The sequence below is a fragment of the Pseudomonas sp. P4_C4 genome, from assembly GCF_056402055.1.
Genome location: NZ_JBFUID010000062.1, coordinates 1 through 45,062 on the forward strand (window position 1 = coordinate 1; position 45,062 = coordinate 45,062).

38 protein-coding genes and 1 pseudogene are annotated in these 45,062 nt (G+C 58.8%); 20 read left to right on the plus strand and 19 right to left on the minus strand.

The window, feature by feature from the left end; genetic code table 11:
* Positions 1–202: 202 nt before the first annotated feature.
* The 3 genes from AC1DXW_RS25465 to AC1DXW_RS25475 all read right to left on the minus strand — a co-directional run bounded on the left by AC1DXW_RS25465 (position 203) and on the right by AC1DXW_RS25475 (position 3,140).
* Positions 203–640 carry a winged helix-turn-helix domain-containing protein gene (locus AC1DXW_RS25465; protein ID WP_477756625.1) on the minus strand — a complete coding sequence of 146 codons (438 nt, stop codon included), beginning with the start codon at positions 638–640 and terminating at the stop codon, positions 203–205.
* A 304-nt stretch (positions 641–944) separates the two neighbouring features.
* Positions 945–2,060, minus strand: a complete 1,116-nt coding sequence (locus AC1DXW_RS25470; RefSeq protein ID WP_477760604.1) for a Gfo/Idh/MocA family protein — start codon at positions 2,058–2,060, stop codon at positions 945–947.
* 159 nt (positions 2,061–2,219) lie between these two features.
* Positions 2,220–3,140: a MurR/RpiR family transcriptional regulator gene (locus tag AC1DXW_RS25475; protein ID WP_477760605.1), complete on the minus strand. Its 921-nt coding sequence runs from the start codon at positions 3,138–3,140 to the stop codon at positions 2,220–2,222.
* A gap of 310 nt (positions 3,141–3,450) precedes the next feature.
* Here AC1DXW_RS25475 and AC1DXW_RS25480 point away from each other — a divergent pair, with 310 nt between their 5' ends.
* The 12 genes from AC1DXW_RS25480 (at position 3,451) to AC1DXW_RS25535 (ending at position 18,904) form a co-directional block, all read left to right on the plus strand.
* On the plus strand, positions 3,451–5,388 hold the full coding sequence (locus AC1DXW_RS25480) for a bifunctional 5-dehydro-2-deoxygluconokinase/5-dehydro-2-deoxyphosphogluconate aldolase (protein WP_477760606.1): 1,938 nt from the start codon (positions 3,451–3,453) through the stop codon (positions 5,386–5,388).
* A gap of 149 nt (positions 5,389–5,537) precedes the next feature.
* Positions 5,538–6,431 carry a myo-inosose-2 dehydratase gene (iolE, locus tag AC1DXW_RS25485; RefSeq protein ID WP_477755740.1) on the plus strand — a complete coding sequence of 298 codons (894 nt, stop codon included), beginning with the start codon at positions 5,538–5,540 and terminating at the stop codon, positions 6,429–6,431.
* Positions 6,428–7,270, plus strand: coding sequence for a 5-deoxy-glucuronate isomerase (gene iolB / locus AC1DXW_RS25490; RefSeq protein WP_477755741.1), 843 nt, complete (start codon positions 6,428–6,430; stop codon positions 7,268–7,270). Before iolE ends, iolB begins: the two co-directional genes overlap by 4 nt.
* A gap of 44 nt (positions 7,271–7,314) precedes the next feature.
* Positions 7,315–8,817 (plus strand): CoA-acylating methylmalonate-semialdehyde dehydrogenase, encoded by a 1,503-nt coding sequence (locus tag AC1DXW_RS25495; RefSeq protein ID WP_477755742.1) that lies wholly within the window; start codon positions 7,315–7,317, stop codon positions 8,815–8,817.
* A 25-nt stretch (positions 8,818–8,842) separates the two neighbouring features.
* Positions 8,843–9,664 carry a TIM barrel protein gene (locus AC1DXW_RS25500; protein ID WP_477755743.1) on the plus strand — a complete coding sequence of 274 codons (822 nt, stop codon included), beginning with the start codon at positions 8,843–8,845 and terminating at the stop codon, positions 9,662–9,664.
* A gap of 147 nt (positions 9,665–9,811) precedes the next feature.
* Entirely contained in the window at positions 9,812–11,743 is a 1,932-nt protein-coding gene (gene iolD / locus AC1DXW_RS25505) for a 3D-(3,5/4)-trihydroxycyclohexane-1,2-dione acylhydrolase (decyclizing) (protein WP_477760607.1), read from the plus strand.
* 42 nt (positions 11,744–11,785) lie between these two features.
* Positions 11,786–12,811, plus strand: a complete 1,026-nt coding sequence (gene iolG / locus AC1DXW_RS25510) for a bifunctional inositol 2-dehydrogenase/D-chiro-inositol 1-dehydrogenase (protein ID WP_477755745.1) — start codon at positions 11,786–11,788, stop codon at positions 12,809–12,811.
* A gap of 137 nt (positions 12,812–12,948) precedes the next feature.
* Complete coding sequence (locus AC1DXW_RS25515; RefSeq protein ID WP_477760608.1) at positions 12,949–13,809, plus strand: sugar phosphate isomerase/epimerase family protein; 861 nt, start codon at positions 12,949–12,951, stop codon at positions 13,807–13,809.
* A 140-nt stretch (positions 13,810–13,949) separates the two neighbouring features.
* Positions 13,950–15,002, plus strand: a complete 1,053-nt coding sequence (locus tag AC1DXW_RS25520; RefSeq protein ID WP_477760609.1) for a Gfo/Idh/MocA family protein — start codon at positions 13,950–13,952, stop codon at positions 15,000–15,002.
* Between the two features lie 156 nt (positions 15,003–15,158).
* On the plus strand, positions 15,159–16,085 hold the full coding sequence (locus AC1DXW_RS25525; RefSeq protein WP_477760610.1) for a sugar ABC transporter substrate-binding protein: 927 nt from the start codon (positions 15,159–15,161) through the stop codon (positions 16,083–16,085).
* A 70-nt stretch (positions 16,086–16,155) separates the two neighbouring features.
* Positions 16,156–17,721, plus strand: coding sequence for a sugar ABC transporter ATP-binding protein (locus AC1DXW_RS25530; protein ID WP_477755269.1), 1,566 nt, complete (start codon positions 16,156–16,158; stop codon positions 17,719–17,721).
* A gap of 160 nt (positions 17,722–17,881) precedes the next feature.
* Positions 17,882–18,904: an ABC transporter permease gene (locus AC1DXW_RS25535; RefSeq protein ID WP_007986627.1), complete on the plus strand. Its 1,023-nt coding sequence runs from the start codon at positions 17,882–17,884 to the stop codon at positions 18,902–18,904.
* A 53-nt stretch (positions 18,905–18,957) separates the two neighbouring features.
* Here the strand turns inward: AC1DXW_RS25535 and AC1DXW_RS25540 are convergent, their stop codons facing one another.
* The 3 genes from AC1DXW_RS25540 to AC1DXW_RS25550 are packed head-to-tail and all read right to left on the minus strand — an operon-like array spanning position 18,958 to position 20,942.
* Positions 18,958–19,443 carry a MaoC family dehydratase gene (locus AC1DXW_RS25540; protein WP_477755270.1) on the minus strand — a complete coding sequence of 162 codons (486 nt, stop codon included), beginning with the start codon at positions 19,441–19,443 and terminating at the stop codon, positions 18,958–18,960.
* A gap of 13 nt (positions 19,444–19,456) precedes the next feature.
* On the minus strand, positions 19,457–20,299 hold the full coding sequence (gene panB, locus AC1DXW_RS25545) for a 3-methyl-2-oxobutanoate hydroxymethyltransferase (RefSeq protein WP_477760611.1): 843 nt from the start codon (positions 20,297–20,299) through the stop codon (positions 19,457–19,459).
* Between the two features lie 25 nt (positions 20,300–20,324).
* Entirely contained in the window at positions 20,325–20,942 is a 618-nt protein-coding gene (locus AC1DXW_RS25550) for a LysE family translocator (protein ID WP_477755272.1), read from the minus strand.
* Positions 20,943–21,127: 185 nt separating this feature from the next.
* On the opposite strand from AC1DXW_RS25550, the gene AC1DXW_RS25555 reads away from it, so the two are divergent.
* On the plus strand, positions 21,128–21,580 hold the full coding sequence (locus AC1DXW_RS25555; RefSeq protein WP_151213024.1) for an Lrp/AsnC family transcriptional regulator: 453 nt from the start codon (positions 21,128–21,130) through the stop codon (positions 21,578–21,580).
* Between the two features lie 114 nt (positions 21,581–21,694).
* Here AC1DXW_RS25555 and AC1DXW_RS25560 read toward each other — a convergent pair whose 3' ends face one another.
* The 3 genes from AC1DXW_RS25560 to AC1DXW_RS25570 all read right to left on the minus strand — a co-directional run bounded on the left by AC1DXW_RS25560 (position 21,695) and on the right by AC1DXW_RS25570 (position 24,528).
* Positions 21,695–22,621 carry a sugar ABC transporter substrate-binding protein gene (locus AC1DXW_RS25560; protein WP_477755273.1) on the minus strand — a complete coding sequence of 309 codons (927 nt, stop codon included), beginning with the start codon at positions 22,619–22,621 and terminating at the stop codon, positions 21,695–21,697.
* Between the two features lie 99 nt (positions 22,622–22,720).
* On the minus strand, positions 22,721–23,509 hold the full coding sequence (locus AC1DXW_RS25565) for a TIM barrel protein (RefSeq protein WP_477755274.1): 789 nt from the start codon (positions 23,507–23,509) through the stop codon (positions 22,721–22,723).
* Positions 23,506–24,528 carry a Gfo/Idh/MocA family oxidoreductase gene (locus AC1DXW_RS25570; protein ID WP_477760612.1) on the minus strand — a complete coding sequence of 341 codons (1,023 nt, stop codon included), beginning with the start codon at positions 24,526–24,528 and terminating at the stop codon, positions 23,506–23,508. Before AC1DXW_RS25570 ends, AC1DXW_RS25565 begins: the two co-directional genes overlap by 4 nt.
* A 211-nt stretch (positions 24,529–24,739) precedes the next feature.
* Here AC1DXW_RS25570 and AC1DXW_RS25575 point away from each other — a divergent pair, with 211 nt between their 5' ends.
* Positions 24,740–26,746, plus strand: coding sequence for a sigma-54 interaction domain-containing protein (locus tag AC1DXW_RS25575; RefSeq protein ID WP_477760622.1), 2,007 nt, complete (start codon positions 24,740–24,742; stop codon positions 26,744–26,746).
* Between the two features lie 154 nt (positions 26,747–26,900).
* Here AC1DXW_RS25575 and AC1DXW_RS25580 read toward each other — a convergent pair whose 3' ends face one another.
* Positions 26,901–27,950 (minus strand): LacI family DNA-binding transcriptional regulator, encoded by a 1,050-nt coding sequence (locus tag AC1DXW_RS25580; RefSeq protein WP_477760613.1) that lies wholly within the window; start codon positions 27,948–27,950, stop codon positions 26,901–26,903.
* A 182-nt stretch (positions 27,951–28,132) separates the two neighbouring features.
* Between AC1DXW_RS25580 and AC1DXW_RS25585 the strand changes: the two genes are divergently transcribed.
* From AC1DXW_RS25585 to AC1DXW_RS25600, 4 genes are read left to right on the plus strand one after another with little or no spacing between them, the layout of a single operon-like run.
* Positions 28,133–29,245 carry a fatty acid desaturase family protein gene (locus AC1DXW_RS25585; protein ID WP_477756229.1) on the plus strand — a complete coding sequence of 371 codons (1,113 nt, stop codon included), beginning with the start codon at positions 28,133–28,135 and terminating at the stop codon, positions 29,243–29,245.
* A gap of 37 nt (positions 29,246–29,282) precedes the next feature.
* Positions 29,283–29,603, plus strand: coding sequence for a MocE family 2Fe-2S type ferredoxin (locus tag AC1DXW_RS25590; RefSeq protein ID WP_007991153.1), 321 nt, complete (start codon positions 29,283–29,285; stop codon positions 29,601–29,603).
* An 18-nt stretch (positions 29,604–29,621) separates the two neighbouring features.
* Positions 29,622–30,863: an NAD(P)/FAD-dependent oxidoreductase gene (locus AC1DXW_RS25595; RefSeq protein ID WP_477760614.1), complete on the plus strand. Its 1,242-nt coding sequence runs from the start codon at positions 29,622–29,624 to the stop codon at positions 30,861–30,863.
* Position 30,864: 1 nt separating this feature from the next.
* Positions 30,865–31,716: a sugar phosphate isomerase/epimerase gene (locus AC1DXW_RS25600; protein ID WP_477760615.1), complete on the plus strand. Its 852-nt coding sequence runs from the start codon at positions 30,865–30,867 to the stop codon at positions 31,714–31,716.
* A 59-nt stretch (positions 31,717–31,775) separates the two neighbouring features.
* On the opposite strand, the gene AC1DXW_RS25605 is transcribed toward AC1DXW_RS25600, so the two are convergent.
* From AC1DXW_RS25605 to AC1DXW_RS25645, 9 genes and pseudogenes are all read right to left on the minus strand, one after another.
* Complete coding sequence (locus AC1DXW_RS25605; RefSeq protein WP_477760616.1) at positions 31,776–32,522, minus strand: metallophosphoesterase; 747 nt, start codon at positions 32,520–32,522, stop codon at positions 31,776–31,778.
* Between the two features lie 560 nt (positions 32,523–33,082).
* Complete coding sequence (locus AC1DXW_RS25610) at positions 33,083–34,207, minus strand: acyltransferase family protein (protein WP_477760617.1); 1,125 nt, start codon at positions 34,205–34,207, stop codon at positions 33,083–33,085.
* A 318-nt stretch (positions 34,208–34,525) separates the two neighbouring features.
* The gene (locus AC1DXW_RS25615) at positions 34,526–35,434 is read right to left on the minus strand and encodes a MurR/RpiR family transcriptional regulator (RefSeq protein ID WP_477760618.1); all 909 of its coding nucleotides are present in this window, start codon (positions 35,432–35,434) and stop codon (positions 34,526–34,528) included.
* A gap of 97 nt (positions 35,435–35,531) precedes the next feature.
* Positions 35,532–36,272, minus strand: a pseudogene (locus AC1DXW_RS25620) (ABC transporter ATP-binding protein); the annotation flags it as partial.
* An 18-nt stretch (positions 36,273–36,290) separates the two neighbouring features.
* A complete protein-coding gene (locus AC1DXW_RS25625; RefSeq protein ID WP_477760619.1) occupies positions 36,291–37,403 on the minus strand; it encodes a succinylglutamate desuccinylase/aspartoacylase family protein in 1,113 nt (370 codons plus the stop codon).
* A gap of 8 nt (positions 37,404–37,411) precedes the next feature.
* A complete protein-coding gene (locus AC1DXW_RS25630; protein ID WP_477756739.1) occupies positions 37,412–38,110 on the minus strand; it encodes an ABC transporter permease in 699 nt (232 codons plus the stop codon).
* Positions 38,111–38,123: 13 nt separating this feature from the next.
* Positions 38,124–38,813 (minus strand): ABC transporter permease, encoded by a 690-nt coding sequence (locus AC1DXW_RS25635; protein WP_477756740.1) that lies wholly within the window; start codon positions 38,811–38,813, stop codon positions 38,124–38,126.
* Positions 38,814–38,905: 92 nt separating this feature from the next.
* Positions 38,906–39,682 (minus strand): ABC transporter substrate-binding protein, encoded by a 777-nt coding sequence (locus AC1DXW_RS25640; RefSeq protein ID WP_477756741.1) that lies wholly within the window; start codon positions 39,680–39,682, stop codon positions 38,906–38,908.
* Positions 39,683–39,982: 300 nt separating this feature from the next.
* Positions 39,983–41,374, minus strand: coding sequence for an aldehyde dehydrogenase family protein (locus AC1DXW_RS25645; protein WP_477760620.1), 1,392 nt, complete (start codon positions 41,372–41,374; stop codon positions 39,983–39,985).
* Positions 41,375–41,474: 100 nt separating this feature from the next.
* Between AC1DXW_RS25645 and ptrR the strand changes: the two genes are divergently transcribed.
* Both ptrR and AC1DXW_RS25655 read left to right on the plus strand, forming a co-directional pair.
* Positions 41,475–42,353: a putrescine utilization regulator PtrR gene (gene ptrR / locus AC1DXW_RS25650; RefSeq protein ID WP_008047600.1), complete on the plus strand. Its 879-nt coding sequence runs from the start codon at positions 41,475–41,477 to the stop codon at positions 42,351–42,353.
* 77 nt (positions 42,354–42,430) lie between these two features.
* Positions 42,431–44,635 (plus strand): OsmC domain/YcaO domain-containing protein, encoded by a 2,205-nt coding sequence (locus AC1DXW_RS25655; RefSeq protein ID WP_477760621.1) that lies wholly within the window; start codon positions 42,431–42,433, stop codon positions 44,633–44,635.
* Positions 44,636–45,062: the final 427 nt, after the last annotated feature.

Here is a 45,062-nt window from a genome sequence, read left to right on the forward strand (position 1 = left end):
GGACTCAAGAGCGCCGCGTTTAGCCAGTAAATACGCGTTATCGTTAACGACCATCGCGAGCAAGCTCGCGGACTCAAGAGCGCCGCGTTTAGCCAGTAAATACGCGTTATCGTTAACGACCATCGCGAGCAAGCTCGCTCCTACAGAGGGCCACATTCGCTTAACTGAACAGCATTACATCCATGAACCGGAGACTTAAAACTCATTCAGGATTTATTGTTTGGATAAGGCAGTAACCGCGACTTCTTACTGAACGGAGGAGGTTGTCGCCTTTAGTAAACTTCTTGAATTTCGCTTGCAGTCTACTGAGGCACATGAGCAATCCTTTGTAATTATAAGGGTCCTTATTTAACTTCATAAGGATGTCCTCGTTGCTGATAACGCGTTCCTCGCTGCTTGTTAATAAGTCAAGCACTACGCATTCCATGCGAGTTAAATTGATAGTCGTTAGATTGTTAGAAAGCAGGCGTTGGGGTTTGTTGAACACCCAGGTATGTAACTTTGGCATATTGACGCGATCAGACACACACGTAGAACCGCGGTGGTCGATCCAGGCAGCAACCTCATCGATAGTATGTCCGAAGGCAATAGAGTCTTCGTCGGAAGGATTGAGCGGGGCGGGGGTAAGATCTTCTGGCATCGCGCTTCCTCCATGCACAAGAAAAGCGTAGCACCAAGAGGCGCGCCTACAGTAAGTAGTACGCGAAAAAACCCGCATGGGCGGGCTTGAAGGGGTCGAGCAAAAAGGATGGGGCAATTGTTTAGAGTGATGCCAGTACATTGGATGGCGTGGTTGAGGTCATTCCTGGTTGTACAGCGCTATAGCCTGATAAATCGATCGATGGCGATTCATCGATACAGATCAACTAAGGGTGCGTTGTAGAGACCAAAAGGCACATGGTGCGAGCGCACTTGTTACCGCCTATTGGCGGCATTATCCGCGATCAAACCTCGTTGATGTTGACCCAGCGCTGTTCCTGTGCCGCCAATCGAATCGCCGTCGCCAGTCGTTCCACTTCCAAGGCTTGCTCGAAATCGGTGCCGGCTTGTCCTTGGCCGGCCAAGGCCATGATCAGCTCATGCACTTCCAGCGTCTTCAACTCGTTGTAGCCCAACTGATGCCCCGGCGCGGGACTGAACGCTGCATATCCGGGCAGGTTCGGCCCGGCCAGTAAACGCTGGAAGCCGTCCTGGCCGACACGGCACAGGCGTAACTCATTCAAACGCTCCTGATCGAATGACAGGGTCCCTTGGGTGCCACTGATCTCGAAACTCAGGTGATTCTTGTAGCCGTGCTTGAGCCAACTGCTGCTGAAGGTGCCACGCGCGCCGCTGGCAAAACGCAGTAACGCATGGGCCTGGTCGTCGACGGCAATTGTGCGTTGTTCCTGGCTACCGGCTGTGGCCGGGCGCTGGCGGTGCACGGTCTGGGAATCGGCGCATACCGCTTCGACATTGCCGAGCAGATAGCGCGCCATGCCCAGCAAGTGGCTGCCCAGGTCCGCCAGCGCGCCACCGGCATGTTCGGCCTCACAGCGCCACGACCAGGGGGACGCTGGATCGGCCATGAAGTCTTCGCTGAATTCACCTTGAAAGCTGATGATCTCACCGAGTTTGCCGCTCTGAATCAACTCCCGCGCCAGGCCGATGATCGGGTTGTGCTGGTAGTTGTAGCCGACACGGGTGACCACGCCCGCATCCTTGGCCGCCAGGTGCATGGCATTGGCCTGTTCAAGGTTCACCGCCAGCGGTTTTTCGCAGTACACCGGTTTGCCAGCGGCAAGCGCGGCCATGGCCATCGGGTAGTGCAGGTGGTTGGGGGTGGTGATGGCGATCAGGTGGACCTTGGGGTCGTCGATCAATTGCTGCCAGTCGCCATAAGCCTGCTCAAAGCCCCAGGCAGTGGCGCATGCCCGGGCACGAACGGGATCGGCGTCGGCCAGGGCGGCGAGGCGAAGCGTGAAGGGCAGTTCGAATGCTGCGCTGACGTTGCGAAAGGCCAGGGCATGGGCACGACCCATGAAACCCGTGCCGATGAGTCCGATTCCGAGTTCGCGCATGACAGGATCCTTTGGTTTTTGTTTTCAGGAAACCCGTTTATAGAATAAAAATTCCTTTTCATCAATTATGGAATAAATATTTACATGTGGCCGCTGAGCGCTCGCGTGCAAGTGTGGGAGTTTTTCGCTGCGCGCGGCGCCGTAACGCCAGTGTCTCGGTCAGTCTTCGAACCCGACCTGCTCGTGAATCTCATCGACTTTCAATTCCAGTCGATAAGCCACGGCGATAAACAGCGCCTGACACAGGCACAAGGTCGCACTCAACGAGCGGAAGGCAAACGAGCTGCCTTCGTTGACCAGCAGCACGGTGTTGGCGCGCTTGGCCAAAGGCGAAAGGTTACTGTCGGTGATGATCAGGGTTTTCGCCTGATGATGCTGGGCGATGCGCAGGCAGTGCTGGGTTTCCTTGCCGTACGGCGTGAAGCTGATGGCGATCACCAGGTCATTGGCGCGCACGCTGCGCATCTGCTCGCGGTAACTGCCGCCGAGCCCCGATACCAGGTGGATGCGCTTGTTGGTGTGTTGCAGGTTGTAGACCAGGTAATCGGCCACCGCGAACGAGCGGCGTACCCCGACCACGTAGATGTTGTCAGCGTTGACCACCAGATCCACGGCCTTGTCGAAGGCCTGGTCATCGAGTTCCAGCCCCAGCCGTTCGATGCCCGACAGGGTGGCGTTGATGCATTCGCGCGCCAGGTCGCCGCCGCTGGCCTTCTGTGACTTGTTGGCGATCATGCTGCGAATGCGCTGCTGGTAGTTCTGCACCGGCGTGGTCTTGTGGGTATACGCCTCGCGAAACAGCGCCTGCATTTCGCTGAAGCCGCTGAAGCCGAAACGCTGGGAAAACCGCACGATGGCCGACGGGTGCACTTCGCACTCGCGAGCGATGTCGCTGATGCGGTCGACCATGATCCGGTCGCTCTGCTGGCTCATGTAGCTGGCGATGCGTTTGAGCTGGCGCGGCAGGCTTTCGTATTCATCGGTGATCAGCTGCAGCAGACGCTCGGCATTGATCGGGGGGCTGGTGAGATCGCTGTCGGACGTGCTCTCGGTCGTAGCCGGCTGATCGGTGCGGGACATGAGGAAATCCTTCTGGCTTGTTCTTATAGGGACGATTTTTCACCTCGTCCCCTGACAATAGGTTGGCTGTGCGCAGTCTACAGGGTAGGCCCGAATAAAATCTTGAGCTTGCAGCAGTGTGAAGCTTGCTGAAACGATGCACTGCTTCTGGAACGCTTGTGCTAAAGCTTATTGGAAAAAATATTCCATGTAAAAATATTTGGAATAATTATTGATTGTTCGGTCCCGGTCGTTTTAGTCTGCATCCACCAAGAGTGTTCGGTACGGCCATCGCCCCGAACGCAGGCTGATAAAAATAACAGGAGCCAGCATGGGCCAGACTCGTTTTGCCAGTGGGCGTCAATTGGATCTGATTTGCCTGGGGCGCCTAGGCGTCGACCTCTATGCGCAGCAAGTCGGGGCGCGGCTGGAGGATGTAAGCAGCTTTGCCAAGTACCTCGGCGGCTCGTCCGCCAACATCGCCTTCGGCACCGCGCGGTTGGGGCTCAAGTCGGCGATGCTGAGCCGGGTAGGGGACGACCATATGGGGCGCTTCCTCGTTGAGTCCCTGGCCCGTGAAGGCTGCGATGTCAGTGGCATCAAGGTCGATCCGGAACGCCTGACCGCCATGGTCCTGCTGGGGCTCAAGGACCGCGAAACCTTTCCTTTGGTCTTCTACCGCGAAAACTGCGCCGACATGGCACTGCGGGCCGAAGACATCAGCGAAGCCTTCATCGCTTCCAGTAAAGCCTTGCTGATCACCGGCACGCATTTCTCCACCGACGGTGTGTACAAGTCGAGCATCCAGGCCCTGGACTATGCACAGAAGCACAACGTCAAGCGGGTGCTGGATATCGACTACCGCCCGGTGCTCTGGGGTTTGGCCGGCAAGGCGGACGGTGAGACCCGTTTCGTCGCCGACCAGAACGTCAGCCAGCATGTGCAGAAAATCCTTCCGCGTTTCGACCTGATCGTCGGCACTGAAGAAGAGTTCCTGATTGCCGGTGGTGCCGAGGATTTGCTCACTGCGCTGCGCAATGTCCGACGCTTGAGCGTGGCGACCCTGGTGGTCAAGCTCGGCCCGCAAGGCTGCACGGTGATTCATGGAGAGATCCCGACCCGTCTTGAAGACGGTGCGATTTATCCCGGCGTGCGTGTGGAAGTGCTTAACGTGCTGGGGGCCGGCGATGCCTTCATGTCGGGCTTCCTCAGTGGTTGGCTGGAGGACGCCAGCGATGAGCGCTGCTGCCAGTTGGCCAACGCCTGCGGCGGCCTGGTGGTGTCGCGCCATGCCTGCGCCCCGGCGATGCCGACCCGCGCCGAACTGGATTACCTGTTCAACAGCCCGGTGCCGATTACCCGTCCGGACCAGGACGCGGTGTTGCAGCGCCTGCATCAGGTCAGCGTGCCGCGCAAACAGTGGAAGCAACTGTTCATCTTTGCCTTCGACCATCGTTGGCAACTGGTGGAACTGGCGCAAAAGGGCGGCCGTGACCTCAACGCCATCTGCGAACTCAAGCAACTTTTTATCCAGGCCGTGGAGCGGGTCGAAGCCGATTTGCGCGAGCAAGGCATCGACGCCGATGTCGGGCTGCTGGCCGATCAACGTTTCGGCCAGGATTCACTGAATGCCGCCACCGGTCGCGGCTGGTGGGTGGCGCGGCCGGTGGAAGTCCAGGGTTCGCGGCCATTGGCCTTCGAACACGGTCGCTCCATCGGCAGCAACCTGATCGCCTGGCCGCAAGAGCAGATCATCAAGTGCCTGGTGCAATTTCATCCCGACGATGAGCCTCTGCTGCGTCTGGAACAGGAGGCGCAGATCAAGGGTTTGTATCAGGCGTCCCAGGTCAGCGGTCATGAACTGCTGCTGGAAATCATCCCGCCCAAGGATCACCCCTCGGCCTACCCGGACGTGCTGTATCGCGCCCTCAAACGCCTCTACAACCTGGGCATCTACCCGGCGTGGTGGAAGATCGAAGCGCAAAGCGCCGAGGAGTGGCAGCAACTCGACGAACTGATCCAGGAACGCGATCCGTACTGCCGAGGTGTGGTACTGCTGGGCTTGAACGCCCCGGCATCAGCGTTGGCCGAAGGCTTTCAACAGGCCAGTCAGAGCCAGACCTGCCGCGGGTTCGCCGTGGGCCGGACGATTTTCCAGGAGCCGAGCCGTGCGTGGTTGGCCGGGGAAATCGACGATGAGGCGCTGATTCGCCAGGTGCAGGGCACGTTCGTTGAACTGATCGATGCCTGGCGTGCGGCGCGGAACTGAACATTTTCAATGTGTGAACACTGAACCTGTGGGAGCGAGCTTGCTCGCGATGGGGCCTTCAAAGGCACCAAAAGCATCGCGAGCAAGCTCGCTCCCACAGGGTTTAGTGCCGCATTCAATGGTTATGTAAAACAATAAAAGGTGCAGCCATGCCCGCTATCCGAATTGGCATCAACCCGATCTCCTGGAGCAACGACGACCTGCCGTCCCTCGGTGGCGAGACGCCATTGAGCACCGCCCTGAGCGAAGGCAAGGAAATCGGTTACGAAGGTTTTGAACTCAACGGTAAATTCCCCAAGGACGCCAAAGGCGTCGGCGACGTGCTGCGGCCCTATGACCTGGCGTTGGTGTCCGGCTGGTACTCCAGTCGTCTGGCGCGGCGTTCCGTGGCCGAGGAAATCGACGCCATCGGTAGTCATGTCGAGCTGCTGGCGAAGAACGGCGCCAAGGTGCTGGTCTATGGCGAGGTCGCGGACTCCATCCAGGGCCAGCGCATTCCTCTGGTCGAACGCCCGCGCTTGCACACCGAACAGGCCTGGCAGGAGTACGCCGACAAGCTCACCGAACTGGCGCGCTTCACCCTGTCCCAGGGTGTGCGTCTGGCCTATCACCACCACATGGGCGCTTACGTCGAATCCCCGGCCGACATCGACAAACTGATGGCGTTGACTGGCAGCGAAGTCGGCCTGCTGTTCGATTCGGGCCATTGCTACATGGGCGGCGGCGAACCGTTGCAGGTGCTGCGCAAACACATCGAACGCATCTGCCACGTGCATTTCAAGGACGTGCGCAAACCGGTCGTGCAGCTGGCGCGCAACAACCTGTGGAGTTTCCCGGACTGCATCATCAACGGCACCTTCACTGTGCCCGGCGATGGCGACATCGATTTTTCCGCGTTACTCGACGTGCTGCTGGCCGCCGATTACCACGGCTGGCTGGTGGTCGAAGCCGAACAGGATCCGGCGGTGGCACCGAGTTATGTCTACGCGAAAAAGGGCTACGACACCTTGCGTGCACTACTCGACGAGAGGACCGCGCGATGAGCCTGTTGGTCAAAAGCAATTCACGCGGCCGGACCATGGTCGAGTTGGGGCAAGGGGAACTGGAATACGTCGGCTTCGCCGCTTACCGCCTGAGCCTCGGTGAGTCCCTGCCGGTCTCGGCGGGTGATAAAGAACTGTGCCTGGTGCTGCTCAGCGGCCGGGTCAGCATCAAGGGTGAAGCGCCGGGGCAGGGCGCGTTCGACTGGGACAACATTGGCGATCGGCAGTCGGTGTTCGAAGACAAGTCTCCGTTCGCCGCGTACTTGCCGCCCGGCAGTCAAGCCCAGGTGGTCGCCCTGAGTGATGTGCAAATCGCCGTGTGTTCCGCGCCTGGCTTCACTACTGAAGCTAGCAGCGAAAAGATCGCAGCCTTCGGCAGCTCCTACAGCCCACGCCTGATCAAACCCGACACGATGAAGCGCAGCGTGCGCGGCAAGGGCGCCAATACCCGTTACGTCTGCGACATCCTGCCGGACACCGAGCCAGCCCATTCACTGCTGGTGGTCGAAGTGCGCACGCCGTCCGGACATTCCTCAAGCTACCCGCCACACAAGCACGACACCGACGACCTGCCGCACCAGAGCTTTCTCGAAGAAACCTATTACCACCAGATCAACCCGCCCCAGGGCTTCGTGTTCCAGCGGGTGTACACCGACGATCGCAGCATCGATCAGGCCATGGCCGTGGAAAACAGCGACCTGGTGGTCGTGCCCAAGGGGTATCACCCGGTCAGTGTGCCGTACGGCTACGAGTCGTATTACCTGAACGTGATGGCCGGTCCGAAACGCGTCTGGCAGTTCCATAACGATCCGCAGCACAGCTGGCTGCTGGATCTCTGAATTCCAAGGTCTGAATTCCACTATCTGCACGGAGAACAATAACGATGAGCGACGCCCAGGTAATCGGCCATTACATCGACGGTCAGGTGCAAGACACCGGCAGTGAGCGGTTCAGCAATGTCTTCAACCCGGCCACCGGCAGCGTGCAGGCACGGGTCGGGTTGGCCAGCGAGAGGACCGTGGACGAGGCGGTCGCATCGGCCCTCAAGGCCTTTCCAGCCTGGTCCGAGCAATCATCCCTGCGCCGTTCGCGGGTGATGTTCAAGTTCAAGGAATTGCTCGACCGCCATCACGACGAACTGGCAGAAATCATCAGCCGTGAACACGGCAAGGTGTTTTCCGACGCCAAGGGCGAAGTCACCCGTGGCATCGAAATCGTCGAGTACGCCTGCGGTGCGCCGAACCTGTTGAAAACCGAATTCAGCGACAACATCGGCGGCGGCATCGACAACTGGAACCTGCGCCAGCCGCTGGGTGTTTGTGCCGGGGTTACGCCGTTCAACTTCCCGGTGATGGTACCGCTGTGGATGATTCCGCTGGCGCTGGTCACAGGTAACTGCTTCATCCTCAAACCGTCCGAACGCGATCCGTCCGCCAGTTTGTTGATGGCGCGGTTGCTGACTGAAGCCGGTCTGCCGGATGGAGTGTTCAACGTGGTCCAAGGTGACAAGGCTGCAGTCGATGCGCTGCTGCAACACCCGGACATCGAAGCGATTTCCTTTGTCGGTTCGACGCCGATTGCCGAGTACATCCATCAGCAAGCCACCTCCCGGGGCAAGCGCGTGCAGGCCCTGGGCGGGGCGAAGAACCACATGATCGTCATGCCCGATGCGGACCTGGATCAAGCTGCTGATGCCTTGATTGGCGCGGCGTACGGATCAGCCGGTGAGCGCTGCATGGCGATCTCGATTGCCGTGGCGGTGGGCGACGTCGGCGACCGCTTGATTGCCAAGTTGCTGCCACGCATCGATCAGCTCAAGGTCGGCAATGGCCTGCAGGGTGACAACGATATGGGGCCGTTGGTGACAGCCGAGCACAAGGCCAAGGTCGAAGGCTTCATTGACCAGGGTGTGGCTCAAGGTGCGCAGCTGATTGTCGATGGTCGTAATTTCAAGGTGCCGGGCGCCGAGAATGGCTTCTTCGTTGGCGCGACGCTGTTCGACAAGGTCACGACCGAGATGAGCATCTACCAACAGGAAATCTTCGGTCCGGTGCTGGGCATCGTGCGTGTGCCGGACTTCGCCAGCGCGGTGGAGCTGATCAACGCCCACGAATTCGGCAACGGTGTGTCCTGCTTCACCAGCGACGGCGGCATTGCCCGAGCCTTCGCCCGCACCATCAAGGTCGGCATGGTCGGCATCAACGTGCCGATTCCGGTGCCCATGGCATGGCATTCGTTCGGTGGCTGGAAGCGCTCGCTGTTCGGTGATCACCATGCCTACGGCGAAGAAGGTATCCGCTTCTACAGCCGCTACAAAAGCGTGATGCAACGCTGGCCCGACAGCATCGCCAAGGGCCCTGAATTCAGTATGCCGACAGCCAAATAATTCACTTGTGCGGAGAACAACAATAATGAGCAAACCCCTGCGTTTCGCCCTGAACCGTATGGTCGCCCCACGTTTGTCCCTGCCCGCGTTCATCGAGTTGGCGGTGACCCTCAAGGCCGACGCCATCGAGATCCGCAATGACCTCAAAGGCGTCGAGATAGAAGACGGCACCGCACCCGAGCGCGTGCGTGAGTTGTGCACGGCCAAAGGCATCACCGTGCTCTCGATCAACGCGCTGTATCCGTTTGATGTGTGGAACGACGAGCGCCGGGAGCAGGCCTCGAAACTCGCTGCTTATGCCCGGGACTGCGGCGCGCAAGGGCTGGTCATGTGCCCGTTGAACGACCGTGCCGACCCGCGTACCGAAGCCGAGCGCGCTTCAGGTCTGCGTACGGCGTTGAGTCAGCTGGCGCCGATCCTGCGCGATCACGGGATTCTCGGGTTCATCGAACCGCTGGGTTTCGAAGAGTGCTCGCTGCGCCGTAAACGCACGGCGGTGGACGCGATCAAGGCCATCGGCGGGCTGGATGTGTTCCGTCTGGTGCATGACACCTTCCACCATCACCTGGCCAGTGAGCATGAATTTTTCCCCGAGTTGACCGGGCTGGTGCACATCTCCGGGGTCGAGGATGCCGGGGCCCCGCTGGCGACCATTCGCGATGGTCACCGGGTGCTGGTGGGCGAAGGCGACATTCTCGGCAATGCGGCGCAGATCGACACCTTGCTCGCTACCGGCTACAGCGGCTACCTGTCGTTCGAACCGTTCGCCGACAGCGTGCATGGGCTGGCGGATATCGAACGGGCGATCGGCGCGAGCATGGATCACCTGAAGAGCACTTTGGCTTGACACATTCCCTGTAGGAGCTGTCGAGTGAAACGAGGCTGCGATCTTTTGATCTGGCTTTTTAAGATCAAGATCAAAAGATCGTCCGATCGCGGCCCGAGCCTTCGGCAGCTCCTACAGGAATTGGGTGTGCATTTGAAAGGATCGGACATGACCACAACAAGACTGACCATGGCCCAGGCCCTGGTGAAATTCCTCGATAACCAGTACATCGAGGTCGATGGGGTCCAGAGTAAATTCGTCGCCGGGATCTTTACCATCTTCGGCCACGGCAACGTGCTGGGCCTGGGCCAGGCCCTGGAGCAGGACAGTGGCGACCTGATCGTCCATCAGGGGCGCAACGAACAAGGCATGGCCCACGCCGCCATCGGTTTCGCCAAGCAACACCAGCGGCGCAAGATCTACGCTTGCACTTCGTCGGTGGGGCCTGGTGCGGCGAACATGCTGACCGCTGCCGCCACCGCGACAGCCAACCGTATTCCCTTGCTGCTGTTGCCCGGCGATGTCTACGCCTGCCGCCAGCCCGACCCGGTGTTGCAACAGATCGAGCAGTTCCACGACCTGAGCATCAGCACCAACGATGCCTTCAAGGCTGTCAGTAAATACTGGGACCGCATCAACCGTCCCGAGCAACTGATGACGGCGGCGATCCACGCCATGCGCGTGCTCACCGACCCCGCCGAAACCGGCGCAGTGACCCTGGCCTTGCCGCAAGACGTGCAGGCCGAGGCCTACGACTATCCCGATTACTTCCTGCAAAAACGCGTGCACCGTATCGAACGTCGTCCGGCTACCGAAGCGATGCTGGGTGATGCGCTGGCGCTGTTCAAAGGCAAGCGTAAACCGCTGATCATTTGCGGCGGCGGGGTCAAGTACTCTGGCGCCAACTCCGCGTTGCAGGCGTTCGCCGAGCGCTTCGATATTCCCTTCGCCGAAACCCAGGCCGGCAAGAGTGCAGTGGTGTCCAGCCATCCGCTGAATGTTGGCGGTATCGGCGAAACCGGTTGCCTGGCGGCGAATTCGCTGGCCAGGGACGCTGATCTGATCATCGGCATTGGCACCCGTTACAGCGACTTCACCACCGCCTCGAAATCCTTGTTTCAGCACCCGGAGGTGCAATTCCTCAACCTCAATATCAGCCCTTGCGATGCCCTGAAACTCGACGGCGTGCAATTGCTGGCGGACGCCAGAACCGGTTTGTCGGTGCTGGCCAAAGCGCTGGGTGATTATCGCTCGAGCTGGGGCGATCAACCCCGTCAGGCCAAGGCGCAACTGGATGAGGAAGTCGATCGCATCTATCAAGTGGAATACCAGGCCAAGGATTTCGTCCCGGAAATCAACGACCACATGGACCCGGCAGTGCTGCGCGAATTCATCGAGCTGACCGGCTCCTGCCTGACCCAGAGCCGCGTGCTCGGGGTGCTCAATGAAACCCTGGCGGACGACGCAGTGATCGTCGCCGCCGCCGGCAGCTTGCCTGGCGACTTGCAGCGCAGCTGGCGCAGCAAGGGCGTGAACACCTACCACGTCGAGTACGGCTATTCCTGCATGGGTTACGAGGTCAACGCTGCGTTGGGCGTGAAACTCGCCGAGCCGGATCGTGAGGTCTATGCGCTGGTGGGCGACGGCTCTTACATGATGCTGCATTCCGAACTGGCGACCTCGATTCAGGAGCGGCGCAAGATCAACGTGGTGCTGCTGGACAACATGACCTTTGGCTGCATCAACAACCTGCAGATGGAACACGGCATGGATAGCTTCGGCACCGAGTTCCGCTTCCGCAACCCGGAAACCGGCAAGCTCGATGGCGGCTTCGTGCCGGTGGATTTCGCCATGAGCGCGGCGGCTTATGGTTGCAAGACTTACAAGGTGAACACCGTTGAAGAGCTGAAGGATGCCCTGGCGGATGCGCGCTTGCAGACGGTTTCGACGCTGATCGATATCAAGGTTTTGCCCAAGACCATGATTCACAAATACCTGTCGTGGTGGCGGGTCGGTGTGGCGCAGGTTTCCAACAGTGCCCGTACCGATGCGGTGGCCAAGACCCTGAACGAACGACTGGCCAAGGCCCGTCAATACTGATTGCCCCTGAAACCAACAACAAATTTTCACAGGAGAATCTTCATGTCATTGCTCTCTGATTCACTGCGCATTGGCGTCATCGGCACCGGGGCCATCGGCCAGGACCACATCCGTCGTTGCAGCCAGGCCTTGCTCAACAGCCAGGTCGTGGCGGTGACCGACATCAATTTGCAGCAAGCGGCCAAGGTCGTTTCCGATCTCAAGCTGACCGCCGAGGTTTATCCCGACGGTCACGCCCTGATCAAGGCGCCGGAAGTCGAGGCGATCCTCGTTACCTCCTGGGGGCCGAGCCACGAAGAGTTCGTGCTGGCAGCGATAGCCGCCGGTAAGCCGGTGTTCTGCGAGAAACCGCTGGCGGTCACTGCCGAAGGCTGCCGCAAGATCGTCGAGGCCGAAGTGGCCCACGGCAAGCGTCTGGTGCAGGTCGGTTTCATGCGTCCGTACGACGAGGGTTATCGCGCGCTGAAATCAGTGATCGATAGTGGCCAGATCGGCGAGCCGTTGATGCTGCATTGCGCCCACCGCAACCCGACCGTGGGTGAAAACTACAAGACCGACATGGCGATCACCGACACCCTGATTCATGAGCTGGACGTGCTGCGCTGGTTGCTTGACGACGATTATGTCTCGGTGCAAGTGGTGTTCCCACGCAAGACCAGCAAGGCCCACGCCCATTTGAAAGACCCGCAGATCGTGCTGCTGGAAACCGCCAAGGGCACGCGCATCGACGTCGAAGTGTTCGTCAACTGCCAGTACGGCTACGACATCCAGTGCGAAGTGGTGGGGGAGACCGGCATCGCCAAACTGCCGGAACCGTCGCAGGTTCAATTACGTAGCGGGGCGAAGCTGTCCAACGCGATTCTGATGGACTGGAAGGATCGGTTCATCGCGGCGTATGACGTTGAGTTGCAGGCGTTCATTGATGGTGTGCGAGCCGGGCAGGTCGGCGGGCCTTCGGCGTGGGATGGTTTCGCCGCCGCCGTCGCCGCAGATGCGTGCATCGAGGCGCAGAACAGCGGGGCGATTGTCAAAGTCGGCCTGCCAGAGCGCCCACACTTCTACGGCTAACTATTAACCCATGTGGGAGCGAGCCTGCTCGCGATTGCGATCAGACAGTCACATAGATGTTGGATGTGCTGCCGCCATCGCGAGCAGGCTCGCTCCCACAAGGGGCAAGGCGCAGGCCTTGGTTTAGGAGAACAATCATGCGCATCGCACTCGACCCCTACATGTACCGCACCCTTTCCCTGGGCAAGATGGTCGACAAGGTCGCCGAGCTCGGTTACGAACACATCGAGCTGTCGCCCCGGGAAGATTTCCTGCCGTTCTACAAGGCCCCACGGGTCGACAAGGCGCGAATCAAGGCATTTCGCAAAGCCCTGAGCGACACCGGGGTCAAACTCTCTTCCTTACTACCGATGTACCACTGGGCTGCCGCCGACGAAGGTTTGCGCGTGGCCGCGGTGCGCAACTGGAAGCGCGCGATTCAGATTACCGTGGAGATGGACTGCGAACTGGTCAACACTGAGTTCACCGGCCAGTCGGACAACCCGCTGGTGTGCGAGAACCAGTTCATGCGCTCCATGGATGAGCTGATTCCTGAGTTCGAACGCGAGGGCATCAAGCTCGATATCCAGGCTCACCCGTATGATTTCTGCGAGCGCAATAACGAGTCGGTGGACATCATTCGCGGTCTGGACCGTGACTGGATCAACTACCTCTACGCTGCGCCGCACACGTTTTTCTATGACGACGGCAAGGGCGACATCGCCTCGATGCTCAAGTACGCCGGGTCGAAACTCAGCCACCTGATTATCGCCGACACCTACRACCACAMGGCKTCSTCGGGSYTGCGCTACATCGTCAACCCGCCGGGCGTCACCGCCACCGTGCACCAGCATCTGGACATTGGCCAGGGTGAGGTCGATTGGGAAGCGTTTTTCGGCACTTTGCGCGAGATCAAGTTCGATGGCATTGCCACCGTCTCGGTGTTCGCCTGGGAGGACCGGCCGGACGAGTCCAACCGGATGATGCTCGAGCGCGTCAAAAACGAACTCTGCCGCTAGCGGCCTTCACTCTTCCCCTGTAGAAGCTGCCGAAGGCTGCGATCTTTTGATTTTGATTTGGCTTTTAGAAACAAGATCAAAAGATCGCAGCCTTCGGCAGCTCCTACATGGGGTGCATAACAATAAGAAGGAGTTGATTCATGCGCATCGGACTCGTCGGATACGGCCATGGCGGCCGGTTTTTCCATGCTCCACTGATCAGCAGTTTGCCGGGTGCAACCTTCGTCGGTGTGGTTACCCGTTCAACGGAGCGGCGCCAGTTACTGGCGGTAGAACACCCCGGCGTGCCGGCCTTCGACAGCATCGGCCAGATGGTGGAAGCGGGGATCGATGTATTGGTGGTGTCGACACCACTCAAGGGCCGTCCGGCACTGGTGCTCGACGGCATCGAACACGGCGTGGCGGTGGTCAGCGACAAGCCGTTCGCTGCCGATGCGCAACAGGCGCAAACCCTGATCACCATGGCCGAGCGCCAGGGTGTGCGGCTCAGCGTCTATCAGAACCGGCGCTGGGACTYGGACTTCCTCACGGTGCGCAAACTCATCGAGTCCGGGGCGCTGGGCCAGGTCACCCGTTTTGAATCGCGGATTGAGCGCTATTCGCCACAGTCGGTGAACAACGGCAGTGGCGGTGGTTTCCTGCGGGATCTGGGCAGCCATCTGGTGGATCAGGCGTTGTTGTTGTTCGGTCCGGTGACGCGGGTCTACGCCGAACTGGATTATCTGGAGAAAGACCAGACGTTCGATAACGGCTTCTTTATGTCCCTGACCCACGCTAGCGGTGTGACCTCGCACCTGGGGGGCAGTTGCCTGCAGAACACCCCCGGCCCGCGCTTTCGGGTGACCGGAACTCAGGGTTGCTACAGCGTCGATGGCCTGGACGGGCAGGAGGCGTCGGCGCTCGCCGGGCTCACACCGAAATCCGAAGGTGAACGCTGGGGCGTGGAAGAGCATCGCCGCTGGGGCTGGTTCGAACAGGGCGAAGTACGCGAAAGAGTTCCTTCCGAGCGTGGTTGCTGGAATCAGTTCTATTTACAGCTGCAAGCCGCATTGCAGAGCGGTGGCCCACTGCCTGTGGAGGCCCGTGATGCACTGGCGACCACCCGCGTGCTAGACGCTGCGCGGCTGAGTTTCGAGCGCCATCAAGTGGTGCAATTGAGCCCGTTCGAGAGTCATGGAACAAAATCAGAATAAAATTCTAAAATGAGTTGATATAGAAAATATTTTCCAATAAAGTCATTTCCAGCGAGCTGCCTCGCACCCGGTTCCAACTCTTTTCCCGCTTGTCCGCTTACTGAAATCGTCACGCCTTATCCATAAAACCAACAAAAATGTGGAGAAAGACTTTTCATGAAGACCAAGATCCGTTTCGCCTCACTCGCCTTGTCCCTGATGTTCGCCAGCGGCGCTGCACTCGCTGACATGAAGATCGGCGTCAGCATGTCGCAGTTCGATGACACCTGGCTGACCTACCTGCGTGAGTCCATGGACACCAAAGCCAAGTCCTATCCCGATGGCGTCAAGCTGCAGTTCGAAGACGCGCGCAGCGACRTGGTCCGGCAGTTGAGCCAGGTAGAAAGCTTCATCAGTCAGAAGGTCGACGCCATCGTGGTCAATCCGGTGGATACCGCCGCGACCAAAAAAATCACCGAATCGGCGGTCAAGGCCGGCATTCCGCTGGTGTACGTCAACCGCCGTCCCGATGACCTGAACCTGCCCAAAGGCGTGGTCACTGTCGCCTCCAACGATCTGGAGGCCGGTCAGATGCAGATGCAATACCTGGCCGACAAAATGGGCGGCAAGGGCGACATCGTGATTCTGCTGGGCGACCTGGCGAACAACTCCACCACCAACCGTACCAAGGGCGTCAAAGAGGTGCTGGCCAAGTACCCGAACATCAAGATCGAGCAAGAGCAAACCGGCATCTGGTTGAGGGACAAGGGCATGACCCTGGTCAACGACTGGCTGACCCAGGGCCGCAAGTTCGACGCGGTCGTCTCCAACAACGACGAGATGGCCATTGGCGCCGCGATGGCTCTGCAACAGGCCGGAGTTGAAAAGGGCAGCATCCTGATCGCCGGTGTCGACGGTACGCCTGACGGTTTGAACGCAGTGAAGAAGGGCTCTCTGGTCGTCTCGGTGTTCCAGGACGCCAAGGGTCAGGCCGACGGTTCGATCGAGACGGCAGTGAAAATGGCAAAAAACGAGCCGGTCGAGCCGGCCGTGTGGGTGCCGTATCGCTTGATCACGCTACAAAACGTTGACCAGTTCAAATAGTCCGTCCGTTCAATAACAACAATAAACACGCAAGGTGGCAACCGCGACCTTGCTGATGGAGTACCTGATCATGTTCGCTTCAGCGACTGCTTCGAGCACCCCTTTGAAGGGTGTCCAGCCAACTGCAATACCTGTCGATGAGCCGTACCTGCTGGAGATCATCAACGTCAGCAAGGGTTTTCCCGGTGTGGTGGCGTTGTCCGATGTGCAACTGCGGGTGCGCCCCGGTTCCGTGCTGGCCTTGATGGGCGAAAACGGCGCCGGCAAATCCACCCTGATGAAAATCATCGCCGGTATCTACCAGCCGGACGCCGGCGAACTGCGCCTGCGGGGCAAGCCGGTGGTGTTTGAAACGCCACTGGCGGCGCTGCAGGCCGGGATCGCGATGATCCACCAGGAACTTAACTTGATGCCGCACATGAGCATCGCCGAAAACATCTGGATCGGTCGTGAGCAGCTCAACGGCTTCCACATGATCGACCACCGGGAAATGCACCGCTGCACGGCGAAACTGCTGGAGCGCCTGCGGATCAACCTTGACCCCGAAGAGCAGGTCGGCAATCTGAGCATCGCCGAACGGCAGATGGTCGAGATCGCCAAGGCGGTGTCTTACGATTCCGACATCCTGATCATGGACGAACCGACCTCGGCCATCACCGACAAGGAAGTCGCCCACCTGTTTTCGATCATTGCCGACCTGAAAAGCCAGGGCAAAGGCATCATCTACATCACCCACAAAATGAACGAAGTGTTCGCTATCGCCGATGAAGTGGCGGTGTTCCGCGATGGCGCCTACATAGGCCTGCAGCGGGCCGACAGCATGGACGGCGACAGCCTGATTTCAATGATGGTCGGGCGTGAACTGAGCCAGTTGTTCCCGGTACGCGAGACGCCGATCGGCGATCTGCTGCTGTCGGTGCGCGACCTCAAGCTCGATGGCATTTTCAAGGACGTGTCCTTCGATCTGCATGCCGGCGAGATCCTCGGCATTGCCGGGTTGATGGGCTCGGGGCGGACCAACGTCGCCGAGGCGATCTTTGGCATCACCCCGAGCGACGGTGGCGAGATTCGCCTCGACGGTGAAGAGGTGCGCATTACCGATCCGCACATGGCCATCGAGAAGGGCTTCGCCCTGTTGACCGAGGATCGCAAGCTCAGCGGCCTGTTCCCGTGCCTGTCGGTACTGGAAAACATGGAGATGGCAGTGCTGCCGCATTACGTCGGCAACGGCTTTATCCAGCAGAAAGCGTTGCGCGCCTTGTGCGAGGACATGTGCAAAAAGCTGCGTGTGAAAACACCGTCACTGGAGCAGTGCATCGACACGCTGTCCGGCGGCAATCAGCAGAAAGCCTTGTTGGCGCGCTGGCTGATGACCAATCCACGAATCCTGATTCTCGACGAGCCGACCCGCGGTATCGATGTCGGCGCCAAGGCCGAGATTTACCGGCTCATTTCCTACCTCGCCAGCGAAGGCATGGCGGTGATCATGATTTCCTCGGAGCTGCCGGAAGTGCTCGGCATGAGCGACCGGGTGATGGTCATGCACGAGGGCGACCTGATGGGCACCCTCGATCGCAGCGAAGCGACTCAGGAACGAGTGATGCAACTGGCCTCGGGCATGTCCCAGTGTCATTAAATCAAAGGTGAGCACGGTTCCTGTGGCGWGGGAGCTTGCTCCCGCTGGGCTGCGAAGCGGCCCCAATGTCTCGGACTTACCGTAGAACTGGCGAGCGCTGCGCACTCGAGCGGGAGCAAGCTCCCTCGCCACACTGATTTCATTTGAAGGGTGAGTGGTTATGAACGCGATACTGGAAAACAAACCGGCAACGGCACCGGTCAAGAGTCGCCGGCGCTTTCCGACTGAACTGAGTATTTTCCTGGTGCTGATTGGCATCGGCCTGGTGTTCGAGGTATTCGGCTGGATCGTGCGCGACCAGAGCTTCCTGATGAACTCCCAACGGCTGGTATTGATGATCCTGCAAGTGTCGATCATTGGCCTGCTGGCCATCGGCGTGACCCAGGTGATCATCACCACCGGCATTGACCTCTCATCTGGCTCGGTGCTGGCGTTGTCGGCGATGATTGCCGCCAGCCTGGCCCAGACCTCGGACTTCGCCCGTGCGGTATTCCCGTCGCTGACTGACTTGCCGGTGTGGATTCCAGTGATTGTCGGGCTCGGTGTCGGGCTGCTGGCGGGGGCAATCAACGGCAGCATCATTGCCATTACCGGGATTCCACCGTTCATTGCCACCTTGGGCATGATGGTCTCGGCCCGTGGCCTGGCGCGTTACTACACCGAAGGCCAGCCGGTGAGCATGCTATCGGACTCCTACACGGCCATCGGTCACGGCGCGATGCCGGTGATCATTTTTCTGGTGGTGGCGGTGATCTTCCATATCGCGCTGCGCTACACCAAGTACGGTAAATACACCTACGCCATCGGCGGCAACATGCAGGCGGCGCGTACGTCCGGTATCAACGTCAAACGCCATCTGGTCATCGTCTACAGCATCGCCGGGTTGCTGGCGGGACTGGCGGGCGTGGTGGCTTCGGCCCGTGCCGCCACCGGGCAGGCCGGGATGGGCATGTCCTATGAACTGGATGCGATTGCCGCCGCGGTCATTGGCGGTACCAGCCTGGCGGGCGGGGTGGGGCGCATCACCGGCACGGTCATCGGTGCACTGATCCTCGGGGTGATGGCCAGCGGGTTCACTTTCGTCGGGGTCGATGCCTACATCCAGGACATCATCAAAGGCTTGATCATCGTGGTCGCGGTGGTCATCGACCAATACCGCAACAAGCGCAAACTCAAGCGCTGAATTTGACTGCAAAAACAGCGAGGGCCAGTTCTGGCTCTCGCTTCGCAATACCATCAACCGGCGGATCCGGCAGCACCGTTGGTGGGATCTCCGTCAGCAATCATCTGTTTGAGGCATTCACGTTCTTCAGTTCCGGGTAGCACACCAGTCGTCGTCGCCTCCAGCACTGTGATTCCCTCTGCGTTGAGTATCCTGACTTCGGCTGTTGCGTGACCGCGTTCATCGATGTCAGCGATGAGCCAATGGCAGGTGATCTGTTCTCCCGCATACACCGGTCGTTTGAACGCGAAACTCATCCCCGTTGCCAGCCAACCGATTTGCCCGCCAATTTCGGTGACGAGGCTGGCTGTCAGAAGACCGTGGGCGATGGGCTCCTTGAACCTTCGAATTACGGCGTAGCGCGCATCGCAGTGAACCGGATTGTAGTCTCGGGAAATCTGCGCGAATTGACGAATATCGTCATCTGAAAAGCAGCGTACTATCGTGAACCGGTCTCCGACCTGTAGGCCTTCGGCAGCACGTTCTCTTGGGCTCTTCATAACGATTCCCTGGTTAAAAAGTATGTTCGGGGCCAGGAAATGTTCCTGCTTCCACCTCAAGTGCAAAGTCCCTTGCCGCGGTGCGAAGTACCGAGCGAAGGTCGGCGTACTGTTTGACGAATCGTGGCATGCGGCCAGTGCGTAGTCCGGCCATGTCCTGCCAGACCAGAACCTGAGCGTCGCACTGGTTACCCGCGCCAATCCCGACGGTCGGAATTGAAATCGCTTCGGTGATCGCTCGACCTGCATCACCCGGCACCATCTCGATTAAGATAGCGAATGCGCCCGCTGCTTCTAACGCTTTGGCACTGTCTATCAGGCGCTGCGCATCCTCGCCACGGCCCTGGACGCGATAGCCACCCAGTTGATGTTCCATCTGTGGTGTGAAGCCTATATGCGCCATGACGGGTATGCCTGCGCTGACGAGCTTCTCGATCTGAGGCAGCACCTCGATCCCGCCCTCCAGTTTGACCGCATGCGCACCGGCTTCTTTCATGAAACGGACGGATGTGTGAAAGCATTGTTCCGCCGAGGCCTGGTAAGAGCCGAAAGGAAGATCCGCAATCACCAGCGCCCGCCGTGTCGAACGGGTGACCGCGCGAACCAGGGGGATAAGTTCGTCAACGGTGACCGAAAGCGTGGACTCATTGCCGTAGACATTATTAGAGGCTGAATCGCCCACCAGCAGCACAGGTATTCCGGCTTCTTCAAAAATGGCTGCGCTGTACATGTCGTACGCGGTGAGCATCGCCCATTTTTGACCCCGCACTTTCATCTGTTTCAGATGCGGGATTCGCACGCGTGTCGCCGGTTGGGCTGGAGGGGCGCTGCCATAGGGTGGAGGTTGGTCACTCATTGTGGTTGTCTCGCTGAAAAATGGATTAACCCGACATCTGCTCGGTGAGCAGAACGACCGCGATGATGATCATGGCCGCTCCAGAGAAACGACTGACCCACTGAGCGGCGGCTGGGCGTGCCTGGAGAACGGCCTGTGAGCCAAATCCAACCAGCAGATAGATAACGCCACAACTGACGGTGTGGACGAGCCCCAACGCAATCATCTGCATTGGGACAGACCAGGTAGCGGTTGCGTCGGTGAATTGTGGCAATAGCGCCAGGAACAGCAGGAACACTTTCGGGTTCAGCCCGCTGACGCAAAGCCCCTTGATCGCCCAGCGTTTCCAGGAGCCCGACACCTGGATGTCGTCAGCATGTGGTGTGGAGGGACGGGCAAGCATGTTGATGCCTAACCAGAAAAGATAAGCCGCCCCGGCAACCGTAAGCACCGTCAAGACAACGGGGTGGCTGGCGACCAGCGCGCCAACACCCGCGGCAACAATCACGGTTGCCATCAAATGGCCGGATAAAAGCCCGCCCACAGCGGGCAAGATGACCCGGCCCTTCAAACCCGCCGAAATCGTGTACGCCCAATCTGGACCGGGCGTGATGACGAACAGAATCGACACCGCCCAGAAAGCAACAAAAATATTGAAGGTCATGGCGCCAGGCACTCCCGTTGATGACACACCGCTCTCTGCATCGTCCCGCTCCGCGAATCACAGGCCGCCTCATCTTTGGTCAAGGGAGTGCGGCGTTAATGGTGAGGGGAAGAATAATGAAATGTTGTTAGAATTAATTTTCAAAAATAATCGTTAATAAGAGCTGATAGGGGAGATTCTTCTAAATGGACAGGATTGATCGAAAGATTCTTTCTGAGCTGCAAAAGGATGGTCGCCTTTCGGTCACTGAACTCGCTGAGCGAGTGGGGCTGAGCCTTTCCCCTTGTCATCGGCGAGTACGGGCACTGGAAGAGTCGGGTGTGTTGCTTGGCTACAGAGCACAGCTGGACCCAGGCGCACTCGGCCTGAATTTTTCAGCGATGGTGTTTGCCACGCTTCGTGAGGGAGACAGGCAAGCTGTCGAGGCTTTCGAGACGGCGCTCGTCGAGATCCCGCAAGTGGTCGATGCCCAGAGGTTATTCGGGGAGCCGGACTATCTGCTGCACGTCATCACTCAGGATTTGCCAGCCTTCCAGCAGCTATACGATGAGAGCCTTTCGACCTTGCCCAACGTACAACGGTTGACCTCGACCCTCGTTATGAAACGGGTCGTTCAGGATAGGCCGCTTCCTTTGTGATGGCGTGGCAAGCCCTGCGGTTTGGTCTTTCGATTTCGCACAACGCTGTTCACCCAACGAAAAACGCCGCTGATTCCCGATTGGGATAGCGGCGTCAACGGTTAGCGTTGGGCGCTATTTGTAATGTTTCTCATAGACGGCAACCTGCTCCGGCGTGATCAGTTGGAAGGGCACCCAGACATCCGTCTCGACCGGCTCACCCTTGATCATTTTGATGGCCGCTTGCAGCGCGGTGGCCGCCTGGGCCTTGGGGTCTTGAAAGACCGAGGCCACCAGCATCCCGCGCCTGATCGCCGCCAGGCCGTCGGGCAGGCCGTCGATGCCGACAATCGCAATCTCGCCTTTGGTTTTGCCGGCCTGCTGCAGTGCCATGGCGGCGCCGATGGCCATCTCGTCATTGTTGGCGACGATGGCATCAAAACTCGTACCGGCCAGCAGCCAGTTGCTGGTCAGGTCCATGCCTTTGTTGCGCTGCCATTCGGCGCTTTGCTGTTCGACAATCGTGATCCCGGGATAGTCCTTGAGCACCTGTTTGACGCCTTCGGTGCGGTCGTGCGTGGAGTTTTGCGCGAGGTCGCCCATGATGATCGCGAGGGTGCCTTTACCTCCCAGTTTTTCGGCCAGGTAGCGCATTTGCAGTTGCCCGGCCTCAATGTCGTTCGACGCCACGGTGACCACGCCTTTGGGCAAGACGCGTTCGTCCGGGTGACGATTGACGTAGACCAATGGTGTCTGCGCTTCGACGGCGGCGCGGGTCATGTTGGCAGTGGCGGCGGTGTCCACGGGCAAGACGATGACCGCATCGACTTTCTGGTTGAGAAAGCCCTGGACCTGATTGAGCTGGCGAACCACATCGCCCTGGGCGTCCTCGAACTGGATCTGGATGTTGTCCTTTTTGGCAGCTTCCTCCAGGCCGCTGCGCACATAGGTCATGAAGTTGTCGTCGACCCTGGCGATGCTGACACCGATGCGATAGCTGGCGGCGGCCCATTGGCTGAAGACGAGTAGCAGCGTGGCAAAAAGTAGTGTGCAGCGACGCATGATGGTTTTCCTTTTGTTGTTATAAGTCGACATTCATCAAATCAAGAGTAAGGGCTGCTGGCGCGCGCAGAATCAACGTCCGGGCGCGCCGCAGGCTCCTCAATCCAGCGTGAACGCTTGCCGGAAACGTTCGAGTGCCGCTTCGCTGTCGCCGCTGGCCCAGCCCTCAAGCCCGACGACACCGGTGTATCCCATACGGAACAAGGCTTTGGCAATGGCCGGGTAATGGATTTCGCCGGTGCCCGGTTCCATGCGCCCTGGGACGTCAGCGACCTGGATTTCGCCGATGGCGCTGCCGGCGCGCTGGATCAGTTCGATCAGGTTCCCTTCGCCAATCTGCGCATGGTAAAGGTCCAGGTTCATCTTCAGATGAGGGCTGCCCACGGCCTCGATCAGCGCCAGGGTATCGTCGGCGCGAGCGAACGGCGTGCCGGGGTGATCCACCTCGGTATTGAGGTTTTCCAGCAGGAACACCCGGCCGGCGTTTTCGCCCAGGCGAGCGATTTTCTCCAGGGTCTTGCAGGCACTCAACCACATGCGTCCGGTGGTGTGAGCCACGGGTTTGACTGGCAAGCCTTGATCGCCCAGACCCGTGCCATGCAGGTTTAGGCTCGGACAATTCAATTGGGCGGCAACGGCCAGCGATTCCCGTGCGCTGTCGAGCAGGTGCCGGATGTCCTCGGAGTCGGTCAAATTGCCCGAGATGTAGCCGGTCATGGAGGTGAAGTCAGCGCCGGTGGCGACCAGGGCGGGAATGTCTTTGCTCGTCCAGCCCCAGATTTCGGCACTGAAGCCCAGTTCATGAATGCGTTTGACCCGTTCGGTGAACGGCAGGTCGAGGAACACCATTTCGGCGCTGATCGCCAGTTTGAACGGAGTGAAACTCATGGCCGGCCTCCTTGTACACGCACTGCTTTGCCCTGCTGGAAGGACTCGATACAGGCGCGGGCAATGGCCAGTGCGGCTTTCGCATCTTCGCCGCTCGCCAGTGGTTTTTCGCCGCTGCGCAGGCAGTCGACAAAGTGATTGAGCTCGGCCACGTAGGCATCACGCAACAGGTCGGTGTCCATACGCTGGGTGTCTGCCTGGATGCCAGCGGCCAGGTAGCGAACCAGGTCAGAGTCATTGACGCTGCCCATGCTCAGCATGCCGGCGCTGCCGAACACTTCGCCCCGAACGTCGTAGCCATACACCGCCTGGAAATTCGCCTCGGCGGTGGCGATGGCGCCGTTGTCGAAACGGATCGTGACCACGGCTGTGTCGAGCAAACCCTTGTCCTTGAAGTCCGGAGCGATCAGGGCATCGGCCATGACAAACACCTCAACCGCTTCGGCGCCGGGATTGAGGTAGCGCAGGGTATCGAAGTCATGGATCAGGGTTTCGAGGAAAATCACCCACTGCGGCGAGGCGGCGGGATTGTTCAGGGCCGGATCGCGTGTCAGCGAGCGCAGCAGTTGCGGTGTACCGATACGTCCGGCGACCACGTCCAGGTGAGCCGCCCGGAAGCTTTTGGCAAAGCGACGGTTGAAGCCGACCTGCAGCGTCACTCGCGCATCGGCAGCCGCAGCGATGGCGCGATCGGCTTCGTCCAGGGTAATGGCCATGGGTTTTTCACAAAACACCCCTTTGCCGGCCCGTGCTGCACTAATCACCAATTCGGCATGGCTGCGGGCTGGGGCAGCGATCAACACGCCGTCGATTTCCGGGTCATCGAGCAATTGCTGTGGATCGGTGTAGACCCGCTGTACACCCAACTCTGCGGCGAGGCGTGCGGCCTGGCCAGGTGTCGGGTCGGCGATGGCGGCCAGGCAGGCACCGGGAATGTGCCGGGCCGCGGTCTGACCGTGGAAGCTGCCCATGCGGCCGGCGCCGATGAGACCCAGGCGGATGATTTTGGATGCACTCATGAAATGACTCCCTTTTATTGTTGTTCAACGACTCGACAGCAGGAATGTCCTCGCTGGTACAAAGCAGAGAGCAAGGGCTGTGCCAATATTTAACTAATTGATTTATAAGGGTTTAATAATATGAATTTGAATTAAGTGTTCATTCTGATGACATGTCTATACTGGCATGTCGAAAATATGAACATAGGGATGCAGAGTGAACCCACCGCCGATGGCCTTTAGCGCGCAAGACCTCGATTACATCGCCGCAATCGGGCCGGCGTCGTTGAGCGAAGGACCGATCGCAGAGCTGGAACAGGCCTGGCTGGCGTGTCTGAGGGGGAGTATCGATCGTCCTGCCGGGGTCCGGCAGGTGATTTGGGACTCCTGGCTGCGCAGCGTCAGTGCTGGCCTCAACCCTGAGGATGGTGCGTACCGGTTTGTCGCCCCCGCCGATCTGGCCGCGACGCTGGCAGCCAATCGCGCGTTGATCGCAGCGGCAGCGGAGGTCATGCGCGGATTGCTGGCGTACAACCCCAGGGGTCATATCAATCTGACCGATGCCCAAGGAACGATGCTGTATTCCTGCGGCCTCGATCTCACGCCGGTGGGCAGCCAACTGCTGGAGTCGGTGCAGGGCACCAACTGCACAGGGCTGGCGCTTGCCGAAGACCGATTGATGTATGTGCTGGCCGAGGAAAACTTCGGGGTCGGCCTGCGTCGGCGGCGCATGCATTGTGCCGCCGCGCCGATCCGGGATGCCCAGGGCCGGACACTGGCCATGCTGACCCTGACCGCAGAGCCCGGCTGGTTTCATTTCCATACGCTGGGCACCGTCCAGGCCGCAGCCGAAGCGGTTTCACGGCAGATGGCGCTGCAGGCCTTGCTGGAAGAACAACAAACCGTGCTTGAAGTGCTGAACGAGGGACTGGTGGTGCTGGATGAGCGCGGCTGCATCAAGGCGCTCAACCGCTATGCCCGGCAATTGTTTCGCGTGGGCCTGGATTTGCTGGGCAGTCCGTTCCAGCGCCTGGGCCGGAGCGAACTGACCAATGAGGTTCTGCTGCGCGGCGGGGAAGGGCAGCAGTCTGAAGGGATAAGAGATCTGGATTGCACCTTTGAATTGCATGATCGCAGCCAACTGGCGTGCCTGGTGTCCGTGTGCTCACTGGAGCAGGGCGGGCGCATCGTCTCGCTGCGGGAGAACCGGCGCATCCGGGAAATTACCCGGCGGATCATCGGCACTCAGGCCAGCTACACCTTTGAAACCATTCAGGGCAGTTCGCGAGCCATTCAGGACGCGTTGCACCTGGGACGGATCGCCAGTCGCAGTGACTCGACCACACTGATCCTGGGCGAAAGCGGCACCGGCAAGGAGTTGTTCGCCCAGGCGATTCATAATGGCAGTGACCGCTGCAGTGGTCCTTTTGTGGCGGTCAATTGCGGGGCCATTCCGCGAGATCTGGTGCAGAGCGAACTGTTCGGGCATGTCGAGGGCGCCTTCACCGGATCGGCCCGCGGCGGTTCGGCCGGTAAGTTCGAATTGGCCGATGGCGGAACGATCTTCCTCGACGAAATCGGTGACATGTCTTTTGATGCCCAGGTCAGCCTGCTGCGGGTCTTGCAAGAAGGCGAGGTGACGCGGGTGGGCGCAAAGAAATCCCGGCAGGTGAATGTGCGCATCATCGCGGCCACCCACCGCAACTTGAGTCAGGCGGTGGCCGATGGTGCGTTCCGTGAGGATCTTTACTACCGGCTCAACGTACTGAACTTGACGGTTCCACCACTGCGGATGCGCCGCGAGGATGTGCCCTTGCTGGCGCAACATTTTCTCGGTCGTTGCGCACGCTCGCTGCGCAAATCGGTGCAGGGCATCTCGCCACAGGCGCTGGATATTCTTTGCGCCCACCACTGGCCAGGCAATGTTCGCGAGCTGGAAAACACCATTGAACGCGCGACCAATCTGGCAGTGACCGAACTGATCGAATCCGCAGATCTACCGCTCGAAATCAAACAAAGACTGCGGCCTTCGGCACCGGGAAGTGTGCCTGAACCTCGGGCAGCCCTGGACCTCGGCACCCATGAAATGAACGCGATCATCACGGCCCTCAGGGATACCCGCGGCAACATCCGCCTGGCCGCCAGACAGCTGAACGTTTCCCGTGGCGGGCTGTACAACAAGATGAACCGGTTTGGGTTGAGCGCCGATGCTTTTCGTGCGAGCCCTGACCTAGGTTGAGTTGACTGAAACACGACCCTGTGGCGAGGGAGCTTGCTCCCGCTGGGCTGCGCAGCAGCCCCAAACCCGATCACTGGGTTCTATCTGAAAGACCACGATTACCATATTGGGGGCGCTATGCACCCCAGCGGGAGCAAGCTCCCTCGCCACAGGTTCAGGGGCGGGCGTTTTCTGAGGTCATGATCTGCAGTGGAATATGAATTCGATGCCGGACAGGATCGAAGTCCGGCGTGGTCTGCAATTCGATCAGCAAGTCGACCAGCGCTGCCGCCAGCAATCGCGGCTGGGAATCGATGACCAGGCTGATCAATCCCTGCGCCATGGCCTGGCGCGACAGCTCGGTCGACTCTTGCAGGATGCAGCACAACGACGGTCGTTTCGGTAGCTGCGACAGAGCACTGATGATGCCGTCGCCGCCACCGCCGACCACGCACACACCTCGCAAGTCGGCATGCCGCGCCAGCAGGTCCAGCGTGGCCTCTTCGGTGATGTCGTTATTGTCCAGGTTGATCACCGCTTCAAGCAGCCGCAACCCCGGTGCGTGCTCTGTCAGGTAACTGCGCAGCCCCTCGACCCGCGCCTGATGGCCGAGGAAACGGTGGCCACCGAGCAACACCCCGACGCTGCCTTTGCGGGCGCCACAGGTGTGAGCCATCAGCCAACCCATGGTGCGTCCGACCTGGTGATTATCCTGGCCGATATAAGGCTCATCCGCCGCCTCGTGGATATCGGAGAGCAGCGCAATCACCGGCACGCCGGCCTCTCTGATCTGAGCGATGGCGGCATTGATCAATGGATGTGCAAAGCTGACCACAGCCAAGCCATCGCACTGCACTGCCAGTTGTTCGATCTGGGCAATGATCGCGCTGGGCGTGCGATCGAAAACGTACTCGAATTGAATGCTCAAGTTGGCGCCGGTTTGACGCTGTGCTGCTTCAGTGATGGCGGCGGCCACGTTGCTATAAAACGCCTGGGCGGTGCCAAGCAAGAGGATGCCGAAACGGTAGCTGGGACGTCGTTCGCGGATCCGCTGGCCGATCAGTCGGGCAGCGAAATAACCCACCGCCTCGGCGGCCTGGAACACCTGTTCGGCGGTGTCCGGGTTGACCGGCGCCCTGGCGTTGAGCACCCGGTCCACGGTGGCGACACTCAAGCCAGCGTGCTCGGCGACGGTGGCGATGGTTGGGCGTTTAGTGGTGTTCATGGCGGCCCCGGCAAACGCTTTGATAGAAAACTATCAAGCTTCAATGGGCCTGGATGATAGCTTGATAGGGAATGTAATCAAGGGCTTGAGGGTAATCAGTGCGCTCTCTATCTTTTCGCAAGCGATGTGATCCCGCATCGAAGCAAGTGCCCAAAACCATCAAGCTTGCGGAGAACAATAAAATGCCTGAACAAAACGCAGCCTATGAACGCCCCGATAAACCCGTGCCTCGGGATTATCGATTGATCGGTCCCGAAGCCGCCAAAGCGGCGGAAAAAGGCCTGGTGTCAGCCAGTTGGTACCAATCGCCCATTTCCCGTAAACGCATGAAGGAATTGATGCAGCGCCGCGACGGCCCGGCCTTGCGCGATACCGCGATCTGGCTGCTCTCGATGGTCGTCACCGGGTTCGGTGGCTACTGGTTCTGGGGCTCCTGGGCCTGCGTTCCGTTCTTCTTCGCCTACGGGTTGCTCTACGGCACGGCGTCGAATGCCCGTTGGCATGAAGCCGGTCATGGCACGGCGTTCAAAACCCGCTGGATGAATGATGCGGTCTACCATTTGTCGAGCTTCATGTTCATGTTCGAACCCCATGTCTGGCGCTGGAGCCACGCCCGGCACCACACCGATACCATCATCGTCGGCCGCGACCCGGAGATCGTCGAGCCGCGCCCGCCGAGCCTGATCATGATGGTGCTAAGCCTGTTCAGGATGCCTTATGCAATCAAAACGATGTGGTCGGTCTGCCGGCATGCGACCGGGCGAATGGCTGAAGAAGAGCAGACCTTCATCCCCGAGTCCGAGTGGCCCAAGGTCTTTACGGCGGCGCGCATCTGGCTGGTGATTTATGGGCTGACTCTGGCGGCTGCGTTGTATCTGCAGAGCTGGTTGCCGCTGATGTTTATCGGTTTGCCAACCCTGTACGGCGGCTGGCTGTCCTACCTGTTCGGCCTGACACAGCATGTCGGCCTGGCCGAGGATGTGCTCGATCATCGCAGCAACTGCCGGACCATTTACATGAACCCGCTGCTGCGCTTTATGTACCTCGACATGAACTATCACCTCGAGCATCACATGTACCCGATGGTGCCGTTTCATGCGCTGGCGCAGCTTCACGAAGAGATTCGCCACGACTGCCCGCCGCCGTACACCAGCCTGTTCGAGGCCTTCCGGGAAATCCTCCCGACTATCTGGAAGCAGCGCAAAGACCCGACCCATTACGTGCGTCGCCCTTTGCCCCAACGCGCAGCGCCGGCCGCCAACGCCCAGGCAGAACCTGAAGCAACGCCGGCCTGACACCTTCCCGTTTTTACCACTAACAAGAGAAAACGCCATGACCGATCAATGGATCGATGTCTGTGCCGTGGGCGAAATAAATGAAGAAGATGTCATTCGTTTCGACCATGGCCCGCACACCTATGCCGTCTACCGCTCCGCAGACGACGAGTTCTTCGCCACCGCGGGTCTGTGCACCCATGAGTCCATCCACCTCGCCGATGGCCTGGTGATGGAGCATGTCATCGAGTGCCCCAAGCACAACGGACGCTTCGACTACCGCTCCGGCAAAGCCCTGGGTGCGCCGGTGTGCGTCAACCTCAAGACCTATCCGGTCCGGGTCGAGGCGGGGCGTGTCTTGCTCGCCATTTCGGTTTAACTGCCCGGAGTCTGTGCCATGAATCCTGCCAATGCTCCACTGGTTATCGTTGGCGCCGGGCATGCCGGTGGCCGCGCGGCCCTGACCCTGCGGGCCGAAGGTTATCGCGGTCGCCTGATCCTGATCGGCGACGAATCCCACCCGCCCTACGAACGTCCGCCGCTGTCCAAAGGGCTGTTACAGGGCACGGTTGAACTGGCGGGTTGCAGTTTGTGCGATAGCGCTCGACTCGCCGAACTGGACATCGAACACCTGGCCGGTAACCCGGTGAAAAAACTCGATCCGCAGCAGCATCGATTGCAGTTGGCCGACGGCAGTTGGTTGCATTACGCCCGTCTGTTGCTCGCGACCGGGGGCAGGGCGCGGCTGTTACCCTCAGTGCCCGGGCATCTGCCCAACGTACTTTATCTGCGAACTCACGACGAAGCGGTCGCACTGCGCGATTCGCTGCAGCCAGACGCCCGATTGGTGATCATCGGCGGTGGCTTCATTGGCCTCGAAGTCGCCGCCACCGCCCGTGCCCTGGGTTGCACGGTGACCTTGCTCGAAGCCGGGCCGCGCCTGGCAGGTCGTGTCCTGCCTGAGCGATTGTCCAGTGTCCTGCTGCAATTGCATCGCCGCCAGGGCGTGGACGTCCGGCTGAGCGTGGCCATCGAAACGGTGCTGGGCGCCACTCGCGCCGAGGCGGTGCAACTGGTCAACGGCCAGTTGTTGCCCTGTGACCTGATCGTGGTGGGCATCGGCATGCAACCCAACACCGAGTTGGCCATGGCCGCCGGGTTGGAGGTGGGTCAGGGCATTCGTGTCGATGCGCAGCTGCGCACCAGTGCGCCGGACATCTTTGCGGCAGGCGACGTCTGTGAATTTCGTCTGCACCCGCAAGGGGGGTTCCAGCGTCAGGAAACCTGGCGCAACGCCGAAACCCAGGGCCATCACGCCGCTTTGAACCTGCTGGGGGGCGAACAGCCCTTCGCCGTCATTCCCGGTTTTTGGTCCGATCAGTACGACTGGGGGCTGCAAACCGTGGGCGTCATCGTCAACACCGAACCGACGGTGAGCCGGACAACCCCGGGTGGAGGTTTCCTGTTGTTCTACCTCGATGCCGAACAACGTCTGCTAGGAGCTTGCGGCTGGGGGCAGGGCAATAGCGTCGCCAGGGACATCAAGTTGTGCGAACGGCTGATCACCCACCATAACCCCCTCTCGGTGGTCGCTTTAGCCGATGCCGATGTATCGCTCAAACAATTGTTGAGGAACTGACATGCGCGAATTCCTGGTGTTTCAGTCCTTGTGGGCCATGCAAGATCACCGTGGCCAATGCGACCTTTCCATTGAAGCGCAACTGGAGCAAATCGCCGCCGCTGGTTTTGACGGCATCACCGACCATTTCTGGAAGGCGCCACAGGCTGCACGTCTGAGCGCTGCTGCCAAGGCGCAAGGCCTGCAAATCGAAGGTCAACTGTTCCCCCGGACCGTGGATGATCTGGCGGTCGCGCTCGATGTCGTCTCCCGCTACGGCTGCCACCACCTCACGCTGCAGGCCGACGTCCGGCCGCGCACGCTGGCGCAAGCCATCGAACTGATCGAAGGCTGGCAGCGTCTGGCCGAGCAGGTGGACTTTCCGATCCTGCTGGAAACCCACCGTTATCGCCTCACCAGCGACCTGTTGTTCACCCTCGACATTCTCGCGCAAATGCCCGACCTCAAACTGTTGGCCGACTTGTCCCACTACGTCGTGGGCCGGGAATTGCCCGAGTCGGCCACTCCCGAAGACGACGAACAGATCCTCACCATCCTGCGCCACAGTTGGGGCTTTCACGGTCGGGTCGCCAGCGGCGAACAGGTCCAGGTGCCCTTGAGCTTCGCCCAGCATCGAGCCTGGCTGGACCGATTCCTGGGCTGGTGGCGCTACGGGATCGAGGATTGGCTGGCCCGCCCGAACACTCCCGCCAGCCTGTCCTTCACCTGCGAACTCGGCCCGCCGCCTTATGCGATCACGGGGGCTGATGGGCGTGACATCACGGATCGCTGGGCGGAGGCGTTGATGTTGAAGGAACTGATGCGTGGGGTGTGGAGCGACTGCAAGGTGCGAACGGCTACGTCAAAAGATTGATCTCACCGATCAGGTCATCGATTGTGATGTTCCATGCCATTCGTGGCGGCAGAAGGTGGTTAATACCAGTCGTGACTGAACTTTGGGTTGATTGGTGGGATGCATTGCAGGGTGGCGAGATCCAGCAGCGTGAAGTGGCCATCCATCCAGCCGGCAGTGTCGATGTGATACACGTTCCCGAGTACGGCAGGCTGACTCAGAGGCGTGTGGCCCACGATCACTGCCCGAACACCCTCCACGCCTGATTGGTTTTCTTCAGTGATCCGCTTGCGCGACCACAGGAGCATTGCGGCTACGTGATCCGCTTCGAATTTCGATCCGGATAGTGCAGAGATCATTTCTCCCCAGCTGCCCCGAGGTACATCGGCGTGCACGATGCCTATCAGGCCTTGCGCCGTCTCGACCTCGATCACCAGCGGCAAGGCCTGGAGAATGTTCGCGTAGCAGTCCTGCTCAATGCTGGAGAGGCCGTAGAACCAGGCTCCACCATTGATCAAGTGCATGTAGCTTTGAGCGCCGGTGCAGCCAGCGGCGTACGAATCGACGGTCATCTGCTCATGATTGCCGCGCACAGCATGAAACCAGGGCTTGCGTAAAAGCCATTCATCGACGTCCAGAGATTCAGGGCCTCGGTCAATCAGGTCTCCGACGCTGAACAGTCGGTCTTCCGACGGTTCGAAGCCGGCCTTGTCTAGCGCAGATTGCAGTCGGGTGAAGTGTCCGTGAATATCGCCGACAGCGAAATCCCGACCCGCCGTGTTTGCGGCGAAGCGCTTCACGCGCGATACCTCGGTCGTTTGGAGCATGCAAAGTCCTCCGCTTGCCGTTCACCGGCAGGCTGGCAGGTCAATTATGAAACAAATAAAAATAAGTGGGAGGGGCGGGAGATGCCGTTCGGCTAACGTTGATCGTTCACCCCGCCAGTTTCCGCCCAACTACACACCGCAAACTCCAAGATAGCCATAGATCCTACCTTTAAAATGTGGGGTTCATGGAGCGCTTACGGTCGAAGACCCCTGAAGGATGCCAGTGATTGTCGAGCAAGGTCTTCAGCATTCGGTGAGTCACTGCTGCCGCCAACTCTGCCGACTGGCGTACAAACAAGTGGCAGACCGTCACCAGTTCAGGCCGTAGTACTGTCACGTCGCCGCTTACCTGCCTGGAAAAATCCAGAGTGAAACTCTCGAAGCTTTCAAGAAGTATGAAAAAGAAGATGGGGAGCCAGGGGGGGATCACTCCGTCCCGCCCCCTTTTTATTTTTGAGTGTTCGGCTGACATCCTTGGCAGTCAGCGACTCGAGATCTTTGAAAAAATACCGCGTCGCGTTGAATCAGTTTCGCTGATCAGGACGGCTGCTCCAAAAGCATTAGTTGGCCAACATCACCCGCTTGAATTTTGCTTTCGAAAGCTGCGACCCGTAACTTCTAAGTGGAGTTTCCACAAATTGGTAGGAAAACTCTGCAATCACTCCAGTTAGTACTAGTGCGATGAGGACGGCAAATATTTTATCGGTTTCAAGTGTGAGATCCGTATACCCTGATTGAAGGCATATTTCTCTTACAATTGCAAATATAGGGTTGTGAACAAGATAAATGGAGTAAGAGCGCGATCCGATGTGAATGGCGATCTTTCGGAGGCGGCCATTTGAGCCCGTAAGGTTTAGATTTCCCGAACACAGGAGCACAACCAGGCTTGAAGTGATTGCGACAAATCCCATGAAATAGGGGGACCAGCCGATTTTTGCTGTGATGATGGGTAAGGGAATACAAATCAATAATGCAAGTTGTAATGTTTTTTTGTTCTTGGTAGAGAAAATACTTGATATCCGCTGTGGGTAGTAATGCCAGGCCAGCGCGATGAGGGTGCCGTAAAGCAATGCGTCGCTTCGAATAAACCAAAGCAATGTACCCCACGGACGTATCTGTGTGGAATGGTAAATTGCCACTGCAAGAAAAGGGATGATCAATAATTTGCGATTAGGGGTGAAGAACAAAATGATGGGGAGAATTACATAGAACTGTTCTTCTAGCGACAAGCTCCAGTAGTGCCATAGTGGAGTTGCGCTGTTTGAATTTTCAGTGTACCAGATGTATATATTTTGGATATTCAACATGCCGAATGTCCAAGAGTTTACCATGTTCTCTTGTGAGCCAAATGTCCTGGAGACGTCAAAGGCAAATGAAATTGCCAACGTTATGGTCGACCAGAAAATCGCTGCGGGCCACAATCGAAACAACCGCCTTGTCCAAAAAGATCCGGCAAAACGCAGGAACTGATCTTGCTGGTTCGAAGCTTTTATCAATGATGTCGTTATAAGGAATCCGGAAATGCAGAAGAATAAATCTACCCCTCCACCCAGCCAGAAATAGGTAGTCCATTTAAACCAATCCGGATTTAAAAGACCCAGATGGGCAACGAAAGTAATAGCGATGGCATAGGCACGCAATACTTCGATGTCCAGATTCTTTGTTTCGCTAACGGAGGGTGTCATGCGCTACCTGCGAATCAAGAAAGTTTTATTTTTTTCGGCGCACGATTCTATAAGCTAAGCCATGCGCTGTCGATAAGTCGGTGGCCAGTCGTTTTTATTCAGGACGATCTACATTCGAAGCGATGCAGACATGAGCATCACACCGCAGCAATTGCTGCAAATCTTACCCCGTGGCCGGCGCCTGATCCGGCTTTTTACGCTCGCTCTAACCCCGCCTGTTCCCGATTTCAGCATGTTGGCGCCAGGCGCGTAGTCGTGCGGGCACCATGACATCAAGGAGTGCGCAGTGCTGTGGGGGCGCCCCCCCCCCAAGAAATATCACTTTTTCGGCGATTTACTGCTGGAAGGAATATGCAGGTAAGACATCACGCTTTCGGTCAGCTCTGTCGCCAACTTGACGGCTTCTTTATTGCGGGCCATCACACCCGCCACCAATCCTTCGATCAAGGCGAGCACGGCGATGTTGGAGCTGGTCATGACCGGATGGTCGGCGGGGGCAAATAGCACGTGTTCGGCAATGCTGGTGAGAGGCGAGGCAGGTGAGTCGGTGATTGCCAGCACCGAGGCGCCGCGCTCATTGGCAAAACGCGCGAGTTGCAGGGTGTCGAGGGAATAGCGCGGCAGGGAAATCGCCAGCAATACATCCTGATCGGTGATTGCGGCCAGGCGGTAAGCGGCGTTTTCGTTGCCGCCTTCCATGCTGATGGCGGTGGCGTCCGCACAGAAGGGCATCAGGGTCGAGGCGGCCAGGCCTGCGAAGTAGACGCTGTTGCCAAAGCCGAGGATGTAGATTTTACGCGCCTCGGTCAGGCGGGTGACGAACGCTTCAAAGGCATCTTCATGGTTGTTGGTCGCCGCCGTGGCGAGGTTGCTGGTGGCGCTCTGGATTTGCTCATGCAGGCCAAATGCACCACCCGGTCGATGCGCCAGTTCATTACGAAGCTTGTCGACCGGCGACACCATCTGCTGCAAAGTCGCCACCAGCTCGGCCTTCATGCCGGTGTAGCCACCCAGGTTCAGAGCCTTGGCCAAACGATTGACCGCGGCTGGCGAGGTGGATGTTTCATGAGCCATTTCTTCGATAGTCAGCGTCGCAGCCCTTAGCGGGTGACGCAGGATGAAATCCGCCACTTTGCGCAGTGATGGCGGTAAATCGGTAACGATTTCCGTCAGTTTGCGCATCACCGGCGCGGCATAGACCGTGGTGTTTTTCGTGGGGGTCGGCATGTCCGGCTCTGCAGTTCCTGAGGGTTGGAGATGGGGCTGGGGCGGGCGCATAACCTGTKGGAGCGTGGCTTGCCCGCGAAGAACGATAACGCGCAATGCGCTGGAGACGCTCGGATTGTGGATTGACCAGCACTTCACGCGGATTGCCGCGCTCTTCGACCCGCCCCTTGTGCAGAAACACCAGTTGATTGGAAACCTCGCGGGCAAACCCCATTTCGTGGGTCACGACCACCATGGTGCGTCCTTCGAGTGCGAGATCCTGCATGACTTTAAGTACTTCGCCGACCAGCTCGGGGTCGAGTGCCGAAGTCGGTTCATCGAACAGCATCACTTCAGGTTCCATGGCCAATGCGCGGGCAATCGCCACGCGCTGCTGCTCACCACCGGACATATGCGCCGGCCAGGCGTCCATGCGGTGTGCCACGCCGACTTTGTTCAGGTAGTGTTCGGCTTTTTCCCGGGCTTCTTGCTTGTTCATGCCCAGCACATGCACCGGAGCTTCCATGACGTTTTCAAGGGCAGTCATGTGCGACCAGAGGTTGAAGTGCTGAAACACCATCGATAGCCGCGAACGCATGCGTTGCAGCTGCCTGGGTTCGGCAGCCTTGAGCCCGCCGAGTTTATTGGTCACCAGTTTGAGCTGTTCGCCATTGAGCACGATGTTGCCAGCGTTGGGCTGCTCCAGCAGGTTGATGCAACGCAGGAAGGTGCTTTTACCAGATCCACTGGAGCCGATAATGCTGATGACGTCACCGGCTTTCGCTTCCAGAGACACGCCCTTGAGCACTTCGTGGGCGCCGTAGCTTTTGTGAAGATCCTGAATTTCAAGTTTGTACATGGTTTCAACTCTCTGGAATCAGTCGCTGAGCAAACGGCCTTGGCGAATAGGGGTGTTACCGGCCACCTTGGCCAACCACAAACCAGGCTGGGCAAAGCGCAGGCGTTCACGGGCATACAGGATGCCGTCGGTGCTGGCGTGCACCACGCTGTGCTGATCGGTCAGCGGATCGATCACTTCGAAGAGCGGATCGCCGACCTTGACGTGGGCACCCAACGGTTGCAGATAACTCACCACCCCCGGGTGCGGCGCATAGGCGTACTGCGCACCGGCGAACGGTGTCGCCTCACAACGGCTCGGTGGCGCTGCAGGCCAGTCGCCGCTGATCAGGTCTTGCTCGGCGAGATAGCCGAGAATGGCCTGGGCACTGTCGACGCATTGCTCGCGCTCGGTGTCGGCCATGCCGCGCAATTCAATCGTGGTGGCCACGCACGCCAGCGGAATATTGGCTTCAGGAAAGCGCTCGGCCAGGTGCAGCCAGGGGATTGCGCAGGCTTCATCGAAGGCGTTGCCTCCCGCAGCCTCGGCGAGCAGGGCCACGCCGGCGCCGAGGCGGGCGGCCAATGAGCGCAAGCGTGACCAGTTTTGCGGCATGGCATACAGCAGCATGATCGACTCGAAGTCGCAGTGCAGGTCCAGCACCACATCGGCATCACAGGCATGCTGCAGCAACAGGCGCCGCAAGCCATCGAGTTCCGATGTCGGTGCCGGCATGTTGGTGAGGGCGTCGCCCATGGCGCGGCGGATCAGTGCGATGTTGGCGTTGGCATCGTCGCCCAGTTGACCTTCCAGTTGCCTTGTCACGGCCTCGGCGAGTTCCGGGAAGTCGCGATTGAAATTCTTCCCGCTGGAGAATTCAAAGCGCCCCTGATGGGTGGCCTGGAACATCTGTGCGATACCAATCGGATTGGCCATCGGCACCAGTTCGATCACCCCGTTCAACAGGCCTTGCTCTTCCAGTTCCAGCAGACGGCGCTTGAGCTCGACGGCGACGCGCATCCCCGGCAGTTCGTCGGCATGTAGGGAAGCCTGGATGTAGGCCTTGCGCGGCCCGCTGCCAAAACGAAACAGCGACAGCTTTCGTTCTGTGCCCGAGGCACTCCACGGCAAAAGGTATTGAATGTGCTTCATAACGCTCCTTAGTGCTTGCGTGGTGCCAGATAGGCCAGCCAGCGGCGCTCGGCCAGCTTGAACAGGCGAACCAGGATGAAGGTCAGGGCCAGGTAGATGAGACCGGCAGTGATGAATGCTTCGAACGGCAGATAGAAGCGCGAACTGACGGTTCGCGCGGCTCCGGTGATATCCACCAACGTGACGATGGACGCCAGGCTGGTGGTCTGCAGCATCATCAGCACTTCGTTGCTGTACTGCGGCAGCGCCCGGCGCAAGGCCGACGGCAGGAGGATGCGGCGGTACAAGGTCAGGCGCGACATGCCCATGGCTTTGGCGGCTTCGATCTCGCCGTGGGCCGTGGCCTTCAAGCTGCCGGCCAGGAGTTCCGCGCTATAGGCGCTGGTATTGATTGCGAAGGCCAGGCAGGCACAAAAGGTCGCGCTGGACAGGTAAGGCCAGAACGCGCTTTGGCGTACCGCTTCGAACTGCGCCAACCCGTAGTAGATCAGGAACAATTGCACCAGCATCGGGGTGCCGCGAATCACGTAGGTGTAGAGCCAGGCCGGGAAGTTGATCAGTGGTGATCGGGAAACGCGCATCAGCGCTATCGGAACCGCAAGCACCAGGCCAACGGCCAGGGAAATCAGCAGCACTTTCAGGGTCACCAATGCGCCGTTGAAATACAGCGGCAGGTTTTCCCATATCAGGTTGTAGTCGAGAATCATGGGGGGCTCCCAGTCACAGTTCGGCGGCTTTGATGCCGACCGAGTAGTGTTTTTCCAGATAGCGCAACACCAGCAATGACACGCTGGTCAGCATCAAGTAGAGCGCGGCAACCGCGAGGAAAAATGTGAACGGCTCATGGGTGGCGTCCGCTGCGTTTTTGGCTTTGAACATCATGTCCTGCAAACCGATCACCGAGATCAGCGCGGTGGATTTGGTCAGTACCAACCAGTTGTTGGTGAACCCGGGAATGGCGAAACGAATCATCTGCGGCACCAGAATCCGCCAGAACACCTGAGCGCCACTCATGCCATAAGCCGCGCCGGCCTCTGCCTGACCTTTAGGGATCGCCATGAAGGCGCCACGAAAGGTCTCCGAGAGATACGCACCGAAAATGAAGCCCATGGTGCAGACACCGGCGATGAAGGGGTTGATGTCGATGTACTGGGTGTAACCGAGTGCGAGGGCAATGCGGTTCATCAGATCCTGGCCGCCATAGAAGATCAGCAGGATCAGCACCAGGTCAGGAATACCGCGAATCAGGGTTGTATAACCTTCGCCCAGCACCGCCAGCCATTTGAACGGCGACAAACGAAAGGCCGCGCCGATCAGTCCCAGGGAAATGGCCATGGTCATGGAGGTCAGGGCCAGATTAATGGTCAGCCAGGCGCCATCGAGAATGCTCGATCCGTAGCCGTGGAGCATGATGAAGTTCCTCAAGCGAGCGCCGGGAGGCGCACGAGACAAGCCAAAAGCGGCGCCCGCATGGGGCCGGCGCCAAGGTTTCGGATGAAGGCTTATTCGCCGTAGATATCGAAGGCGAAGTACTTGCCCATCACTTGCTGGTACTTGCCATTGGCGCGGATCGCATCAATCGCTGCACTCAGGCGTGCAACGTTCGCGCTGTCGCCTTTACGCACCGCGATCCCGGCGCCTCTGCCGAAGTATTTCGGGTCGTTGATGTCCGGCCCTGCCAGTGCGAAACCCTTACCCAAGGGTGTTTTGATAAAGCTTTCATCGGTGTTGACGATGTCTGCAAGCGTGGCGTCCAGGCGACCCGCTGCCAGATCGAGGAAGGCTTCATTTTGCGAGGAGTAGCGCACCACCAGGGCGCCGGCTTTCTCAAGCTGCTCGGTGGCGAAACGGTCATAGGTCGAGGAGCGTTGCACGCCGAGTTTCTTGCCTTTGAGATCGACCAGCGGGTCGTTGATCACGCTACCGGCCTTCATCGCGAACTTGCCCGGCGTGTGGTAGTACTTTTTGCTGAAGTCGACCGACTTCATACGGTCTTCAGTGATCGACATCGACGACAGCACAGCATCGATCTTGCGCACTTTCAGCGACGGGATCATGCCGTCGAATTCCTGGATGACCCACTCGCATTTGACCTTCATCTCTTCGCACAGCGCGTTGCCAATGTCGTAATCGAAACCACTGACGTTGCCCTCTGGCGTCTTGAAGGAGAAGGGCGGGTAGGCGGCTTCGATACCGATACGCAGGCTGTCGTCGTCGGCGTGTGCCAGCAAGCTTGCGACGCACAGTGCCAGAGCGCCTAGAAGTTCTGTCTTGTACATATTGTTGACTCCTTGGATGGGGCGTTTGGGTGGTAGGGGGGCTGCCGTCCGGTCTGGCAAGGTGGACTGTCCCGATGATTCACGAGGGTATAAATGACATAAAACATTTCATAAATCAACATAGTGAAAAAAAACATATCAGGGCGAGGCGGCACACTGGGTGCTGGTGGGCAGAACCTCATCTGTGTCATCAATCCTTTGAACAAAAAACGGGCGCCGATAAGGCGCCCGTTTTTTCATTCCAGTATCAAGGTTTTTGCTCTGTCGGAAATTGAGCCAGTTCGCAGTACTACGCTGCCCTTAACGTCGATCCAGCCAAACCGTCTGTGCATTACAGAATTCGCGCACCCCGAAGTGCGAGAGCTCACGGCCAAAGCCACTCTTCTTCACGCCACCAAAACTGACACGCGGATCGCTGGCGCTATAGCCGTTGATGAACACTCCACCGGTTTCAAGTTCGCCGGCCATCTGCCGGGCGAGTTCGACATTGCGCGTGTAGAGGGTGGCGGTGAGGCCGAACTCGCTGTCATTGGCCAATTCCAGCGCATGGGCTGCGTCTCGGGCCGTGATGATTGAGGCCACAGGGCCAAACAACTCCTGTTTGAATGATGTCATCTGATCGGTCACGTCGCCGAGTACCGTAGGCTCATAGTAATTGCCGGGGCCTTCAGCCTTCTTTCCACCCAGCAGCAGCGTCGCGCCTTCTTCCAGTGTGTCGCGAACCTGTTGATCCAGTTCGTCGCGCAGATCGAAGCGAGCCATCGGGCCGATGTAAGTGTTGGTGGCGAGTGGATCACCGACGACCAGCTGCTGGGTGGCCTCGACGAACTTGCGGGTAAATTCCTCGACGATGCCTTGCTCGACAATCAGGCGTTTGGCGGCGGCGCAGACTTGTCCGGTGTTTTGATAGCGCCCGATCACCGCGGCTTTCACCGCCTCGTCGAGGTCTGCGTCGTCGAGCACGATAAACGGGTCGGAGCCGCCCAGTTCCAATACACATTTCTTCAGTGCCGCTCCAGCCTGAGCGCCGATGGCCATGCCTGCACGGACGCTGCCGGTGAGGGTGACAGCCGCGATACGTGGATCGGCGATCGCCCTGGATACACCCTCCGGCGTGACATTGATGACCTCGAAAACACCTTCAGGAAAGTCCGCTTGCTGGAAGGCTTCCAGCAGCAGGTAGGCGCTACCCATGACGTTTGGCGCGTGTTTGAGCACGTAGGTATTGCCGGCGAGCAAGGTGGGGACCGCGCCGCGCAGGACTTGCCAGATGGGGAAGTTCCACGGCATGACGGCGAGAATCGGGCCGAGCGGGCGATATTCAATGCGTGCCTTGTCGCCTTCAACCAAGGTCGGTTCTGAACTCAGCATGGCGGGGCCGTGTTCGGCGTACCACTCGCAGAGCTGCGCACATTTTTCAATTTCACCGCGGGCCTGAGCGATGGGCTTGCCCATTTCCTGGGTGATCATGTTCGCCATGGCCTGCGCATTGTTGCGCAAGGCCTGGCCGAGGTTGATCAACAGCTGCGCGCGTTGTTCAACCGGTTTGCGGCGCCAGCCTCGAAACCCGGTAGCGGTCCGCGTCAGCGTGGCCTGTAATGCCGAATCGGATTCGAAAGGGTAGTGGCCGATCTGCTCGCCCGTGGTCGGGTTGATCGAAATGGCGTGGGTAAGGCTGGATACGTGGGTCATGGCACCGTCCTGCGAGGTAGGAATGTGCTCAGGTTATGGGGCTATATGTTTTCTGGAAACTGAATAATACTGAGCATAACGTTCACGTTTGGAGAATGACTTGGATCTGGTTCAGCTCGAAATTTTCAAGGCTGTCGCCGAGCACGGCAGCATCAGCGTGGCCGCCCAGCATATCCACCGAGTGCCATCGAATCTCACGACCCGAATCAAGCAGCTTGAGCTGGACCTGGGTGTGGACCTGTTTATCCGCGAGAAGAGTCGCCTGCGCCTGTCGCCGGCCGGCTGGAGCTTTCTGGATTACGCTCGACGTATTCTCGACCTGGTTCAGGAGGCGCGCGCCACCGTGGCAGGTGAAGAACCGCAGGGAGCCTTCGCCCTGGGCTCGCTGGAAAGTACTGCAGCGGTACGTATTCCAGAGCTATTGGCCGCCTATAACCAGAAACACGCCAAGGTCGAACTGGACCTGTCCACCGGCCCCTCCGGGACCATGATCGATGGGGTGCTGTCAGGGCGGCTGGCCGCGGCATTTGTCGATGGTCCGGTGTTGCATCCGGCACTGGAGGGCGTGCCTGCTTTCGAAGAGGAAATGGTCCTGATCGCACCGCTCAACCATGAGCCGATTCATCGGGCCAAGGATGTGAATGGCGAAAACATCTATGCCTTCCGCTCCAACTGCTCCTATCGCCATCATTTCGAAAGCTGGTTCGCCAATGGTGCGGCGGTGCCCGGCAAGATTTTCGAAATGGAGTCCTATCACGGCATGCTGGCCTGCGTCAGCGCCGGTGCCGGCCTGGCRCTGATGCCTCGCAGCATGCTCGAAAGCATGCCTGGATGCACGACGGTCAGCGTCTGGCCGTTGTCGGAGTCGTTCCGCTATTTACGCACCTGGCTGGTGTGGCGCAGGGGGACGGTGTCGCAGAGCCTGACGATGTTTGTGCGCTTGCTTGAGGAGCGTGGGGTGGTGTTGGTCGAAAAATAGTGGAAAGTTAACGGTCTGTGCTGAAAAACCGGATAATGGCGGCCAAATCGTATAGCTCGTTATTCTGGTAAGCACGCATGGAAATCAAGGTCAACTTTCTCGACAACCTTCGACTTGAGGCCAAGTTCGACGACTTCACGGTGATTGCCGATCAACCCATTCGCTACAAGGGCGATGGCTCGGCACCGGGGCCGTTCGATTACTTCCTGGCTTCGTCGGCGTTGTGCGCGGCGTACTTCGTGAAGTTGTATTGCGAAACCCGCAATATCCCCACCGAAAATATCCGCCTGTCGCAGAACAACATTGTTGATCCGGAAAACCGCTACAACCAGATTTTCAAGATTCAGGTCGAATTGCCGGCGGACATCTCCGCCAAGGACCGTCAGGGGATCTTGCGCTCCATCGACCGTTGCACGGTAAAGAAGGTGGTGCAAACCGGGCCCGAGTTCGTGATTGAAGAGGTCGAAAACCTCGACGCCGATGCCCAGGCGTTGCTGATGCCGCACTCGGCTGGCGAAGCGGGCACCTACATTGTGGGCAAGGACCTGCCGCTGGAGCAAACCATCGCCAACATGTCGGGCATCCTGGCCGACCTGGGCATGAAGATTGAAATCGCTTCGTGGCGCAATATCGTTCCCAATGTGTGGTCGCTGCACATCCGCGATGCGCACTCGCCAATGTGTTTTACCAACGGCAAGGGAGCGACCAAAGAAGGTGCGCTGGCATCGGCACTGGGCGAGTTTATCGAGCGACTGAACTGCAACTTCTTCTACAACGATCAGTTCTGGGGCGAGGACATCGCCAACGCGGCGTTTGTGCATTACCCGGACGAGCGCTGGTTCAAGCCTGGCCCGAAGGACGAACTGCCGACTGAAATCCTCGACGAGTACTGCCTGAAGGTTTACGACCGGGATGGCGAGCTGCGTGGCTCGCATCTGTACGACACCAACTCCGGCAACACCCAGCGTGGCATTTGTTCACTGCCGTTTGTGCGCCAGTCGGACAATGAGGTGGTGTACTTCCCGTCCAACCTGATCGAAAACCTGTTCCTGAGTAATGGCATGAGCGCTGGCAACACCCTGGCCGAAGCTCAGGTGCAGTGCCTGTCGGAGATCTTCGAGCGCGCGGTCAAGCGCGAAATCCTCGAAGGCGAAATGGCCCTGCCGGATGTGCCGCAGCAAGTGCTGGCGAAGTACCCGGGCATTCTGGCCGGTATCCAGGCCCTGGAAGAACAGGGCTTCCCGGTGCTGGTCAAGGATGCATCGCTGGGCGGGGAGTTCCCGGTGATGTGCGTGACCTTGATGAACCCGCGTACCGGTGGCGTGTTTGCCTCGTTCGGCGCGCACCCAAGCCTGGAAGTGGCGCTGGAGCGCAGCCTGACGGAACTGCTGCAAGGTCGCAGTTTCGAAGGCCTGAACGATCTGCCTCAGCCGACCTTCGAAGGTCAGGCAGTGACTGAGCCGAACAACTTTGTCGAGCACTTTATCGATTCCAGCGGTGTGGTCTCGTGGCGCTTCTTCAGTGCCAAACCGGATTTCGAATTCGTTGAGTGGGATTTCTCCGGTCAAGGCGAAAACTCCAATGTCGACGAGGCCGCGACCTTGTTCGGCATTCTCGAAGACATGGGCAAAGAAGTGTACATGGCGGTCTATGAGCACATTGGCGCCAAGGCCTGCCGCATTCTGGTGCCGGATTACTCGGAAATTTATCCGGTAGAAGATTTGATCTGGGATAACACCAACAAAGCGCTGCAGTTCCGCGCTGACATCCTGAACCTGCACAGCCTGAGCAAAGTCGGCCTGAGAACGCTGGCCAAGGGTCTGGAAAACAGCGAGCTGGATGATTACACCGACATCACCACCTTGATCGGCATCGAGTTCGACGACAACACGCCTTGGGGCAAGTTGACGATCCTGGAGCTGAGGCTGCTGATTTATCTCGCCTTGCAGAAGTTTGACCAGGCCAAGGATCTGGTGGAAGCCTTCTTGCAATACAACGACAACACCGTCGAGCGCGGCTTGTTCTATCAAGCCGTGAACGTCGTGCTGGAAATGCAACTGGACGATGATCTGCAACTGAGCGATTACGAGGTCAACTTCCGCCGGATGTTCGGCAACGAGCGGATGGACGCGGCGATAGGGTCCGTGGATGGCAGCGTACGTTTCTATGGTCTGACGCCGACGAGCATGAAGCTGGAAGGGCTCGACAGGCACCTTCGTCTGATCGACAGTTACAAGAAGCTGCACATGGCGCGGGCCAGGGTGGCGACTTTATTCAGCTGACAGCGATAACAAAAAAGCACCTTGGGTGCTTTTTTGTTATTTGGCGGCCAGCCAACCGTCTGTATGCGGTGGGCTGATTTTTTGGCTATGACATGGGCTGTGGCTGCCCATGAGGAAGCTCTTCTATATAGAAGGGCGTTTTGGCTCCTCTATACAGGCTAGCTTTGGGGCGTTTTGCTGCATTCTGCAGGTTATTGATAGAAAACCTGAATCAGTGCTTGACGGCAGATTACAGGTGTCTATAATTCGCCCCACTTCCGGCGCAGTCGAAACGGAAAACTCCTTGGCAAACAATGAGTTACGCAGTTTTCGGCAGCAGGTTGCTTCAGGTCATCGAAGCCAAAAGGGAGTTGAAAAAGAGGTGTTGACAGCAGCGTGTAACGCTGTAGAATTCGCCTCCCGCTGAAGAGAGATCTGAAGCGCAAGT

Bases quoted from the DNA above. Each gene is read 5' to 3' on its own strand.
- AC1DXW_RS25465 (WP_477756625.1), bottom strand. From the start codon at position 640: ATGCCAGAAGATCTTACCCCCGCCCCGCTCAATCCTTCCGACGAAGAC.
- AC1DXW_RS25470 (WP_477760604.1), bottom strand. From the start codon at position 2,060: ATGCGCGAACTCGGAATCGGACTCATCGGCACGGGTTTCATGGGTCGT.
- AC1DXW_RS25475 (WP_477760605.1), bottom strand. From the start codon at position 3,140: ATGTCCCGCACCGATCAGCCGGCTACGACCGAGAGCACGTCCGACAGC.
- AC1DXW_RS25480 (WP_477760606.1), top strand. From the start codon at position 3,451: ATGGGCCAGACTCGTTTTGCCAGTGGGCGTCAATTGGATCTGATTTGC.
- iolE (WP_477755740.1), top strand. From the start codon at position 5,538: ATGCCCGCTATCCGAATTGGCATCAACCCGATCTCCTGGAGCAACGAC.
- iolB (WP_477755741.1), top strand. From the start codon at position 6,428: ATGAGCCTGTTGGTCAAAAGCAATTCACGCGGCCGGACCATGGTCGAG.
- AC1DXW_RS25495 (WP_477755742.1), top strand. From the start codon at position 7,315: ATGAGCGACGCCCAGGTAATCGGCCATTACATCGACGGTCAGGTGCAA.
- AC1DXW_RS25500 (WP_477755743.1), top strand. From the start codon at position 8,843: ATGAGCAAACCCCTGCGTTTCGCCCTGAACCGTATGGTCGCCCCACGT.
- iolD (WP_477760607.1), top strand. From the start codon at position 9,812: ATGACCACAACAAGACTGACCATGGCCCAGGCCCTGGTGAAATTCCTC.
- iolG (WP_477755745.1), top strand. From the start codon at position 11,786: ATGTCATTGCTCTCTGATTCACTGCGCATTGGCGTCATCGGCACCGGG.
- AC1DXW_RS25530 (WP_477755269.1), top strand. From the start codon at position 16,156: ATGTTCGCTTCAGCGACTGCTTCGAGCACCCCTTTGAAGGGTGTCCAG.
- AC1DXW_RS25535 (WP_007986627.1), top strand. From the start codon at position 17,882: ATGAACGCGATACTGGAAAACAAACCGGCAACGGCACCGGTCAAGAGT.
- AC1DXW_RS25540 (WP_477755270.1), bottom strand. From the start codon at position 19,443: ATGAAGAGCCCAAGAGAACGTGCTGCCGAAGGCCTACAGGTCGGAGAC.
- panB (WP_477760611.1), bottom strand. From the start codon at position 20,299: ATGAGTGACCAACCTCCACCCTATGGCAGCGCCCCTCCAGCCCAACCG.
- AC1DXW_RS25550 (WP_477755272.1), bottom strand. From the start codon at position 20,942: ATGACCTTCAATATTTTTGTTGCTTTCTGGGCGGTGTCGATTCTGTTC.
- AC1DXW_RS25555 (WP_151213024.1), top strand. From the start codon at position 21,128: ATGGACAGGATTGATCGAAAGATTCTTTCTGAGCTGCAAAAGGATGGT.
- AC1DXW_RS25560 (WP_477755273.1), bottom strand. From the start codon at position 22,621: ATGCGTCGCTGCACACTACTTTTTGCCACGCTGCTACTCGTCTTCAGC.
- AC1DXW_RS25565 (WP_477755274.1), bottom strand. From the start codon at position 23,509: ATGAGTTTCACTCCGTTCAAACTGGCGATCAGCGCCGAAATGGTGTTC.
- AC1DXW_RS25570 (WP_477760612.1), bottom strand. From the start codon at position 24,528: ATGAGTGCATCCAAAATCATCCGCCTGGGTCTCATCGGCGCCGGCCGC.
- AC1DXW_RS25575 (WP_477760622.1), top strand. From the start codon at position 24,740: ATGGCCTTTAGCGCGCAAGACCTCGATTACATCGCCGCAATCGGGCCG.
- AC1DXW_RS25580 (WP_477760613.1), bottom strand. From the start codon at position 27,950: ATGAACACCACTAAACGCCCAACCATCGCCACCGTCGCCGAGCACGCT.
- AC1DXW_RS25585 (WP_477756229.1), top strand. From the start codon at position 28,133: ATGCCTGAACAAAACGCAGCCTATGAACGCCCCGATAAACCCGTGCCT.
- AC1DXW_RS25590 (WP_007991153.1), top strand. From the start codon at position 29,283: ATGACCGATCAATGGATCGATGTCTGTGCCGTGGGCGAAATAAATGAA.
- AC1DXW_RS25595 (WP_477760614.1), top strand. From the start codon at position 29,622: ATGAATCCTGCCAATGCTCCACTGGTTATCGTTGGCGCCGGGCATGCC.
- AC1DXW_RS25600 (WP_477760615.1), top strand. From the start codon at position 30,865: ATGCGCGAATTCCTGGTGTTTCAGTCCTTGTGGGCCATGCAAGATCAC.
- AC1DXW_RS25605 (WP_477760616.1), bottom strand. From the start codon at position 32,522: ATGCTCCAAACGACCGAGGTATCGCGCGTGAAGCGCTTCGCCGCAAAC.
- AC1DXW_RS25610 (WP_477760617.1), bottom strand. From the start codon at position 34,207: ATGACACCCTCCGTTAGCGAAACAAAGAATCTGGACATCGAAGTATTG.
- AC1DXW_RS25615 (WP_477760618.1), bottom strand. From the start codon at position 35,434: ATGCCGACCCCCACGAAAAACACCACGGTCTATGCCGCGCCGGTGATG.
- AC1DXW_RS25625 (WP_477760619.1), bottom strand. From the start codon at position 37,403: ATGAAGCACATTCAATACCTTTTGCCGTGGAGTGCCTCGGGCACAGAA.
- AC1DXW_RS25630 (WP_477756739.1), bottom strand. From the start codon at position 38,110: ATGATTCTCGACTACAACCTGATATGGGAAAACCTGCCGCTGTATTTC.
- AC1DXW_RS25635 (WP_477756740.1), bottom strand. From the start codon at position 38,813: ATGCTCCACGGCTACGGATCGAGCATTCTCGATGGCGCCTGGCTGACC.
- AC1DXW_RS25640 (WP_477756741.1), bottom strand. From the start codon at position 39,682: ATGTACAAGACAGAACTTCTAGGCGCTCTGGCACTGTGCGTCGCAAGC.
- AC1DXW_RS25645 (WP_477760620.1), bottom strand. From the start codon at position 41,374: ATGACCCACGTATCCAGCCTTACCCACGCCATTTCGATCAACCCGACC.
- AC1DXW_RS25655 (WP_477760621.1), top strand. From the start codon at position 42,431: ATGGAAATCAAGGTCAACTTTCTCGACAACCTTCGACTTGAGGCCAAG.